41 protein-coding genes and 1 tRNA gene (1 of these 42 running past the window's edge) are annotated in these 57671 nt (G+C 45.1%); 20 read left to right on the forward strand and 22 right to left on the reverse strand.

The window, feature by feature from the left end; all coding sequences use genetic code 11:
* The 3 genes from QUA57_RS04920 to QUA57_RS04930 all read left to right on the forward strand — a co-directional run.
* The coding region (locus QUA57_RS04920) for an AAA family ATPase (RefSeq protein WP_333059821.1) at positions 1–4669 on the forward strand (4669 nt) is incomplete at its 5' end.
* A gap of 58 nt (positions 4670–4727) precedes the next feature.
* Positions 4728–4877: an ATP-binding protein gene (locus QUA57_RS04925; protein WP_445304456.1), complete on the forward strand. Its 150-nt coding sequence runs from the start codon at positions 4728–4730 to the stop codon at positions 4875–4877.
* Between the two features lie 78 nt (positions 4878–4955).
* Positions 4956–10802: an AAA family ATPase gene (locus tag QUA57_RS04930; protein WP_333059822.1), complete on the forward strand. Its 5847-nt coding sequence runs from the start codon at positions 4956–4958 to the stop codon at positions 10800–10802.
* Positions 10803–10931: 129 nt separating this feature from the next.
* Here QUA57_RS04930 and QUA57_RS04935 read toward each other — a convergent pair whose 3' ends face one another.
* The 3 genes from QUA57_RS04935 to QUA57_RS04945 form a co-directional block, all read right to left on the reverse strand.
* Entirely contained in the window at positions 10932–13154 is a 2223-nt protein-coding gene (locus QUA57_RS04935; RefSeq protein ID WP_333059823.1) for a PAS domain S-box protein, read from the reverse strand.
* A 412-nt stretch (positions 13155–13566) separates the two neighbouring features.
* The gene (locus QUA57_RS04940) at positions 13567–15045 is read right to left on the reverse strand and encodes a leucyl aminopeptidase (RefSeq protein ID WP_333059824.1); all 1479 of its coding nucleotides are present in this window, start codon (positions 15043–15045) and stop codon (positions 13567–13569) included.
* Between the two features lie 86 nt (positions 15046–15131).
* Entirely contained in the window at positions 15132–16310 is a 1179-nt protein-coding gene (locus QUA57_RS04945) for a transposase (RefSeq protein ID WP_333059825.1), read from the reverse strand.
* Between the two features lie 450 nt (positions 16311–16760).
* Here QUA57_RS04945 and QUA57_RS04950 point away from each other — a divergent pair, with 450 nt between their 5' ends.
* Positions 16761–18959, forward strand: coding sequence for a transglycosylase SLT domain-containing protein (locus tag QUA57_RS04950; protein ID WP_333059826.1), 2199 nt, complete (start codon positions 16761–16763; stop codon positions 18957–18959).
* A 189-nt stretch (positions 18960–19148) separates the two neighbouring features.
* On the opposite strand, the gene QUA57_RS04955 is transcribed toward QUA57_RS04950, so the two are convergent.
* Positions 19149–19646, reverse strand: coding sequence for a pentapeptide repeat-containing protein (locus QUA57_RS04955; protein ID WP_333059827.1), 498 nt, complete (start codon positions 19644–19646; stop codon positions 19149–19151).
* A 109-nt stretch (positions 19647–19755) separates the two neighbouring features.
* On the opposite strand from QUA57_RS04955, the gene QUA57_RS04960 reads away from it, so the two are divergent.
* Entirely contained in the window at positions 19756–20124 is a 369-nt protein-coding gene (locus QUA57_RS04960; RefSeq protein WP_333036939.1) for a phage holin family protein, read from the forward strand.
* 4 nt (positions 20125–20128) lie between these two features.
* On the opposite strand, the gene QUA57_RS04965 is transcribed toward QUA57_RS04960, so the two are convergent.
* A complete protein-coding gene (locus tag QUA57_RS04965) occupies positions 20129–20920 on the reverse strand; it encodes a cobalamin biosynthesis protein (RefSeq protein ID WP_333059828.1) in 792 nt (263 codons plus the stop codon).
* Between the two features lie 121 nt (positions 20921–21041).
* Here QUA57_RS04965 and QUA57_RS04970 point away from each other — a divergent pair, with 121 nt between their 5' ends.
* Together QUA57_RS04970 and QUA57_RS04975 are read left to right on the forward strand one after the other, a co-directional pair.
* Complete coding sequence (locus QUA57_RS04970; RefSeq protein ID WP_333059829.1) at positions 21042–21404, forward strand: hypothetical protein; 363 nt, start codon at positions 21042–21044, stop codon at positions 21402–21404.
* A 370-nt stretch (positions 21405–21774) separates the two neighbouring features.
* Complete coding sequence (locus QUA57_RS04975) at positions 21775–22137, forward strand: hypothetical protein (RefSeq protein ID WP_333036936.1); 363 nt, start codon at positions 21775–21777, stop codon at positions 22135–22137.
* An 8-nt stretch (positions 22138–22145) separates the two neighbouring features.
* On the opposite strand, the gene QUA57_RS04980 is transcribed toward QUA57_RS04975, so the two are convergent.
* Both QUA57_RS04980 and QUA57_RS04985 read right to left on the reverse strand, forming a co-directional pair.
* Positions 22146–22667, reverse strand: a complete 522-nt coding sequence (locus QUA57_RS04980) for a GNAT family N-acetyltransferase (RefSeq protein ID WP_333059830.1) — start codon at positions 22665–22667, stop codon at positions 22146–22148.
* A 24-nt stretch (positions 22668–22691) separates the two neighbouring features.
* Entirely contained in the window at positions 22692–23309 is a 618-nt protein-coding gene (locus QUA57_RS04985) for a helix-turn-helix domain-containing protein (RefSeq protein WP_333059831.1), read from the reverse strand.
* A 282-nt stretch (positions 23310–23591) separates the two neighbouring features.
* Between QUA57_RS04985 and QUA57_RS04990 the strand changes: the two genes are divergently transcribed.
* Positions 23592–25187, forward strand: a complete 1596-nt coding sequence (locus QUA57_RS04990) for a pitrilysin family protein (RefSeq protein ID WP_333059832.1) — start codon at positions 23592–23594, stop codon at positions 25185–25187.
* Between the two features lie 189 nt (positions 25188–25376).
* Positions 25377–26858: a pitrilysin family protein gene (locus QUA57_RS04995; protein WP_333059833.1), complete on the forward strand. Its 1482-nt coding sequence runs from the start codon at positions 25377–25379 to the stop codon at positions 26856–26858.
* A gap of 80 nt (positions 26859–26938) precedes the next feature.
* Here QUA57_RS04995 and asnS read toward each other — a convergent pair whose 3' ends face one another.
* Positions 26939–28330, reverse strand: a complete 1392-nt coding sequence (asnS, locus tag QUA57_RS05000; protein ID WP_333059834.1) for an asparagine--tRNA ligase — start codon at positions 28328–28330, stop codon at positions 26939–26941.
* Between the two features lie 113 nt (positions 28331–28443).
* A complete protein-coding gene (locus tag QUA57_RS05005) occupies positions 28444–28809 on the reverse strand; it encodes a DUF2203 domain-containing protein (protein ID WP_333059835.1) in 366 nt (121 codons plus the stop codon).
* Positions 28810–28927: 118 nt separating this feature from the next.
* Here QUA57_RS05005 and QUA57_RS05010 point away from each other — a divergent pair, with 118 nt between their 5' ends.
* Complete coding sequence (locus tag QUA57_RS05010) at positions 28928–29203, forward strand: DUF6439 family protein (protein WP_006631172.1); 276 nt, start codon at positions 28928–28930, stop codon at positions 29201–29203.
* A 272-nt stretch (positions 29204–29475) separates the two neighbouring features.
* Here QUA57_RS05010 and QUA57_RS05015 read toward each other — a convergent pair whose 3' ends face one another.
* Together QUA57_RS05015 and QUA57_RS05020 are read right to left on the reverse strand one after the other, a co-directional pair.
* Positions 29476–29964 (reverse strand): anti-sigma regulatory factor, encoded by a 489-nt coding sequence (locus QUA57_RS05015; RefSeq protein ID WP_333036929.1) that lies wholly within the window; start codon positions 29962–29964, stop codon positions 29476–29478.
* 101 nt (positions 29965–30065) lie between these two features.
* Positions 30066–30329 (reverse strand): hypothetical protein, encoded by a 264-nt coding sequence (locus QUA57_RS05020; RefSeq protein WP_333059836.1) that lies wholly within the window; start codon positions 30327–30329, stop codon positions 30066–30068.
* A 332-nt stretch (positions 30330–30661) separates the two neighbouring features.
* Here QUA57_RS05020 and QUA57_RS05025 point away from each other — a divergent pair, with 332 nt between their 5' ends.
* Together QUA57_RS05025 and QUA57_RS05030 are read left to right on the forward strand one after the other, a co-directional pair.
* Complete coding sequence (locus QUA57_RS05025) at positions 30662–31555, forward strand: alpha/beta fold hydrolase (protein WP_333059837.1); 894 nt, start codon at positions 30662–30664, stop codon at positions 31553–31555.
* Between the two features lie 144 nt (positions 31556–31699).
* Positions 31700–32686, forward strand: coding sequence for an aldo/keto reductase (locus QUA57_RS05030; protein ID WP_333059838.1), 987 nt, complete (start codon positions 31700–31702; stop codon positions 32684–32686).
* 421 nt (positions 32687–33107) lie between these two features.
* Here the strand turns inward: QUA57_RS05030 and QUA57_RS05035 are convergent, their stop codons facing one another.
* Together QUA57_RS05035 and QUA57_RS05040 are read right to left on the reverse strand one after the other, a co-directional pair.
* On the reverse strand, positions 33108–33248 hold the full coding sequence (locus QUA57_RS05035; RefSeq protein ID WP_190660773.1) for a hypothetical protein: 141 nt from the start codon (positions 33246–33248) through the stop codon (positions 33108–33110).
* A gap of 108 nt (positions 33249–33356) precedes the next feature.
* Entirely contained in the window at positions 33357–35048 is a 1692-nt protein-coding gene (locus QUA57_RS05040) for a transglutaminase domain-containing protein (RefSeq protein ID WP_333059916.1), read from the reverse strand.
* A 422-nt stretch (positions 35049–35470) separates the two neighbouring features.
* Here QUA57_RS05040 and QUA57_RS05045 point away from each other — a divergent pair, with 422 nt between their 5' ends.
* From QUA57_RS05045 to QUA57_RS05055, 3 genes are all read left to right on the forward strand, one after another.
* Positions 35471–36337 carry a DUF928 domain-containing protein gene (locus QUA57_RS05045; RefSeq protein WP_333059839.1) on the forward strand — a complete coding sequence of 289 codons (867 nt, stop codon included), beginning with the start codon at positions 35471–35473 and terminating at the stop codon, positions 36335–36337.
* A gap of 148 nt (positions 36338–36485) precedes the next feature.
* On the forward strand, positions 36486–36629 hold the full coding sequence (locus QUA57_RS05050) for a hypothetical protein (protein WP_333059840.1): 144 nt from the start codon (positions 36486–36488) through the stop codon (positions 36627–36629).
* A 140-nt stretch (positions 36630–36769) separates the two neighbouring features.
* Positions 36770–38890 carry a ShlB/FhaC/HecB family hemolysin secretion/activation protein gene (locus QUA57_RS05055; protein ID WP_333059842.1) on the forward strand — a complete coding sequence of 707 codons (2121 nt, stop codon included), beginning with the start codon at positions 36770–36772 and terminating at the stop codon, positions 38888–38890.
* Positions 38891–39059: 169 nt separating this feature from the next.
* Here the strand turns inward: QUA57_RS05055 and QUA57_RS05060 are convergent, their stop codons facing one another.
* Together QUA57_RS05060 and QUA57_RS05065 are read right to left on the reverse strand one after the other, a co-directional pair.
* Complete coding sequence (locus QUA57_RS05060) at positions 39060–39458, reverse strand: alr0857 family protein (RefSeq protein ID WP_333059843.1); 399 nt, start codon at positions 39456–39458, stop codon at positions 39060–39062.
* Positions 39459–39727: 269 nt separating this feature from the next.
* On the reverse strand, positions 39728–40243 hold the full coding sequence (locus QUA57_RS05065; RefSeq protein ID WP_333059844.1) for an HNH endonuclease: 516 nt from the start codon (positions 40241–40243) through the stop codon (positions 39728–39730).
* A 567-nt stretch (positions 40244–40810) separates the two neighbouring features.
* On the opposite strand from QUA57_RS05065, the gene QUA57_RS05070 reads away from it, so the two are divergent.
* Positions 40811–41146 (forward strand): hypothetical protein, encoded by a 336-nt coding sequence (locus tag QUA57_RS05070; RefSeq protein ID WP_333059845.1) that lies wholly within the window; start codon positions 40811–40813, stop codon positions 41144–41146.
* Positions 41147–41567: 421 nt separating this feature from the next.
* Complete coding sequence (locus QUA57_RS05075) at positions 41568–42953, forward strand: D-alanyl-D-alanine carboxypeptidase (RefSeq protein ID WP_333059846.1); 1386 nt, start codon at positions 41568–41570, stop codon at positions 42951–42953.
* A gap of 142 nt (positions 42954–43095) precedes the next feature.
* On the opposite strand, the gene QUA57_RS05080 is transcribed toward QUA57_RS05075, so the two are convergent.
* Positions 43096–44202 (reverse strand): N-acetylmuramoyl-L-alanine amidase-like domain-containing protein, encoded by a 1107-nt coding sequence (locus QUA57_RS05080; protein ID WP_333037291.1) that lies wholly within the window; start codon positions 44200–44202, stop codon positions 43096–43098.
* A 519-nt stretch (positions 44203–44721) separates the two neighbouring features.
* On the opposite strand from QUA57_RS05080, the gene QUA57_RS05085 reads away from it, so the two are divergent.
* Positions 44722–45897 carry a serine hydrolase gene (locus QUA57_RS05085; protein WP_333250973.1) on the forward strand — a complete coding sequence of 392 codons (1176 nt, stop codon included), beginning with the start codon at positions 44722–44724 and terminating at the stop codon, positions 45895–45897.
* Positions 45898–46424: 527 nt separating this feature from the next.
* On the opposite strand, the gene QUA57_RS05090 is transcribed toward QUA57_RS05085, so the two are convergent.
* Both QUA57_RS05090 and QUA57_RS05095 read right to left on the reverse strand, forming a co-directional pair.
* Positions 46425–46496, reverse strand: a tRNA-Gln gene (locus QUA57_RS05090).
* Positions 46497–46597: 101 nt separating this feature from the next.
* A complete protein-coding gene (locus tag QUA57_RS05095; RefSeq protein WP_333059849.1) occupies positions 46598–49405 on the reverse strand; it encodes a GAF domain-containing protein in 2808 nt (935 codons plus the stop codon).
* A gap of 741 nt (positions 49406–50146) precedes the next feature.
* On the opposite strand from QUA57_RS05095, the gene QUA57_RS05100 reads away from it, so the two are divergent.
* The gene (locus tag QUA57_RS05100) at positions 50147–50533 is read left to right on the forward strand and encodes a response regulator (protein ID WP_015175702.1); all 387 of its coding nucleotides are present in this window, start codon (positions 50147–50149) and stop codon (positions 50531–50533) included.
* Positions 50534–50682: 149 nt separating this feature from the next.
* Here QUA57_RS05100 and cheB read toward each other — a convergent pair whose 3' ends face one another.
* The 3 genes from cheB to QUA57_RS05115 form a co-directional block, all read right to left on the reverse strand.
* The gene (gene cheB, locus QUA57_RS05105) at positions 50683–51768 is read right to left on the reverse strand and encodes a chemotaxis-specific protein-glutamate methyltransferase CheB (protein WP_333059850.1); all 1086 of its coding nucleotides are present in this window, start codon (positions 51766–51768) and stop codon (positions 50683–50685) included.
* Positions 51769–52047: 279 nt separating this feature from the next.
* Positions 52048–54546: a hybrid sensor histidine kinase/response regulator gene (locus QUA57_RS05110; protein ID WP_333059917.1), complete on the reverse strand. Its 2499-nt coding sequence runs from the start codon at positions 54544–54546 to the stop codon at positions 52048–52050.
* Between the two features lie 126 nt (positions 54547–54672).
* Entirely contained in the window at positions 54673–56382 is a 1710-nt protein-coding gene (locus QUA57_RS05115; protein ID WP_333059851.1) for a methyl-accepting chemotaxis protein, read from the reverse strand.
* Positions 56383–56623: 241 nt separating this feature from the next.
* Here QUA57_RS05115 and QUA57_RS05120 point away from each other — a divergent pair, with 241 nt between their 5' ends.
* On the forward strand, positions 56624–56776 hold the full coding sequence (locus tag QUA57_RS05120) for a hypothetical protein (RefSeq protein ID WP_333059853.1): 153 nt from the start codon (positions 56624–56626) through the stop codon (positions 56774–56776).
* 181 nt (positions 56777–56957) lie between these two features.
* On the opposite strand, the gene QUA57_RS05125 is transcribed toward QUA57_RS05120, so the two are convergent.
* A protein-coding gene (locus QUA57_RS05125) for a methyl-accepting chemotaxis protein (RefSeq protein ID WP_333059855.1) crosses the window boundary here: on the reverse strand, positions 56958–57671 show its end. Its footprint extends 747 nt past the window's final position; only the last 714 of its 1461 coding nucleotides appear in the window; the start codon falls outside the window, past its right edge — the gene reads right to left on this strand; its stop codon occupies positions 56958–56960.

Genomic DNA, 57671 nt, shown 5'->3' on the forward strand with positions numbered 1-57671 from the left:
GATGGCGAAGAATGCCGAAAAGCGCTATCAAAGTGCCAAGGGATTGAAACATGACTTAGAAAAGTGTTGGCAGCAGTGCCAAGAAACTGGAAAAATTGAAAGCTTTGAATTAGGAACGCGGGATATATGCGATCGCTTTCTCATCCCCGACAAACTCTATGGAAGAGAAACCGAAGTGAAAACGCTCCTACAAGCCTTTGAAAGAGTCAGCGAAGGTGCAACAGAAATCATGCTAGTTGCGGGTTTTTCAGGAATTGGAAAAACCGCAGTTATAAACGAAGTTCATAAACCCATAGTGCGGCAACGTGGTTATTTTATTAAAGGAAAATATGACCAATTTCATCGCAACATTCCCTTCAGCGCCTTTGTGCAAGCATTCCGCGATTTAATGGGGCAATTGCTATCAGAATCACATTGGCAATTAGAAACATGGAAAAGCCAGGTATTAACTGCATTAGGAGAGAACGGACAAGTCTTAATTGACGTAATTCCTGAATTGGAAAATATTATCGGTAAACAGCCAGCCGCCCTTGAATTATCGGGAACAGCCGCCCAAAATCGCTTTAATCTCCTGTTTCAAAAATTTGTGCAAGTCTTTACCAGTCAAGAACATCCGTTAGTCATGTTTTTAGATGACTTGCAATGGGCCGATTCCGCATCACTTAACTTGCTGAAATTATTGATGCAAGATGCTGGGCATCTATTAATATTAGGCGCGTATCGAGATAATGAAGTCTCTCCCGTACATCCATTCATTTTAACAGTGGATGAAATTGTCAAAACTGGGGCAACGGTGCATACAATTACTTTACCACCCTTAAGGCAACCTGATATGAATCAGTTGGTGGCAGATACACTGAATTGTGAATCATCTCTAGCCCAGCCTTTAACAAAATTGGTCGATCAAAAAACTCAAGGTAATCCTTTTTTTGCAACCCAGTTTCTCAAAGCATTACATGATGACAAGTTAATTAGCTTTGATTTCGATATTCAATATTGGCAATGCGATATTGCCCAAGTGAAGGCCTTAGCAATTACTGATGATGTCGTTGAGTTCATGGCATTGCAATTACAGAAATTGCCCAGAGAAACTCAGGATAGTCTCAAACTAGCGGCTTGTATAGGGGCGCAGTTTGATTTGAATACCTTAGCAATTGTCAGTGAGAAATCACCAGACAGTAGCGCCACAGCTTTATGGAAAGCCTTGCAGGAAGGTTTGGTAATTCCTACTACCGAAATCTATAAGTTCTTTACCCAATCTGATAGCGAGGAACTTTTCAATGATTCCGCTAATCCGACTTATCGATTTTTACACGATCGCGTCCAACAAGCGGCTTATTCATTGATTCCTGACGAGCAAAAACAGCAGACCCATTACCATATTGGGCAACTACTCCAACAAAACTTATCAGAGATAGAAAAAGAGGAAAAGCTGTTTGATATTGTCGGGCATTTAAATTTAGGAATTGAGTTCATGACTCAAGCAGAGGAACGGGAAGCCTTAGCCAGATTGAACTTAGCAGCCGGACAGAAAGCCAGAAATTCTACAGCCTATGCAGGCGCCAGAAGTTTTGTGAAAACAGGGCTGGAGTTACTCACTGAAAACTGTTGGCAAACTCAGTATGAATTAACCCTGAATCTTTATGTGGCTGCGGCTGAAACGGCTTACTTAAATGCCGATTTTAATGGCATGGAAGAAATGGCAGCCCAGGTTTTGCGATCGGCGAAAACAATACTAGATAAAGTCAAGATATTTGAGATTCAAATCAACGCACTGACAACTCAGAGTCAGATGTTAGAAGCGATCGCGATCGGCACCAATGCCCTAGCACAATTGGGGATTGAACTCCCCTATGAAACTGACGAAGCATTGACACGCATTGCATTACAAAACCTTGCCAACCAACTGGAGGGCAAACAGATCGAGGAACTGGTTAACCTTCCCGTAATGAGCGATCCTCGGACAATCGCGGCGATGCAATTGTTAGGCATCTTGTTTCCGGCTATTTTTATGGGAAATCCTGCCTTGCAGCCTCTGCTTTGTGCCACAATGGTCAGTATATCACTTCAATTTGGCAATGCACCAGCATCAACAATCGGGTATGTGGGTTATGGCATTGTGCTGTCTGGTTTTTTCTCAGAAGTAGAAAAAGGTTATCGCTTTGGGCGAGTAGCACTTAGCTTACTCAATCAGTTGAATTGGCCAGAATTTAAATGTATCACTTTACTTTGGTTTGGCTGTTTTATTCAGCATCGTCAAGAACCACTGAGGGCAACAATCCCAACTGCGAAAGAAGGGTATTTAGTCGGAATGGAAACAGGTGATTTTCTCAATGCTGGCTACTGCGTCAGTAGTTATTTATATAATAATTTTTTTTCGGGGGTAGAGATTGATGATTGGCACGCAGAAATAGAAAATTATTGTGTTGTCTTAACGACTGTGAAGCAATATTCTCCTATGGTTTACGTGAATATGGCACAACAGGCGGTGCATAACTTGAGGGAAATTGTCAATCAACCGGATTTATTAATCGGTCAGGCTTATGATGAAACAGTGATGTTTCCTCAGCATAATCAGAATAGAGAGCTTACTGCACTCGCTCTTGCCTATAACTACAAACTAATGCTTGCCTATCTCTTTGGCAACTACACCAACGCCCTAGACTACATTGCTCAAGCAAGCCTCTATTTGAGGGTGGCGGCAGCAATGATTCATACTCCGGTTTTCCATTTCTATGCCGGGTTAACCTACTTGGCAGTCTGCTCTACGCAGTCAGAAATTGAGCAAGCGAACAGTCTCGCTTTGGCAGAAACCCATCAAACCACTTTGGCTCAATGGGCACACCAGGCGCCGATGAATCACAAACATAAAATTGACTTGGTAGAAGCAGAAAAATGCCGGGTTTTAGGCAAGAATTATGAAGCTGGAGATTGGTACGATCGCGCAATTGCCGGAGCCAAGAAAAACGAATATATCCAAGAAGAAGCTTTAGGCAACGAACTAGCTGCAAAATTCTACTTAGATTGGGGGAAAGAAAAAGTTGCACAATCTTACATGATTGAGGCGTATTACTGTTATTCCCGTTGGGGTGCAAAGGCTAAAGTCGCTTATTTAGAACAACACTATCCACAACTACTAAAAGCTATTCTCCAACCTACTAACTTTGTAATAACATCTGGGACAACAATCAACCCTACCTGGATGGGAAGCCTAGCTAGCGTCAGTAGTAGCGAGAATTTATGGTTAGATTTTCCAGCAGTAATGATGGCGGCACAAGCTATTTCACAAGAAATTGAATTAGAGAAACTGTTAGCCACTTTGATGCAGATTACGCTGGCGAATGGGGGAGCACAAATCGGTTGTTTAGTGCTTCGCCAAGACCGACAATGGTTAGTCGTCGCTCAAGCCGCACAAAAGCAGACAAAAATATTAGAAATTCCTCTGGAACAATATCAGGAAATTCCTCAGAGTTTGATTTATGCCGTGGCACGAACTCAAGCGACTGCTGTTTTTGACAACTTAAGTACAGCCGACCAATTTGCAGGCGATCGCTATATTATCGCTCATCAACCTAAATCAGTTTTATGTACTCCAATTATTCGGCAAGGAAAACTCGTCGGTATTGTGTACTTAGAAAATAACTTAACACTGGGAGCATTTACTAATGAGCGAGTAGAAATTATCCAGATACTCGCAGCTCAAGCGGCGATCTCTATTGAGAATTCTCGTTTATATAAACAAATAGAGAAATATTCCCAAAGCTTAGAAGCAGAAGTAGCGCAAAAAACGGAAGATTTAAGCCAAAAAGCTTTTGATTTAGAGCAAGCATTTAAAAACTTACAACAAACCCAATCCCAATTAATTCAGAGCGAAAAAATGTCATCTCTCGGTCAACTGGTAGCTGGCATTGCTCACGAAATCAACAATCCAGTAACATTTATTCGCAGTAATGTTGCACATATAGAGGATTATGTCAAAGATTTGCTTATTTTACTTGATATTTATCAACAAGAGTATCCTGAACCCAGTAAAGTAATTCAAGCGAAAATAGAAGAAATGGATTTAGAATTTATCTGGGAAGATTTAATTAAAATTCTGGCATCTATGAAAGCAGGGAGCGATCGCATTAGCCAAATTATCCTGAGTTTGCGTAACTTTTCCCGCTTAGATGAAGCCGACATGAAAGCAGTAGATTTACATACCGGAATTGAAAGCACTTTGCTAATTTTACAAACTCGCTTAAGACTGAGCGATGGCAAATCAGAAATACAAGTTATTAAAGAGTATGGAAATCTGCCCAATGTCATTTGTTATGCTAGTGAGATCAATCAAGTATTTCTGAGTATTATCAGTAACGCTATTGATGCTCTTCAATCAATTAATAAAACAGAAAAAAATCCTCTAATCATGATTCAGACTGAAGTCATAGAAAAAGACAGGGTTAGAATTAAAATCTCTGATAATGGTCCCGGTATCCCGGCGAATATTCAATCCCGAATATTCGATCCATTTTTTACAACTAAACCAGTGGGTAGCGGTACAGGTTTGGGTTTATCTGTTAGCTATGGTATTGTCAAAAAACATGGCGGTAAATTAACCTGTAATTCTAGAGTTGGAAATGGTACAGAGTTAGCGATCGAGATTCCTATCAGCTATATTAGAGCCTAAAGAAGCTTCTTACTGCTACGCCCGTTGGGATGTAAAACAAAAAATATTTGATCATTTATTGACGACGAAAGCAGTGGGCAAAGGAACGGGTTTAGGATTGGCGATCGCACGTCAAATCGTTGTCGAAAAACATAGCGGTTCTATTCACATCAACTCTCCACTGGGAGCCGGAACAGAATTTATCATCACCTTACCCACTAATGCCTAACAAAAAAGTTAATTTTTTTATCTTCTTCAGACCCATTTAACCGCTCCTTAACCCACCAATTATTAAATAACAACAACCATGAATAACTCTCACCAAAACCGCAACCCAAACACAAGCATTCAAATTCCTAACTATCAAATTCTCCAAACAGTTTATTCAGGAAGTCGCACCTTAGTTTATCGGGCCATCCGTACCAGTGACCTATTACCTGTCGTCATCAAACTGCTGAAAAACGAGTATCCCACCTTTAGCGAGCTGGTGCAATTTCGCAATCAATATACCATTGCTAAAAACCTTTGTCAACCGGGAATTATCCAAACGTATAGTCTCGAACCCTCTCGAAATGGCTATGCATTAGTCATGGAAGACTTTGGGGGAATTTCGCTTCAGGAATGGGCGATTAAAGGGAAAAACGCACTATCTTTGAGAGAGTTTTTGGAAATCGCGATCGCGCTATGCAATACCTTAGATATTCTCTACCGAGAGCGCATTATTCACAAAGACATAAAGCCCAGCAATATCTTAATTAATCCCGAAACCAAACAAGTCAAATTAATTGACTTTAGTATTGCGTCTTTACTTCCAAGAGAAACACAAACTTTGATAAACCCCAATGTATTAGAAGGGACACTTGCTTATATTTCCCCAGAACAAACTGGTCGAATGAATCGGGGGATTGACTATCGAAGTGACTTTTATTCTTTGGGTGGGACTTTCTACGAATTACTCACAGGGAAATTACCATTTGAATCAAATGACCCAATGGAGTTGGTACATTGTCATATTGCCAAAGCAGCACCATTAGTACATGAAAATAACCCACAACTCCCCTCGGTAGTCTCAGAGATTGTCACTAAATTGATGGCAAAAAACGCCGAAGATAGATATCAAAGTGCATTAGGACTGAAATATGATTTAAAAAAATGTTTACATCAACTACAAAAAACTGAGAAAATTCAGAGCTTTAAAATTGCACAACGGGATAGGAGCGATCGCTTCATCATCCCCGACAAACTCTACGGACGAGAAACTGAAGCAGAAACTTTACTGCAAGCATTTGAGCGAGTCAGTCTTGGTGCAACAGAAATGATGCTGGTAGCAGGTTTTTCGGGTATTGGTAAAACCGCCGTTGTCAATGAAGTTCATAAACCAATTGTTCGGCAACGCGGTTATTTTATCAAAGGAAAATTTGACCAATTTCAACGCAATATTCCCTTCTCAGCTTTTGTCCAAGCATTTCGGGATTTAATGGGGCAATTGTTAACCGAAAGTGATGTCCAACTAGAGCAATGGAAAAATCAAATATTAGAAACTGTCGGAAACAACGGTCAGGTAATTATTGAAGTCATTCCCGAATTAGAAAAAATCATTGGTGAACAACCACTAGCAGTAGAATTATCAGGAACAGCAGCCCAAAATCGCTTTAATTTATTGTTTCAAAAATTCACCCAAGTCTTTACTAGCGCCAAACATCCATTAGTGATGTTTTTAGATGATTTACAATGGGCTGATTCAGCATCATTAAAGTTGATGCAGCTATTAATGGCTGATACAGATCATCTTTTCATCATGGGTGCCTATCGGGATAACGAAGTCAATCCAGCCCATCCATTAATGCTGACTTTGAGCGAAATTCAAAAAAACCAAGCAGCCATTAATACTATTACTTTAACACCCCTGAGTCAATCCCTAATCAATCAATTAGTCGCTGATACCCTAAAAATAACCGAAAATTTGGCATTACCCCTTTCACAATTAGTTTATCAAAAAACTAAAGGCAACCCATTTTTTGCCACCCAATTTCTCAAAGCCCTACACGAAGAAAATCTCATTCAATTTAACTTGGAGTTAGGCTGTTGGGAATGCGATCTGTCCAAAATTAATCAACAAGCCTTGACCGATGATGTTGTAGAATTTATGGCGTTGCAGTTAGAGAAGTTACCCTTAGTAACCCAGAATATTCTGAAGTTAGCCGCTTGTATTGGCAATCAGTTCGATCTAGCAACATTAGCAATTGTTTCAGAACACTCAGATGTAGAAACCGCAGCCATTTTATGGAAATCATTACAAGAAGGTTTGATTTTACCGATCGGTGATGTTTATAAATTTTATGTAGGGGAAGAAAGTCAAGCTGTTACGTCAGAAAAGTCTCAAAATGTTACCTACAAATTTTTACACGATCGCGTTCAACAAGCAGCCTATTCCCTAATTCCACACGACCAAAAACAGGCGACTCATTACCAAATCGGACAACTGCTGCTGCAACAGATTTCGGCACAAGCAAGAGAAGACCGTATTTTTGAAATTGTCAATCAATTAAATCACGGAACTGCTTTAATTACCAAACCAACAGAACGAGAAGAATTAGCCCAACTCAATTTAATTGCCTGTCGCAAAGCCAAAACTTCAACCGCCTATCAAGCCGCCCATGAATATGCCACAGTGGGATTGTTTTTGTTGGCAGAAAATACTTGGCAGCAGCAGTATGAAATGACCCTAGCCTTGTATGAATTAGCAGCGGAAGTGGCAATGCTAAACGGTAATTTTGAGTCGATGGAACAGTTCATTGATATCGTCATTCAACAGGCACGCTCCTTACCTGAAAAAGTCAACGTTTACTGCTTTAGAATTCAATCTCATATTTCCCAAAGTAAATTAACCTCAGCGATCGCGATCGCCCAACCAGTCTTACAACAGCTTGGCGTCACCTTTCCTGAAACACCGACATCATCAGATCTTCAACAGGAAATCCAACAGATTGAGGCACTCATTGGAGATAGGGAAATCGCTGATTTGGTTCACTTGCCTGAAATGACAGATGCAGAAAAACTCGGTACTCTTAAAATTGTCAATTTCCTTATCCCGGCAGCTTATCTCTCTGGATCTGCGCTGTACCCATTGTTGAATAGTTTGTCCGTTAAACTATCAATTCAGTACGGTAACACATCGACTTCTGCTTTAGGCTATGCCACCTATGGCACTCTTCTTTGCCATTTCTTACAAGCCATAGATACAGGAGCGCAGTTTGGTTCCCTAGCACTCCAAATTATCTCAAAACTCGATGCTAAAGCAAGTAAAACAGATGTTTTGATGATCTTGGGGATATTTATTGTACACCGCAAATCTCACATTAAAGAAACACTACCCCTGTTGCAAGAGGGTTATACCAGTGCCTTAGAATTTGGAAACGTGGTACTTGCTGGATATAATGGGCACACTTTTTGCCTCAATTCTTTTTGGTGTCGTCAATCCCTGGCTAGCTTAGAGCAGGAAATTTGCGCTTACTGCCATAGTTTGATGCAATTAAATCAATTGACAACCGCAAATTATTGCCGGATCTATTGGCAGCCTGTTTTAAATTTGCTAGGTCTTGCAGAACATACCACCCTTTTGTCTGGGAAAGCCCTTGAAGAAACAGAATTTCTCCAGCAGCTACAATCTGCCAAGGATGGATATGGATTGTATATTTTCCATTTGTATAAACTGCTGCTTTGTTTCTTGTTTGGAGAAATTGAGCCAGCGAAAAATCATGCTATTGAAGTCAGGCGCTATTTTATGGCTGGTGCGGGATTAGTCAGCGAACCAGTATTTTATCTTTATGAGTCTCTGCTAACTCTGGCACAATTGAATCCACAGTTAGATGAAACATCAGAAGCATTGCAGGGTGTCCTAGAAAACCAAACCAAGTTACAGCAATGGGCGTCTCATGCACCCATGAATTATCAACATAAGGTTGATTTGGTAGCGGCAGAAAAATGTCGAGTGTTAGGACAAAAAGCCGAAGCAATTGAGTTTTACGACAAGGCGATTTCTCTTGCCAAAGCCAACGAATATACCCAAGAAGAAGCACTTGCTAACGAACTGGCTGCTAAATTCTACCTAGATTGGGGCAAAGAGCGCATAGCCGGGGAATACATGATTGCAGCCTACTATGCCTATGCTCGTTGGGGTGCAAAAGCCAAAGTTGCTGACCTAGAAGCTCGCTATCGGCAACTGCTTGCACCTATATTAGAGCAAATCCGTTCTCCTCTCTCCACTCACGAAACTATCTTCACTTTGGGGAGTATTACCTCCACCAGTTCTGCCACATCCAGTAGTAGTGTTTCTGTGGCTTTAGATTTAGCTGCTATTCTCAAAGCTTCCCAAGCAATATCCGGTGAAATCGAACTCGAAAAGCTACTTTCATCGTTGCTTTCAATCGTCATCGAAAATGCGGGGGCGGATAAATGCGTGTTCATGCTCTTGCGAGACGATCGCCTGTTAATTAAAGGGTCAATTACCGAGGGTTCAAAGCCAGTTGTCTTGCAGCGTCTTCCCATTGAAGAGAGTCAAGAAATTCCCCTGAAGCTGATTTACAAAGTCAAGCACAACAGGCAGACTGTTGTGCTGCTGGATGCGACGACCGAGCGGACTTTAATAAATGACCCATATATCATGCGTCAGCAGCCGAAGAGTATCTTGTGTAGCCCGATTTTGCATCAAGGGAAGCTGATGGGCATTTTATATCTAGAAAACAATTTAGTTACGGGAGCATTTACAAGCGATCGCGTTGAACTACTTAACTTACTTTGCGCTCAAGCGGCGATTTCCTTAGAAAATGCTCGACTTTACGAGCGATCTCAAAACTATGCTCAACAGCTAGAACAGTCTCTGGAAGAGTTAAAGAATAGTGAAGCCCGCTTTCAGAAACTTGCCAATAACGTACCTGGCTTGATTTATCAGATTCGGATTCAAGCCGATGGTTCTGCTTCAGTGCCCTACGTCAGTTCTGGATGTCAAACACTCTATGAAGTGGCGGCAGAGGATGTGATGCTAGGAAAATACAGCCTACGCGATTTTGAACATCCCGACGATCGAGCAGAGGGGTTTCGGGCAGTTATCGAGTCCGCTCAAACGCTCACCCCATTTCAACATGAGTGGCGGATTATTACTCCCAGTGGGAAAGTGAAATGGGTGAAAGCCGCTGCTCAGCCAGAACGTAGAGAAGACGGAGAAACCGTTTGGGATGGAATGCTGATTGATATTACCGCTCGCAAGCAAGCAGAAGCAGGTGTGATTCAAAAATCACAGGAACTCGAACAGACTCTGGCAGATTTGCAGAACACCCAACTGCAAATGGTGCAAAGCGAAAAAATGGCATCACTCGGAAATCTGGTAGCGGGTGTTGCTCATGAAATCAATAACCCCGTGGGCTTTATTTGGGGCAATTTGAATGAAACCCAGCAAACGGTGGAAGACTTAGTGGAGCATCTCAATCTCTATCGCGATCGCGCTCCAGAAACAGAGGTTGCAGACCATGCCGAAGATATCGATTTAGACTATATCATCGAAGACTTGCCTAAAATGATTGACTCCATGAAAGTGGGATGCGATCGCATTAAAAGTATCAGCACTTCGCTCCGCACCTTTTCTAGAGCTGACAAAGACTATAAAGCGCCCTTCAACATCCACGAGGGCATAGATAGTACGCTCTTAATTCTCAAATATCGATTGAAAGCGAACGATGAGCGACCCGCCATTGAAATAGTGAAAGACTACGGCAATATTCCGGCGATCGAATGCTTCCCGGGACAGCTTAACCAGGTGTTTATGAACATTCTAGCCAATGCGATTGATGCGTTAGATGAATCAAATACTGGTCGAAGTTTTGCGGAAATTCAGGCGAATCCCAACCGCATTACAATTACAACCTCACTAGAAGATAACCAGGCGAAAATTACCATTACTGATAATGGAAAGGGTATGAGTGAATCAGTCAAAGAGAAAATTTTCGATCATTTGTTTACGACGAAAGCGGTAGGGAAAGGAACGGGATTAGGATTGGCGATCGCACGGTTGATTGTAGTTGAGCAACACTTTGGTATGCTCGAAGTCAACTCAACTTTAGGTCGCGGTACAGAATTTATAATTTCACTGCCATGTTGAGCATTAGCTGGGTAATTTATAGCCAATTTTGGGATTTTTCTTGAAAATTGAAAGTTTTTTACACCCCACTTTACAATTTATAGTGAGCGATAAATTCTGCCAAATTCTTGATACTTGCGTCGCACTAATTTATAAAGGAATCTCGATCGCAAATTCCGTCCCTTCTCCTACGGTGGAACGGCAGCTCAAGGCTCCGGCGTGTTTTTCCGCGACAATTCGGTAACTGATGGCTAACCCTAAACCAGTGCCTTTTCCCATCGGTTTTGTCGTGAAAAACGGGTCAAATAATCGGCTACGCACGTCTTCTGTCATGCCGATCGCATTATCGGCAATGCGGATGCAAATACTATTTTCGTTTAGGGCTTCTGTGCGAATGCTAATAGTTGGTTTCCAATCGTCGCCGACCGCCGCAGATCGCCTTTTTTGGTTGCAAGCATCTTCCAATGCGTCAATACTGTTGCTAAGCAGATTCATAAATACCTGATTGAGCTGACCTGCATAACATTCTATTAAAGGGAGTTGACCGTAATCTTTGATTATTTTTATTTCTGGATAGTCGCCTCTAGCTCGGAGTTTGTTGTGCAATATTAAGAGGGTATTATCTATGCCTTCGTGAAGGTTAGTAGGTTTTTTTACCGAGTCGTCTAAACGCGAGAAATTTCGCAAGCTCAGAACTATTTCGCGAATGCGATCGGCTCCCATTTTCATCGAAGATAATATTTTTAGTAAATCTTCTCTCAGAAATTCTAAATCGATCTTGTCAATACATTCTCGAACTTCTACCACGGGCTGAGGATAGTGTTTTTGATAAAGTTCCACAAGCTGCAACAAGTCTCGGATATATTGGCTGGCGTAGGAAATATTGCCGTAGATAAAACTGACAGGGTTATTAATTTCGTGAGCTACTCCAGCTACCATTTGACCGAGGCTTGACATTTTTTCGGTATGAATTAGGTGAGCTTGAGTTTCTCGAAGTTCTTTGAGAGCGATTTCTAGCTGCTGAGCTCTGTTGTTGGCGATCGCCTCGGAGAGCCGCAAAGCATCCTCCGCTGCTTTGCGTTCTGTTATGTCAAAAATGGCGCCGTTGAGGGATAAAACTTCACCGTCTGCGTTGAAAAGGGCTTGACCTTTCTCTGCAACCCACCGCACATTTCCGTCGCAGTGCATCAGGCGATATTCGATGATGTAAGGTTGTTTTGTCTTAATAGCCCGGTCGATAATTGTCTCGATCTGCTCAGCGTCATCGGGATGAACTATACTCGGAAAAGCCTGCACCGGTTTTTGCATAAAGTTAGCGACAGGATAGCCGGAAATAGCTTCTATGCCACTGCTGATAAAAGTTACGCTCGATCGCCCAGCAGCACTGCAGCGGTAAACCGCACCGGGAATGCTAGAAACTAATGACCTAAATTCTTCTTCTCTTTCTCGCAAAGCTGCCTCAATCCGCTTGCGTTCGCTAATGTCGCGAGCAAACGCGCACTGATATTCTTTGCCGTTAAATTCCAAATGGTCGATCGTAATTTCTACCGGAAAAATGCGACCGTACTTAGTGATGTGGTGAACTTCAATATTAACCGAACCGCAGCGTTTTAAGACTTTCCAGTGCAAACTCCAAGCAGTTTGGGGAAAATCTGGGTTGATGTCGTGCACGGTCATCGAGAGCAATTCAGTGGTAGAATATCCCAATGAAGTGCAAGCAGCGTCGTTGACGTACAAAAATTTACCGTCGGGCCCGATCCAGAATATCGCATCTGCCGATCGGTCGATCGCAAATTGAGTCAGTTGCAACTTTTCCTCAACTCGGTGGCGATCGGCAATTTCTTTTTCTAACTGTTCATTAAGCGAATTGAGAGCTAAAGCGCGATCGATAATAGTATCTGAAGGGTAAAAATTTAGCGCTTGTTTTGCCAATTCTCCTTTCTGGATATCATGGTGGTGCTGATGTTCCTCTACCTGTTTTAACGACTGTTTTTGAAGTTTTTCTTTTTGATTAAAACCAGACTCGGCAAGTGCTTTGGGCATGAGGGCAAGGGCGACTGCGACTAAAAACCACGCAATCAAAGCACTTGCAGCTTTGAGAGTTACTGACAGCCAATATATCGAGTGCCACAGCGTCCAAACTTCCGTCAATTTAGCAGCGCCCCAGGCAAAAAAAACAACGGCAAATACCCGGAAAATCTTGCGGTGAGAACCTTGGCGGGTAAAATAAACTAAAGATAGGGCGATCGAGCAATAAGCCAGTGCCGTCAGCGAGTCAAAAACAGCGTACAATCGCAACTCCGGCACCACGTTGCAGGCGAGTGTAGAAGATACAGCAAGTGTGGAAAAAAAAATTGTTAATTGTTCTTGCATAAAGTTCAAGAAAAAAATTATCTGTACCAATGCAAATCAGATCAAATCTAATTATTTGATTTCGGCTAGTGAAATATTTACATAATTATATACTTTTTTCATTTTTTATGAAACAGCTATTTTTTCAGGAAATCTCAAAACTATCGAGGTGGGGCCCTAGGAACGAAGCTTTTCCCAAGTATGAGCAATGGTGAGCGTCACGGCTAGCAACGCTTACGTTGCTCCCTGTGACGGAATACATAGGTTCGCCTACCTATTGATTCAGAAACATTTAAATTGTTAATGATTACTATTAAATTTTCTTTTAGATTACTTAAGCAGTGAGCCAGGAGTTTTTAACCCCTGGCTCACAGATGGACTAGCAGACTTTTAAGGCAGAGAAAATCTCAATTTTTGCGCTGGAAATCCACACTTAAGCGCCGCCCAGCGCCCAATGCACCAAAGTCCGAACTCCAAAACCGGTAGCCCCAGGGCCATTGTAGCCATTTTCTTTGTCACTCCAAACCGGGCCGGCAATATCTAAATGCGCCCATGCAGTATCCTTTACAAACTGCTTCAAAAATAGCGCCGCCGTAATCGAACCGCCGGGACGTGGGCCGGTGTTTTTCATGTCGGCGTGCAATGCTTTCAAGCCCTCAAAATACTTCTCTTCCATCGGCATCCGCCAAAATTTTTCGCCTGCCAATTCTGAGGCGGCGACTATTTCGGCGGCGACGCTATCTTGAGGACTCCACAAACCCGCGATCTCGTCGCCTAAAGCAATTACGCAGGCCCCGGTTAGAGTTGCTAAATCGACAATTGCGTCAACTCCCAATTTATCAGCAAATACCAACGCATCAGCCAGGGTTAAACGGCCTTCTGCATCGGTATTGTTGACTTCAATTGTTTTGCCGTTGGAAGCTGTAAGGATGTCTCCAGGGCGCATGGCGCGGCCGCTGATCATGTTTTCAGTGACGGCGCTGATAAAGTGAACTTCCACATCGGGTTTGATGTGTCCGATCGCCTTTGCCGCTCCCAAAGTAGCCGCAGCGCCGCCCATATCTATTTTCATCATTTCAATGCCGCTGCCCGCACCTTTGATGTTCAAACCGCCAGAATCAAAGGTCAATCCTTTGCCCACAATTGCTATTTTGCGGCGCGGTGTACCTTCTGGTTTGTAAGTTAAATGGATAAATTTAGGGGGTAAATCCGATGCTAGGGCAACGCCGAGAAAGGCTCCCATTCCTAGTTTTTCACAGTCTTCCCGCTCCAATATTTCTAATTCTAAACCGCATTCGGCAGCTAGACTTTGAGCAGTTTCTGCCATGGTAATCGGGGTGACAAAATTTGCCGGCGCTGCGACTAATTCCCGTGCTAAAATGACTCCGGCAGTGATTTGGCGGGCGCGGGCGATCGCACTTTCGGTACCGGCAAAACCGAGCAAATGAATTTGTTCGAGTTGCGGGCTTTTATCTTCAGGTTCCGATTTGAAACGGTTGTCTTGATTCAAGGAGAGTTCTACACCTTCGGCGATCGCGCTTGCTGTAACATCCGGCGCGTTTTTCCACACCGGAAAGCTAATTCCCAGGGTTTTACATTTCTCTTTTTTGGCTAACTTGGCGCAAACGCCCGCAGCTTGCCGCACGGTGTCTAATTTTAAGTCCTCTGTTTTGCCCAAACCCACGATCGCAATTTTGCGAATGGGATTATTGCCGCCGACGCGGGTGATGGCGCTCGTACCCACTTTGCCCTTAAAATCTACTTCCAGTAGCAGCTCTTTCAAAGTGCCTGCCAGCTTTTCATCTAATTGTGCCAGATCGCCCGTGAGTTCCAGGGCGTCCTCAAATAGACCAATTGCCAAGGCGTCTCCAATCCAAACAGAGCGGGGCGTATCGGTGACTAGAAATTCCATGTTTTGATTTAGAGTTGAGATTTTAGACTTTAGATTGTACTTTTTGACACTCCCCCGGCCCAAGCGCGAGGGATTCTAGCGGTTGTCTAAGACGAGGCTGAAGCCGTCGTCAAAGACGCATCACCAGTTAAGGGACTGTCATTGACCCCATCCTCTGAATCAACGATTTCCATTGCAGACACCGCTTTCTGAAGATTCAAAGGACACGCAAATCCTACCCACTGCCCAATATTTTGCGAAGCGTTCCAGTCCGCGTTACAGCGATACCCATCAAATCCTTTGAATTGGTGCTTGACTCGCTTGCCGATAACACCATTTCGATGATCCGATTTACTGGTATAGGGTGCCGGCACCGACTCAACGGGAACACCTGCACGAATCGCTTTATAGCGGGTGAAGATTTCAAGCTGATAGAACGCCCAAGCATCTCGGTTCTGAGCTGCATCCGATTTGGTTTTCTTGCGTTGCTTTGAGGTACTTCTGATTTCAGAAAGATCCTCAAACCGCAATCCCATTCCGAAGTATGAAGCAAACTGAACCAACTGCCTAGAAATCTCGTGATTGATCTGCGTCATGATGCGACGCTCACGCGATTGTAGCTGCTTAACCTTTTTCAGCTTTTTCGCTTCTTGGAGAACCTTACGGGTTTTCTGAAACCGTCGTCGGGCGGCTTTAACTTTGCGACCATTCCAGAACTTGCCGAAGGAGTTGGGCAGTGCTGCGACTGCAATATTGTTTTGTCCTCGATCGACTCCAATCCAACCTTTAACATCACCTGCATCGGGAACTTCCATCGATACAGAAATGAGTGCATACCAAACACCTTTTTTGGACTTGCATAGCTTCAGACTGCCTAATTTGACAGAACCTTCGATCGCTTTATCCAAAACTTCGGTATGCGAGGCGGCATGAACATCAAGAGGAATTCTTCCTTTCCGCCCTCGATAGAGACTGAAAGAGACAGTGAATAAATTGCCCGACTTGAGAACCTCATAACCTTGGTTGTTCACTTCAAGCCACATTTGCTTAAAGTGCTTCACCTTAGTTTTTGCATGGGTGTTCCGAATGGTTTGATTGATCCACATCGATCCAATCTCAATATGTCTAAACGCGGCACTCGTCAGCTTTTTACGATCCTTGTTGTCAACTGCCAGCAAATCATTTGCAACAGCCGTATTGAGGGCGGTAAGCCGCTCAAATTCAAGTGCTTTGCAGGCATTCAACCTGTGAAACGGAAGCTTTAACGTTAGTGTTAGCTGAGCCATATTAAGAACGACCTTAACTTGACCTGTTAATTGTATCCTGCAAATAGTCGTAGGATATGAAGAATGGTTAAATATCCGACCCATACTGCGGGAAGACAGCCTGTTGTTAGCTTTCCTCCCCCGGCGCCAGCACGGAGGCTCTAAGCATAAGTTTTGGTAGTTAGTGGTTTGTCGTTTTTCCTTTGTGCGGGCAAATAGATCGATCGCACAAATTTTCCGCTCCACATCAAAATAAATTCTGCTACTATATCAGCCAAGTCCGCCTGCGATCGGATCTTCCACCAATCTCAATCATCTGTTTGGGGGTTGGCTGTCCGTTTTTGCCCCACTCTTAACATTTATTTCTCGTTAAACAGGTATCCTGCCTGTGATGGCGTGGAACACCCATCCTGCCTCTGATGGCTTTTGACAAACGATCGGTTATCTATTGTTATTCTCTTAAATTTTCCCATGCTAAAACGACGCCGGGCCCGATTTTCTGTTTTAATCAGCGTTTCAGTTTGCGTTATTGCGATCGGCTCTTTGGTTGCTGCGATGAAATGGATGGGTTTTGGCTCGGTCCAGAAGGCCGAGCAGCCCGTGAATGCAGCGAATTCCGAATCGGAAGTCAAGATGCTGGTATCGCTGTCACCGAGCGAGCGATCGGCGAAATTAGTTGAACTCGCAGCCAGTGAGTCTGTAAATACGAACCCGCAGCAGCCAATCTCCCCTCAAAGCCGCGCCCGCTACCTGCTTGCCAGCGATTTAATCCAGCAAGGAAATGCCGCCAAAGCATTAAAATTATTGGACAAATTAGAGCAAGAATATCCGGTTTTAGCTGCTCACATTGCCCTAAAAAGGGCGCAAGCTTACCAATTGAGCGGCGACAAAGGCAAAACTCAAAAAGCTTGGGAGGAACTGCTCAAAAACTATCCGAGCGACCCGGTAGCAGCGGAAGCTTTATATGTTTTAGGCAAGTCAAAACCGGAATATTGGCAACAGGCAATTACTGAATTTCCTGGTCATCCCCGCAGCGTAGAAATTGCCCTCCGCAAGTTAAAAGAAAATCCGAATCAGCCGCAGTTGATGCTGCTCGTAGCAAAACACGGTCATTATGTCAAAGATTACGGGACAATTTTGGAACAACTGGTGCAGCGAAACGGCGCCGGTTTGAAACCGGAAGATTGGGAAGAAATTGCCTTTGGCTATTGGGAAAAACAAAATTACGGCAAAGGAGCTATTGCTTACGGGAAAGCTCCCCGCAATGCCAAAAATCTTTACCGCAAAGCTCGCGGTTTGTGGCTCGACGGAAAAATCCCGGAATCGAGAATTGCCTATCAAGAATTAGTGCGCGAGTTCCCCGATGCCGAAGATAGTGGTTTGGGTTTAATTCGGCTGTCGCGGCTGAGCGAACCGAAAGAAGCGATCGTTTTGCTCGATCGAGTTATTAGCAAATTTCCCAATTATGCCCCCGAAGCTTTGTTAGATAAATCGCAAATTCTCGACAAAGCACGCAGCGGTCAATCCGCCTCAGATACCCGGAAGTTGCTATTGACAAAATACAATAATTCTGATAAAGCAGGCGAATTGCGGTGGACGATCGCCCAGCAGTTTGCCAAAGGCGGAGATTTAAAATCAGCTTGGCAGTGGGCGAGAGAATTAACCACCCACAATCCCGACAGCGAACAAGCTCCAGAAGCCGCATTTTGGGTCGGGAAATGGGCACAGCAACTCGGCCGCCAACAAGACGCCAAGACTGCATTTGACTATACGATCTTACGCTATCCAGAATCATATTTTGCGTGGCGATCGGCTGTACTTCTCGGCTGGCCAGTCGGCGACTTTACCACAGTCCGAGATTTGTCTCCCAATGTAGTGCGGCCGCCTCAGCGCCCCGAACCAACTGCGGGTTCTCCTGCGTTGAAAGAACTCTATCAATTAGGTCAAGATAGGGATGCTTGGGCGCTGTGGCAAGTAGAGTTTATCGACCGCGTAGAACCAAGTATTGCGGAACAGTTTACCGACGGTTTAATGCGAGTTGCAGTCGGAGACAATTTAGATGGTTTGTGGATGGTTGGTAGTTTGCGGCAGCGCGATAAACCAGATGATAGAACCCAATACCTGGATCTCAGACAGCAACCGATTTATTGGCAAGCACTTTATCCTTTTCCTTACTTAGAAACCATTGTCAAATGGTCGCAAGAGCGCAAAATAAATCCAGTATTAGTAACAGCATTAATCCGGCAAGAATCGCGGTTTATGCCCGCTATCAAATCATCAGTTGGCGCCACCGGTTTAATGCAAGTAATGCCCGAAACAGCCGCTTGGGTTGCTGGACAAATCAGCCTCAAAAAGTATTCATTGGAGAATGTGGACGACAACGTTAAACTTGGTACGTGGTATTTGGATCACACTCACGACGAGTACAAGAATAACTCGATGTTAGCTGTCGCGAGTTACAATGCCGGGCCAAATGCAGTATCAGATTGGTTGAAGAGGTTTAATTTTAGTGACCCAGATGCTTTTGCGGAAAAGATTCCGTTTCCTGAAACGAAAGGATACGTGAAATCGGTGTTTGAGAATTACTGGAATTATCTGCGGATTTACAATCCAGAAGTTAATCAGTTAATGAGTGAGCATTATGCGGCTGCTCAGAAAAAAGTAAAGTGAATTATTCGTGGTGTGGGGGCGGTTTTATCTAAATTGTTGGTAATCGTTATATCTTTTTGGTGGAACCCGCCCCTACAAAATATGGTTTCGTAGGGGCAGGTTCCACCAACCATAATCGCCCCAAACAAACAATCTGAAAAACCCGCCCCCACCAAACAAACAATCATTAGTAATTGACGGAAGATGATATCAGCGGCATCCCAAGGAATCGCGAGTATAAATCCCAGTTTGAGAATTAATCCCACTTGCCTTTGTGCACAATTCTTTAACTTGTGATCCGTCCATAATTGCGTCCGTAAAGTCAGCGCCGGTGATATCAACTCCGTCAAAAGTAGAACGCAGCAAAATTGTTTCTGCTAAAATTGCATCACTTAAATCGGCATTAGTAAATTTAACTTGATCTATCATTGCATTAGTTAAATTCGCTCCGTGCAAATTCGCCTGAGTCATCACCGAAGCGCTCATAATTGCTCCCTGCAAATCGGCATTAGAAAAATTAGTCAAGTCCATATTAGCGTTAGAAAACTCAGCCGCCCGCAGCATTTGACCAGAAAAATCGCGTCTTGTCAGTTCGGCGTTGCTAAAGGACAACGGCGGAGCGTAATATTTAGATTGAGCCTGGGCTGGCTGCTGCAGGATGAAGATAGTTAGTACCAAGAGGAATGCTGCTAGTTGCCGGAGTTTCATAAGTCTGATATTCTCGCAAGGTGGGTATTTCGTAGTGTATCCCGAACTTTGGTCGATCGACTAAACAGGTACAATCTTAATTAATAGTGATGGAGATGGAAAAAAAGATATGCTAAGTTTTTTCTTAACTTGGATAGTAGCAGCGGTTTCGCTGATTATTACCGCTAACATTGTACCAGGTATTTCGGTGGTTAGCTTTCCGGCGGCGATGCTGGCTGCTGTTGTTATCGGATTGGTGAACGCGGTTGTCCGACCGATTCTTACATTGCTGACGCTGCCTTTGACCATTATTACTTTAGGTTTGTTTTTATTCGTTGTGAATGCAATTTCGCTTTCCCTGGCTTCGTGGTTGGCGGGTGCGTTCAATATCGGCTTTGTGGTTGGCGGTTTTTGGCCGGCTTTGGTGGGTTCCATTGTGTTGTCATTTGTTTCTGGGTTGATTGGTCGATTTGTGAATGCCAATACTTTGTCTCAGTAATATATTATCCCAGATACTCGATCGGGCAAACTGCAACCGCTACTGTTACCGCAGAACCCGCCCTAACCCCTCCTTGTGAAAGGGGGGGATTTTTGCTGCGAAATATTTGTTTAGGGACTAAGAGGGGATTTGAACCGCAGATAAACGCAGATGGACGCTGATGATTGATGGATATCTGCGTATATTCGCGTTCATCTGCGGTTAAATTTTCTTTTCTAACTGCACACAGTGCCGCCGCTTCTGCTACACTAGGCGTCCCGACTTCTTTGACTACAATATTTGAAGGGTTGGGGACTTCTACGGAACTTAAAATGTCAGCAGCAAAGGTTTTTAACGGCCAATTTCGCTCTTGACAAAGTTCCAGCAAGCCGACTTCACCTGCTTTAGTATCTATGGTAGCAATACCTGCGATCGCACTTTCGGCTAAATGATAAGCACGGCATACTTGTTTAATCGCAGTTTCGATTAATTCTCGCCCTGTTCCGCGTTCGCAACCTATCCCTATCCACAACACTCTTGGATGCCACTGAACCTTTGGCAAAACAGATTCCGGCGAAAATCTTCTCTGCGTAAAACTAATCCAAATTCGGGCTTTGATAGTTGAGAAATTTTCCCCCTCCCAATACAAAGAATGTTTTTCTGGCAGACGGTTTTGCCACAAAGTAGAACCAACTTCTTGAATTACTTCGACAGTTTCCCCTCCAGCAAGAGCTGCCGCTACTCCAGTCCAGTCCCCTTCGCCTCGACTCCAACCGCTGGGAATGTCTAGCATATCTAAAGTGAATTCATCGCTCATTATTCAGTTATCTATTCTGTAGTTTCACTGCGACCGCAATCTTAAAAAAAAAATTAACACTCTGTTTAGTGAAAATTTTGGTATAATTGTAGCACAAACTACAAAAAATCAAACATTTAAGATGGTAGAACTAAATCAGTTAGTGTTAGAGCTTGAAAGCAACCTCAAATCGGAAGGAGTCAAAAAAGAATGGAAAGAGCGCCGGCCAAGTTGGGTGAGCGATGTGGCAGCATCAGTTAACCTGACATATCTAGCAGAATTGCTAGTTGAATGGCAATCTAACTTGCAGGGTAAATCGGTGGATATTCAGTGGGAAGAACGTCGGAACCGTTGGGTAGAAGAATGTCTGGCAGCATCGATTGTTCAAGAAGTATCAAGTTTATTGCTGGAACTAGAAACCAATATAAATTCGGAAGCTATGGCTGATGAATGGCAGCAGAATCGCGATAGTTGGGTACAGCAAATGCACAAGTTTAACGAGTAGTGTCGAGGAGCCAGAGCCTTTAGATATTGCGTTTTCAGGATCTAAAATTTCCTCATGACTAATAACTAATGATTCATCTTTCTGCCAAACCCCATTCAGAAAAATATCAGCGAGTCCTTCAGCCATTTCCTGCATTTGCTGCCGAGAAGCATTCGGCTTCATAATCGTATTTTGACTGAAGGGCGCGACTGCAAACATTCCCACAAATACCTGAGCGACAATTTTCGGATTCGTCTTTGGATAAACTTGTTTTTCCAAAGACGAATCCAAATAAAGCCTCAGCCACATATCTCATTATAAAAAACCCACAGTCTAAATTACTAAAATTTGTACAAAAATAGCACAAACTGCAAACAAGACAAAATTTAATATGGTAGAACTAAACCAATTACTGTTAGAGTTTCAAGCCCACCTAAACGGGGACGCAGTGACGGAAGAATGGAAAGAACGTCGCAACTGTTGGATGAGCGAGGTGTCAGCAGCAATTGACGAAAAACATTTAGCAAAATTGCTAGTTGAATTAGAATCAAATTTTCAGCGAGAAGCGGTACAAAGTCTCTGGAAAATGATCCGTGAAAGTTGGGTAGAAGAATGTCATATAGCATCGACGCTAGAAGAAGTATCAAGTCTATTGCTGGAACTTGAAAGCAATACAACTTGGGAGGTAGTGACGGATGAATGGCAGGATAATCGCGAGAAGTGGGTACAAAAGATGTACGATTTTATAGAGTAATAATTCATTTAATTAAAATCCAATTTCATGGTGAATGATGTCCCTCCTGTGCGGTTCATTGTCTCGCTTCCCTCAATTACTTTAAATCCCGATCGCTCGTACAAACTCAGGGCTCGATTCGAGCTTCTGACACTCAGGGATACCGATCGATAAGAGACTTTTGCTGCTGACAACAAACGATCCAGCAACTGCGTTCCTACACCCTGATTTGTATATTCTGGAAGAACGGCGATCGCCAATTCCGGGATAGTATCATCAACCCAGCCAAACCCCTTGTCATCCTCTGTAAACAAACGCAGCCAGGCTGCTCCTACTGGCTGGCTCCCGTTCAATTCGATTGCTGCGAAGCCCAAATCGTTTGCACGTCCCCAATTCTTGACATATTTCGCAATTAAAGGATGATTCACAACCCCTTGCACCCTTGATTCGCCTTCTTCTGCCATGTGCGCCGCTTCATACAGCATTTTCCAGAGAAAAGGCTCGTCTTTCTGGGTTAGCGATCGAATAGAATAGTGCAAAATTTTGCCCATAACAACTTTTCCCTGTTGCCCTAATTATTCATCTTTCAGCAAAACCCCATTCAGAAAAATATCGGCTAATCCTTCAGCCATTTCCTGCATTTGCTGCGGCGAAGCATTCGGCTCCATAATCGTATTTTGACTGAAACCCGCGACTGCAAACATTCCCAAAAATACCTGAGCGACAATCTTCGGATTCATCTTCCGATAAACTCCTTTTTCCATCGCTGTTTCAAAAAAAGCCTCAGCAACATCGCTCATTTTTCCGATGACTTCCAACTGAATTCTGTCGCGTAAATCCGGGTGAAATTGCGCCTCCAAAAAACACACCCGCATCATGTCGCTATTCTCGCGGATATTCAGCATCCGTCGCCGCATCACCTGAGCCACTGCTTTGTAACTGCCCATCTCGCTTAATTCAGTCAGCAAATCCGTCAGCAACTCCACCCATCCTTCCGTCGCCACCTCAATCAAAATCGCTTTTTTATTATCAAAATGCCGAAATAGCGTACCCTCGGCCACCCCCGCCGCCACTGCTAAATCGCGAGTTGTCGTGCCGTCGTATCCGCTGCGGGCAAACAACCGCTGAGCGGCTTGTAAAATCCGCTTCTTGGTTTCTGTTTCAGAAGGAGGAGACTGATTAAAAATTCGCATGGCTTTGCAATCGGTAATTTGCGACTTGGAACTACGGGTTCGGGACTGAAGCGCTAAATAATGTTAAGTTTTAAGTTGTGCGCGGCTTTTATCCCAAACTTAAAACTCCTCGCCGGGCCCCAGACCCTTTTTGAGATTTGCTGTATCAGCCTAACATCTGCGGCGCAACAGATCGCTTATGCCTCCAAAAATCTTTATCCTGAGAAAAGAATCTCTGGCCACCGAGCACAAACATTTTTTTGTTTGACACTCCAAAATCTAAAATCTAAAATCTAAAATCGAATGACCCCGCAGTTCCAAAAACCCCGTGAAGCGAAGCTATCCCGTAGGGAATCGCCCGATCGCCAAACTCGATTCATCGCCTCCCTGCTGGCCGCTGTACTGCTGTGGTGGGGCATTTCTCCCGAAATTGCCCTCGCCCGCCCCAACCCCCCTAGTGGCTCCCAAGCAGTCTCTGTTCAACCGTCGCTCGATCGAGTAATCAGCCAAGTCAGCGAATTTAAGCTCGACAACGGCATGAAATTCATCGTACTCGAAAGGCCCAGAGCCCCCGTAGCATCGTTTCTGATTCACGCCGATGTGGGCGGCGCAAACGAACCCGACGGTCAAACAGGTGTCGCTCACTATCTCGAACATTTAGCCTTCAAAGGCACGCCAAAAATCGGCACTACCGACTACCAAGCCGAAAAGCCGCTGCTAGAAAAACAAGACCAACTCTTCGAGCAAATGCAAGCAGCCAAAGCCAGCGGCAAAACTGAAGAAGTCGCCCAATTAAAAGCAGAATTTGACAAAGTTGAAGCCGAAGCTTCGCAATTTGTCAAGCGCAACGAACTCGGCAAAATAGTGGAACAAGCAGGCGGAGTCGGACTAAATGCCGCTACTTCCACCGACGCCACAATGTATTTTTACAGCCTTCCAGCTAACAAGTTAGAAATGTGGATGTCGCTGGAATCCGAGCGATTTCTAGAACCAGTATTTCGGGAATTTTACAAAGAAAAACAGGTAATTTTAGAAGAGCGCAGGCTGCGAACCGAGAATTCTCCGATCGGACAAATGGTTGAAGTTTTTGCCAACAAAGCTTTCTCTGCTCATCCCTACCGCCGCCCCGTAATTGGCTACACTGAAGACATTAAAAACCTCAGCCGCAGCGACGTGCAGAAGTTTTTCGAGACTCACTACGTCCCCAGCAAGCTGACTGTGGCGGTGGTAGGAGACGTGAAAGCTTCGGAGGTGAAGCGACTCGCTCAAATTTATTTCGGCCGTTACAAGGCGAAAACAGCGCCTCCAGAATTGCAGATTGTCGAACCTCCCCAAACTCAAACTCAGGAAGTCACGCTGAAATTAAAAACTCAACCTTGGTATTTGGAAGGATACCACAAACCGGCGATGAATCATCCCGACAATGCGATTTATGAAATGATTGGTTCTTTGCTCAGCGATGGCCGCACTTCTCGGCTTTACAAATCTTTGGTAGAACAACAGCAATTGGCGCTCGCGGCTCAAGGTTTCAGCGGTTATCCGGGGGAAAAGTATCCGAATTTGATGTTATTTTACGCTCAAACTGCTCCGGGTCGTACGGTTGATGAAGTAGCTGCAGCTTTGAGCAAGGAAATCGAGCGCCTGAAAACTGAGCCGGTTTCTGCTTTGGAATTGGATCGCGTGAAAACTCAGGCGAGAGGCGATTTGTTGCGATCGCTCGATTCTAATATGGGCATGGCATTTTCGCTGGTGGACTATCAAGTAAACACCGGTTCGTGGCGAAATTTGTTCAAGGAATTGGATGCGATCGCGGCTGTTACTCCCGCTGACATTCAACGTGTGGCTCAGGCAACTTTCCGCCCGGAAAATCGCACGATTGGTAAGCTTTTGCCACTGTAAGAAGAAGGTTCGGCAACGGATTCGCTCGACGGATGTAACGGATGTAACGGATGTCAGTCCGATGTCCGTCGGAAGAAGCAAGAAGGAAGAAGGAAGAGGGAAGAAACACTCGTTTCCAGGCTCTGCCTGGGAACGCATATGGGCGAGGCTCTGCCTCGAATTGTCAACTTATGAAACATTGGAGAAAGAATGAAAAGGACTAAATTGAGACTGAAAAAAGTAAAGTTATTTCTGCTGTCGCTTTGCTTTTTTACTGTTTCACTGGGCACGTTTAATTTGTTACCTTCCTTTGCGGCGGCACCCAAACACTACGACGAATTAACATTCCCGGCGGTGCCAGAAATTAAATTACCTAAATATACTCGATTCGAGCTAAAAAATGGCATCCGGGTGTATCTGATGGAAGACCGGGAACTCCCGTTAGTCGGGGGAACTGCGCTATTTCGCACTGGCGAGCGCTTTGAACCTGCCGAGAAAATTGGATTGGGAGGATTGACGGGAGAAGTGATGCGAACTGGGGGCACGAGCCGACATACGGCTGATGAACTAAATCAATTGCTAGAACAGCGAGCAGCTTCCGTAGAAACGGGGATTGATGTTAGTTCGGGCAGCGCTAATTTTAGTGCTTTAGCTGAAGATGTGGAACCCGTGTTTGACTTATTTGCGGAAGTGATTCGGGAGCCAATATTTGCTCAGGAAAAGTTAGATTTAGCGAAGAATCAAACTCAAGGTGCGATCGCCCGCCGCAATGACGATCCTGACGATATTACCGGCCGCGAGTTTGAAAAGTTAATTTATGGATCTCGCAGTCCTTACGCGCGTACGGTAGAATACAAAACCCTCGCCAATATTTCCCGCGACGATGTGGTGAGTTTCTACCAGAAATATTTCCATCCCAAGAATATGATTTTGGGTATTTCTGGGGATTTTGATACAGCTAAAATGCGATCGCTCGTCGAGCAAAAATTCGGTAACTGGCAACCGAGTCAAAGTGCAGAAGTGCCTGCACTACCAACCGTATCGCCCGCAAATGGGGGCGGCATATTTTTGGTAAATCAGCCGCAATTAAGTCAAAGTTACGTGCAAATGGGACATTTGGGCGGAATGCTCAGCAGTCCAGATTACGGTGCTTTGGACGTAATGAATGGGGTTCTCAATGGTTTCGGTGGCCGTTTGTTTAATAACGTGCGATCGCGCCAAGGCTTAGCTTATTCAGTATACGCGGCTTGGAGTCCGAGATATGACTATCCGGGGGTGTTTGTCGCTGGAGGCCAAACGCGATCGGACGCCACAGTACCGTTTATCCAGGCAATTCGCGCCGAGATCGATCGTATCCGTACCGAACCAATTACCCCGGCAGAATTAGCTTTTGCTAAAGATTCCACCCTGAATTCTTTCATTTTCAAATTTGAAAATCCCAGTCAAACTTTGTCGCGATTAATGCGCTACGAATACTACGGTTATCCCGAAGATTTCATTTTTCGCTACCGCCGTAGCATCGAAGCAGCAACAATTGCCGACGTGCAGCGCGTAGCTAAGACTTACTTGAAACCGGAGAATTTGGTAACATTAGTAGTGGGAAATAGTGCGGCAATTGAACCGCCGTTATCGAGTTTGGGAACTTCGGTAAAAGTGCAATCTGTTGATATCACAATTCCCCCAGCCACTTAATTTATTTGTGATTAGGAGTCGCAGATTCGAGTAAGGACACGGCAATGCCGTGTCCCTCCTCTTTGCCTCACAATTTTCAACTAAAAATCAATACTCAAAGGCGCTCTCGGAAACGGAATCACATCCCGAATATTCCCCATTCCAGTCATAAACTGCACTAAGCGCTCAAATCCCAAACCAAAGCCAGCGTGAGGCACAGTACCGTAGCGGCGCAAATCCAAATACCACCACAATTCCTCCTTATTCATACCCTGGGCTTCCATGCGCCTCTCCAACACATCCAGCCTTTCTTCCCGCTGCGAACCGCCGATAATTTCCCCAATATTAGGAGCCAAAACATCCATGGCTCGGACGGTTTTCTCGTCCTCATTTAAACGCATATAAAATGCTTTAATGCCGACGGGATAATCGCTGACAATCGTCGGCTTTTTAAACAAGTCCTCAGCCAAATAACGCTCGTGTTCCGACTGCAAATCTAAACCCCACCTGACCGGAAAATCAAACTTTTTGTCTGCTTTTTCCAAAAGTGCGATCGCCTCGGTATAAGTAATCCGCTCGAACTGATTATTAATGATATTTTCAGCAGTAGCCAAAACCGTTTTGTCAATGCGTTCGTTGAAAAACTCCATATCTTCGGGGCAATGCTCCAAAACGTATTTAAAAATGTACTTTAAAAACGCCTCAGCCAAATCCATATCTCCCTGCAAATCGCAGAAAGCCATTTCCGGTTCAATCATCCAAAACTCAGCTAAATGTCGCGAAGTATTAGAATTTTCCGCTCGGAAAGTCGGGCCAAAAGTGTAAACATTTCCGAAAGCCATCGCCATAACTTCCGCTTCCAACTGGCCGCTAACTGTTAAATAGGCGCGCTTTCCAAAAAAGTCTTTAGCATAATCAACCTCTTGCGAATCAGTGCGCGGCACATTCTTTAAATCAAAGTTGGTAACGGCGAACATTTCCCCCGCACCTTCGCAGTCGCTAGCAGCAATAATCGGAGTGTGAACCCACAAAAAACCGCGTTCTTGAAAAAATTGGTGTACCGCCGCCGAACAAGCATTGCGGACTCGAAAGACAGCACCGTGGGTGTTTGTGCGCGGCCGCAAATGCGCGATTGTCCGCAAAAATTCAAAGGAATGCCGCTTTTTTTGCAGCGGATAAGTTTGCGGGTCTGCATCCCCGTAAACTTGTACTTGTGAGGCTTTCAACTCTATTCGCTGTCCTTTTGCTGGAGATGCTACCAGCACTCCCGACACTTCTAGAGATGCACCTGTATTCAGTTGTTTCAGTACATTTTCAAAGTCTGGCAAATCGGAATTTATGACTACTTGCAAGTTAGCCATGGCCGAACCATCGTTGACTTCGACAAAGGCAAATTCTTTCAATTCGCGTTTGGTACGAACCCAACCTTGAACAGTTACAGTTTCGTCGGGTTCACCTGCGCGCAAAATTGCTGCAATTCGTTGATTTGTCATATCCACTCCTGTTTATTTAATATTTATTTTGCACCATCTTTCTCTCTTTTCTCTTCCTCTGCGTCCTCTGCGCCCTCTGCGGTAAATAAAAAAATCAAAAATCCCCACATTGTTCAACCTGCATAGGATTTCAAAATCCAACCGATCAAAATACCGAGTCCCCCAAAGCGAACTGCTTGCCAAAAAGGTTGTTTTATGCTTCCCCAAGAAAACAGGCTGCTTTCTAAATTCAACTCGATAGTTTCCAATTCTTGCTCAATTTCCCGCAATTCTTTTTTGAGTTGCGGCAATGGATTTCGGCGCCCCGACTGGAGGATTTCTTCGCGCCGATGGCCGAGTTCGACTTGGCGCTGTCGATCGACCTGAATTTGAGTGTACCGTTCTTTGACTGCTGCGAGCGATCGCTCCACTGCTGCGATCGCTTGAACAAACTCACTTTCTTGCTCTTCCGGATTTAACTCTGACGGCTGTTGAGGCATTTCGATCTGCAAACCTGACAATAATAATAAAAAAAACCGATTTCCAATTAAGTTGTTATTATATGCAGTATATTTTTTAAATTCAGAAACGGCAGCCAAATCCGTATAATTGCCAATTATGCTTGAAACTACACAAACAACCCAAACTGTCAACCTCAACGAGCTGAGCACGGTAGAACTAGCCCAAGCTCTCGCCGCGCGCCTCGCCATCCACGAAAAAGATTGGCACCGCCTCAAAGCCAACCGTTCGGCGCGGGCCTGCGAGCAAGCTGCGGCCGCTTTGGTGTTTTTGCTTAAAAAACAGCCAGAAGAAGCTCTCCCGCGCTTAAACCAAGCAGCAGGATGGCTGGATCGATCGATATCTGCTCCTCCCTGTCCCACCCACGGCAAATAATTAGATTGCTTCGTTGTTCGTAACGCTGGGCGGTTTAGAGTTTGAAGTTTTGACTTGATTAGTCGCTCAAAACTTAGACAATCGCGCCGCTCGATCGAGCAGCGCGATTGTGAGTTCAAAAGATTTATACTTTTTTAACTCAAAACTCACATTTTGCATTATGATCAGCTATCAATAGCTAGAGCGTTCCAATTCTCACTGCAAACTTCAGTCCGGAAACGAAAAAATTTCCAGGTCTAGCTGAGGTGAAAACTGCTGCTTTCATAGCGGTGCTAGCGCAAGCGAGGCAGTCGGTAGCGACTGGGAAGTTCTTTGCACAGCCGTAACTCTGTACCTTGAGAATTCCACTCTACCCGATCGAATATTTGGTAAAGAATAAACAACCCCCTACCACATTCCTGTTCCACATGGGGTAGTCCAGAGTCATCTGCAACATCCTCTGCTAGGAGACTGTCGCAATCATCGGTATAAAGGTTACAACTGCAAGGGGCTTTAAAGCCAGAACCTTCATCCGATATCACCCACCAATATTGGTTTTGGACGATCGAAAAACGGACTCCAACAGTTTTACCGGGGTCTAATTTGTTTCCATGCTTAGCAGCATTTACCAAAGCTTCTTGAAGCCCCAACCGCAATTCCGCTTGCCAGTGATCCGGAAGCTCTGCTAGGAGCAGATCCAAAATAGGACAAAGGTATAGGGTAGAAGCGAAGCTAATCGTAATCCAATTGCGTCCGACGGGACGAGGTGAAATAGCAATCACTCAGAAAACTCCCTAACTTTCAGGTGGATAAAGTTCACACCCTGCATAGTTGGCTCCCTAGTATTCAAAATGCTAATTAATTGAGCGGCGCAGCTCTACTTCTATCTTAGAGTATCAAAGCAATTAAGAACAGCAAACAACGTCACAAAATATTCAGCGATTCTGAGAAACTTCTGCAGAGAACCATCAGTAATTTTACTTATAAGTTCTCCTAGCAGCGAAATTTTTGAGGTTGACTTTTGCCAACTAGCAACGCTGAGGCTAGCTGCATCCGCCAAGCCGTCAACACCTTTTGAATAAACGATCCCCACCTTGAAAAGCTCGGAAATAACTATAAAAAAGTCGATCCCTTGACCCTCGCCCATCAGATTCTACCCTCGCAGCCCCTGGGCAAGCGCCATTGCCCAGAACTTGCTCAGGCCGCCAAACAGCAAAATCATCATACCTAGGTATGTTGCAGCCAAAACCCGATTTATTTTCCTAAATCCGATCGGGCAAAACATCTCCGCTTGCTACGACCCTCACAAAATCAATATTCGTTACAAAACTTATTAATCCTGAGTGCGGAAGATCGCCAGATCCCAACTCGCTCACATTGACGAATCCTTTGCTAGCGGAAGCCCGGCGCGGATGCCAAACTTTATAAATCTGAGCGTCGCGATACAATAGTTAAAGTAAATAATTATTTCTTTACATCATGCAAACAACCCCAGCCATCACCACAGCCCCCATAGCCGGCACTTACTGGCAGTGGCGGGGGCATTCAGTATACTACGTTCGATCCAGCGATCGGCATCCAGAACGCCCTCCCCTGCTGTTAATTCACGGTTTTGGAGCCTCCACAGACCACTGGCGCAAAAATATCAGCGGGCTGAGCAAAGACTTTGAAGTGTGGGCGATCGACCTGATCGGATTTGGGCGATCGGCAAAACCCGAATTACAGTACAGCGGCGACCTCTGGCGCGACCAACTCCACGACTTTATCACTAACATCATCGGCCGACCCGCCGTACTAGCGGGCAACTCCCTCGGAGGTTACGCCGCCTTGTGTGTAGCAGCCCAGCGCCCCGAATCAGCAGCCGGACTCATATTAATCAACAGCGCCGGCCCCTTCAGCGAACCGCAGCCCGCACCCGAAGCCCCGCCCTTGCAAAAAGCCATATCTGCGGTAGCTAAAACGTTATTTCAGCAAGATTGGGCAAGTTTTCTGCTGTTCCAGTACGTGCGCCAGCGATCGACAATTCGGAAAACCCTAGAAAAAGTATATCTCGACCAAAGCGCCGTTACAGACCAATTAGTAGAAGAAATATACCTTCCCTCCTGCGATCCCGGTGCCCCCAAAGTATTCGCTTCCGTATTCCGAACACCCCAAGGCGAAAAAATTGACGTATTACTTAGTCAATTAACCTGCCCGTTGCTAATGCTGTGGGGAGAAGGCGATCCGTGGATGAATTCCACAGAAAGAAGCGCTAAATTTCGCAAACACTATCCGCAGTTAACAGAACACTTTATCAAAGCTGGTCACTGTCCCCACGACGAAGTACCAGAACAGATAAACGAACTGATTGGCGCATGGATAATTGACCAATAGTCGATCGGCACATTGATAATTTTCCCCCGGCCATCTCCTCCCTCGGAGAGGGGGAAAATTATCCGATTTGCAGTAAAAGTTTATGTATTGTGCCAACACAAACGCGGTTAAATTCTACTCAAATATTCTGAGGAGACGGAAACAATGACCCGCAAAAAGACTCGCCGCAATTTTATATTGAGCAGTATAGCTGTTGCCAGCGGCATTGCAGGTGCTAAGGCGATCGAACAGCAGGATCGGGAAATCGCAGCCGCACCCAATAACAAGGCGGCCGCCACAGTAAAAATGCCAGAACGAGTGTTAGGCAAAACCGGGGTCAAAGTGCCGATTTTCGGTTTGGGTGGGGCCGGACAAACACCGCTGTCGCAGCCGGGAAGAGAAGCAGAAGCAGCGGCGCAAATTGAACGCGCGATCGAACTAGGCATTCGCTATTTTGACACCGCGGCCGAGTACGGGCCCAGCGAAGAAAACTTAGGCAAAGTTTTGCCACCATATCGATCGCGTCTCTTCCTAGCCACAAAAACCTCCGCCAGAGACAGAGATGGCGCGTGGAGAGACTTAGAGCGATCGCTCAAAAGATTGAAAACCGATCGGCTAGACTTGTGGCAACTCCACCACGTCTCATTCCAAGCCGAATTAGACCAAATTTTCAGTGCCAAAGGAGCAATAAAGGCGATCGAAGAAGCCAAACAGCAAAAAATAATTCGTTTTTCCGGCATCACCGGACACCACGAACCAGCCATTATTGCCGCAGGCTTGGAGCGCTATCCTTTCGACACAACATTAATCTCCCTAAACGCCGCCGAAAAACATCACCCGCGCTCCTTTGTTACCAGCGCTTTACCAGTAGCCAAAGCAAAAAACATCGGCGTCATAGCCATGAAAATACCAGCTTACGGCAAATTATTTCAGAACGGTGTTTTAGATGGAATGCACCAAGCAATGGGCTACACGCTTTCACTTCCCGGCGTGCACTGCTGCGTCATCGCCGCCGACTCAGTAAAGCAATTAGAAGAAAACTTTAAAGTTGCCCAAGCATTCAAACCCCTGAACCAAACAGAAATGGCAGCACTTGAAAAACGCACCGCCGCCGCTTGGCAAGAAAATACATTTTTCAGACAGTGGACTTAAAATACCAACTCCAAAATCCCTTTTTTCCTGGGTGTTTGTTGTGGTGTATTTATTGTGGCGCGGCCGTCCTGGCGGTGAATCATCTTATGTGCGATCCTCTTCGAGGGCTTCGCTAACGAACGAATGCAATCAAATTGTTTTGTAGTCAGGACTTGATCCCTCATAAAACTACTATAATTCAAATCCTGACTACAAACCTACAACGTTTAGGTTAGCGAACTTTCTTTTATCTGCGGTGAAAATATAGCAACCGCCAAGCCGGTTAGGAGATTTTAAATTGCTGAAACGATTGCGATTGTTGCTTCTTCCTTCTTCCTTCTTCCTTTTTCCTTCTGCTATACCTCAAGTCAAAAAACAAGGCGACCCAATCAGGTCGCCTTGTCTTATATCATAAAAAATGCAATTTGTCCACAGCCAAAAGCTACTTTTTTTTCCGTTTAGCCTTATCTAACCGCCTGCGATCGCGCCACTCAACAGAAGTCAAATAAGCGACCCCGCCAGTCACCGTCACCAGCAGTACAAAGGCCACTAAAACAAGAATATTAGCAATCGAAAATTCCACAACCCCTCTTCCTCTGATGTTACATTGTCTACTTTCGATTTTAGATGAAAAATGTTAACAATTAACAGTTGAATATAGACGGCTAACTGTTAACTGTTAACACTCGATTCAAACTGCTGGCAAATCTTCCAAAATTGTAAACCTCACATGATTAATTGCCAGACTCCCCACGGAAACATCCTCCTTGTTCAAAGGGAGACCGCCGCTCGTGAGACTTTGAAACCGAATTCCCTTGCCAATTTCTACGTGATACCAAGCCAAACCCATAAAAAATCGCAAAGGATAAGGGCCTCTGTCTTGAATATCATCAGGATTAGATTCCATCGGCACCCAGCCAAAACCCGGAATGTAAAATTCCAGCCAAACGTGATTGAAATCCGGCTCCAGCGACACACCTTTTCTGTCAGCAAAAGCCGGACACTTGTAGCGCCCGATCGTGCGGCAAGCAATCCCGTTTAACCTAGCCAAAGCCAACAACAAGCCCACGTACTCGCCACAAGAACCGATGCCGCGGCGTAATACAATATCGGGAGTGTCAATGTGAGGCCTAATCCCGTAAGAAAGTTGGTCGTAAACAAAATTGCGAATGCTCAGTAACTGCCTGAGAATATTAGTTTCTGAGCCAATGGCAGCCACAGCAGCCGATCGCACAATCTCCGTATCCATCGCCAAATTGTCATTATCCACCAAATACTTAGCTGCAAACTCCGGCGACAGCTTAGGAATCTTTTCGACATCCCTAGGTGACAACTGATACTTAATCGATCGAACTTCTAACAATGCCTTCCAGCCAAAAATTCGGCGTTCCCCAGGGTGTAGGCGGTCGAACTTAAACACCGCCACCCGTTCCCCTTCCTGAATTTCCTCAGTAAAAGGCATTCCGATAGGCGTAACACTCCTTACCTTTTGCCGGTGAGTTTCCGAAGGCAAAGCAATCCGCCACTCCAAATTTTCGATTTCTACCTCATCGAGAGGAGACAGTTCCTCCACATAAGACATTTCCATCAAAAAACCGTTTGACAAAGCGTAGCGCTCGGCTTCATTGTAATGAAAATACAAAGGCTGAATAAAAGTGCGATCGCGCTTCGTCAACTGAAAAGGATCTTCCGAATTCGGGTCATCCCGGATGTAAAGTTCATCCCCGGCATAAGCCACGTACAGAACCTCCTCCCCGGTTTCGGAATCCTTGTGAAAAGCCAAACCAGAAGGCGACTCAAAGGGAGTCAAAACGCTAAATTTAATCTCCCCAGTTGCCCGTTCCAAACAGTAAACAGTTTGCTCAGTCTTGTCGCAAACCCAAATTTCCTCATCCCGGACTGTGATATTTTCCACCCCTATACCTGGAGCGTAAAACCGAGTAATTTCCCGACCAGTTTTCAGGTCAAAAACCAGAATCGAGTTTAATCTCTGGCAAGTCGCATAAAGCGTAGATTTCCACACAGCAATCCCGTCAGCAGGATAAGAAAGTGAAACAAAATGTTCTGGTTTAAGTTCAGCGATCGCCCCGTCCCGAACTGCGCCCCGACAGCAACAAATATCCTCATCCCGCGCAAACCAGAGAGTATCTTCCGAAATAGCCAGCCCGGTTGCGCCCGCAAACTTAGCCGTTTGATAAGGATTCAAAACAGTAGTGTTGTCAGTTTCTCGATCGATCTCCAATAGCAGCCCTTCGGCGCGATCGACAGCGAACAACCTATTTCCTAAAAAAGCAATGCCGTGCAGTGCCAAGACTCCGATGGGTCTTACCATCCGCAGCCCCGAAGGCTGTTTGTCCGAGAGAACAGGTGAATCGAGATTCATGCTAAATTTCTTGCCGGTATTGTACAGAAAACCTAATTTGTAACTTGTAGCCGATCGCTTGAGGTTCACCAGAAAAATTGCCGAGTTTCCTGATATCCAGGATTGACGCATCAACCGGGTGTTTTTACGAAAAGGCGCGTTGTATCCTCTTGTTAGAGTTAAAAGAACCCGAATATGAGTCTTTGTCAAAGTTGGGTTTAACAAGCTCAACCCAACCTGCTGCCGTGAATGGAAGTAAGTATAACTACTAAGCTACCACTGACAAAGGCGACACAGAATTCTATGTTCAGCACAGCGACCAAAATAATCGTATCTGCCTAAAGATATAAATTAAGTACAACAGATTACTATATCCATCAAAACCTTGGATAGAATAAAACCGTGCGATAAAGTTCCTAGGTTCATCAAAAGGCAGGTTCGTCATGGCTTTGAAGTCTGCTCTAAATATCGGTGCTCTTTCATTAATTCTGTCTTTAGAGGCTGTTGCCGCCGGTAGTTTCTTAATACCAGCAGAGGCTCTCAACAGCCCCGCAAACATTGTCAAGGGCCCCTCACGACGGCAGCTACCCCTCAACTGGCAAACAGTTCAACCCCCTGAAACCAGCGGAAGCAGACCGAACATTCAGCCAACGGGTTCCACGTGGAATAGCTTTCAACCGCCGGAGGACGGAGTACCCGGAAGGCGGGAAGGGGGAGGAACCCGCGGCTTAGAATGCCCCACGGCCACAACTACCTTAACTGCCTTGATTCCCCAATCAACTATGGGGCAAACCATATCAGCAAAGCCAACTTTTTTCTACTACCTTCCTGTAGCCCTCGACAAAACAGTTCAGTTTGAGTTAGCAGACGAAAGGGACAAAACACTATACAAAAAAAGTTTTCGCATGGTAACTAGCCGTGCAGGTGTAGTTAGCGTCAGCCTCGCCTCCGACGACAACTCGCCAGCGCTGGAAGTTGGCAAAAACTATCAATGGTACTTTACTATCAAATGCAACCCAAAAAATACAAGAGATGATGTTCTCGTTTCCGGGTGGATCAACCGCACCGCACTCGCCCCAACCGTGCAAACAGAGTTGGATCGATCGCCTGATCGCACCAAGCTCAGTATCTTCGCCCAACAACGTCTTTGGTACGAGTACCTGGCAACTCTAGCTCAATTGCGTATCGACTCTCCCAGCGATGCCAGTTTAGCGATCAAGTGGTCAGCACTCTTGAACTCAGTCGAACTCGGCAAAATAGCCCAAGAACCCTTAGTCGCAAGTGAGTTAATGCCTATCACAAGAAAATAATTAAACACCAGTTTCAAAAAAGAATGCAACGGTAGGCAAGCCCCAAACGGTGATAGCCATCAGTCAGTCGATTTTAGATTTTAGATTTTAGATTTTAGATTTACTTGCTGCATTGAATCTGGGATGAGGAACAGGAGTCTAAAATTTTATGATCTACACTGATGAGCGTTCGGGGCACGGTATCCGTTTTTGGGCGAGTCATTGCCAAATCTCGAATCTCAAATGGTATGACTGGTGCAGCAAGTACGAAAAACTCGGTTTCGAGCGCGGTATTTTGCAGCGCCACAGATGATTTTTGGCTGTTGCGGGTTGTTTGGTCGATCGTCCTAAATCAATTAAAATTTGTGTACTGATCAGCAAGCAGTTCGGACTGCTGGCATCTTGAAAGCCGGACTGTGGAAATTTTGATGGTCAAATTTCGTCTAATACTAAATGATAAACTGGCATAGTCAAGCAGCCGACAAACTTATTTTAGAGAAATTATTAATTATGCGCCCGAATGCAAATATTGCACTATTTCGGTTGGGGATTTCACTTCTAACTTCGCTCCCGATGGTTTGCTTTTACGCCAATAAAGCTATATCCCAAACAAACGATATTTCTCTGTTGCCCGTCGCCGCTGACAACTCAGCAGATACGGGCAATCAAGTATTAGCACTGCAAAAACTGGAAATCAAGCAGGATGAAACAGCAACAAACTTAAATCAGCTTCCCGATGCGAGCGAGAGCAACCCTGAACCAGAAACACAATCGAACCCCGCCGAGAACAGCCAAGATGCCTGTTCCACAATCGATGAAACTGATTGTGGTGCGGGCATCTTGCCCGAACAAACAAATCTGGTTGACAACGATCCCCAATGTCAGAACCAGCTACATTGCAATCATGTTTTAGCCCAGAACCAACCCTCGCCGCCTCCAAATCTGCCACAGCCACCAACTCAGCCAGATCCAAATCGCGATCGATTTCTGCAACCTGCCCCGCAGCCTTCCCCAGAACCTCCCCAAGTACCACCCACAGTAACGCCGCCGTCCCCGTCGCCAGTTCCCTCAACGTTGCCGAATACACCAATTGAGGTGCAGAAAATTCAAGTAGTTGGCAGCACAATTTTAAGCCAAGATGAAATTAATGCCTTAGTCAACCCCTTAGAAGGCCGTTCTACCACCCTAGAACAGCTCAAACAAATCGCCGACAAAATTACCGAAATTTACCTCAATCGTGGCTACATCACTTCGAGAGCAGTCTTGCCGCCCCAAACTATCACCGCAGGGGTAGTCCAAATTCAAGTGATTGAAGGCAAGCTAGCCCGAATAGAGGTAGAAGGAACTAAAAGATTGAATCCGAGTTACATCCGCAGCCGGATTCGTCTGGGTGCCGGAATGCCTTTAAGCACAGCTTCATTAGAAGACCAACTCCGGCTGCTGCGAGTCGATCCTTTATTTGACAATGTAGAAGCCAGTCTGCGGGCTGGGGATAATGAAGGCGAGAGCATTCTGATCGTCCGAATCTCGGAAGCTAATCCGTTTCAACCTACTTTCAGCATTGACAATTACTCGCCTCCCAGTGTCGGTTCCGAAAGATTGGGAGTTAGTTTGCGGCACCGCAATATAACAGGAAATGGCGACGAACTGGCAGGGGCTTATTATCGATCGCTCGGCGATTCAGACGTGTTTGATTTCAGCTATCGCGTGCCGCTAAATGCGATGAACGGCACTTTGCAATTGAGGGCGGCGCCGAATCGCAACAGTATCGTACAACCACCTTTTAACCGTGCTGACATTTCGGGAAAATCGCATTTATTTGAAATTAGTTACCGCCAGCCGTTGCGGAGAACGCCGATCGAAGAATTTGCCTTGTCTGCAGGTTTTACTTATCAGACAGGTAGAACTTTTCTCGCCGGCGAACCGGTTCCTTTTGGCATCGGCCCGGACTCCAATGGTGTCACCACTACGAGTGCAATTAAGCTGGGACAGGACTACATTCGGCGCGACCCGCAGGGCGCTTGGGCCTTGCGATCGCAATTTACGATCGGCACTAGCTTGTTTGATGCTACTCAAAACGAAGGTTCTGATCCCGACGGACGATTTTTGAGTTGGCTGGGTCAAGTGCAGCGAGTACAGCGATTGAATGACAAACATTTATTAATTTTGCAGGCAGACTTGCAGTTGTCAGCTAATAGTTTGTTGCCTTCCCAGCAATTTGTAATTGGCGGCGGGCAATCTTTGCGCGGCTACCGCCAAAATGTCCGTTCTGGCGATAACGGCTTCCGAGTTTCTATCGAGGATCGGATTACTTTGCAGCGCGATGCTTCGGGAAATCCCAAACTTCAATTGGCTCCTTTTTTGGATGCGGGTACGGTGTGGAACGTTGCGAACAATCCTAATACATTAACCAATCAGACATTTTTAGCAGGTGTGGGTTTGGGGGTAATCTGGGAACCGATACAGCGGGTGAACCTGCGGGTAGATTACGCTTTCCCTTTGGTGAGAATTAGCGATAAAGGCGACAATCTGCAAGATAACGGCATTTACTTCAACATAATTTATACGCCATAAAATGAGGGTTCAGCACCTCTGGTAAGCATATAAATTGTCTGTTATGGCAGAGGGGAGATGGGAAGAGTGGGTGAGTGAGAAAGAGGGAGAAAGTGGTGGAGTGGCAGATGAAGAAAATATTTCCTTCTTGCTTGTTCCCTCTTCCCTCTTCCTTGTTCAACATCAAATATTAATCGCCGACTTCCCCGACAACCTCCGCAGCAGCCTGAGTTTCGAGCCAGAGTTTGAGCAGCAAGAGCTCCGCCCGATCGCCCAAAACAGTCGCAAACACGCCGTCAGCCTCCTCAGACGCCCCAGAAATCCACGTACCGCGCAGAGTCACTTCTACAAAGTCAGCATCAGCAACACAAAGGGCGATCGCATCGTTGTCGTTTCGGCGGGCCTCAGATTCCAACAGAGGCAGCGCCGGCAAATTCGCGGGCAGCAAAAATGCCGCAGTGCTCGGTTCGACGCTGATGCTTTGACCAACTCGCATAGCCAGCACAACTCGCAGCGCCACTAACTGTTCGGGAGATTGAGCCAAACACTCCAGGTTAAAGCCCGTTTCAGTGTAAGTCAACTTCAGCATATTGACAGCCCTAAATTTGGAATTGAAAGTTTAAAATTGAAAATCGGGAATTGGGAATTGGGCATCGGGCATCGGGAATTGGGAATTGGGAATTGGGAATAGGGCATCGGGCATCGGGCATTGGATAGGTCGGAATGAAAAGTTTGCTATTGCGACCTAAAATCCTTTTCAATTACAGGACTTAATTAGCTATTAACTATTAGCAATTACCAATTACCAATTACCTGTTTGGCCCATGCCCCAATGCCCCATGCCCTATTCCCCATGCCCTATTCCCCAATTTGGTATTCGTGCCAAAACAGTTCGGCAAAAGCAACAGTGGGGTGTATGGGGGCTTTCGGCTTAGTTCGCAGAGACATTCCGGCTTCTATGGGAGTTTGATCGCCCTTACGAGAGTTGCACCGTTCGCAAGCAGTCACCACGTTGTCCCAAGTATGCGGGCCGCCCTTCGATCGAGGCATCACGTGATCCAGCGTCAAATGCCGATTGCTACCGCAGTATTGGCAAGAATGAGCATCGCGGCGCAGAACTTCCCGGCGATTGACCGGGGGCACTTTCCAAAGGCGTTCCCTGTTACCAAAAGTCAAGCGGATTTGTTCGGGTACGTGGATGCTGGTGCTGGGCGATCGTACCAGCCAGCCGTTGCCGATGCTAAAATCGAGAGGTTCAGCCTTGCCTGTTACCAACAGTACGATCGCCCGTTTGATGTTGACACGGCTCATTGGTAGGTAATTCTGAGAAAACACCACCACAGATTGCCTCAATACATCAGTTACTACGGTCACGGCTTGCTCCTCCTCATCAATTTTGGATTTTAGATTTTAGATTTTGAATTTTGAATTTTGCTTGCTTCCTCAGCATTGGCTACATCTGGTTTTTTCCCAGTTCCCCAAGCGGATCGAATTTCTCAAATATCCAATCAAATGCCCCCGCTTCTCTTACTTAGAAGCGGGGGCTAGAAAAACTGCTAAAGGCAAATTTTCATCCTGTCTTGGTACAGTCGTTTAGCTGTACCTCCCGCTTCGCGTATCTCGATATGGGTGTGCCACTTGCAGACCGTCCCGGTCTACCTCGTTGTAATTAATTTCTGCAATTTGTCCTAATCCACTATAACCGGGTTTAATTAGGCCCAAGCCCGCCCACGAGGTCGCTGCGACAGTCGCAAAACCCGTCCTAAAGACGTGCTCTAACGACTCGGAGTGACCCGTGGGGTGATCGCAATTCAGTTGATAGGTGGAGTAGGTGGGGAGAAATTTCACTGTCGGCAGAAGGTGGTTAAGAGGCTTTCAATCTAGCTGTAAACATACTACACTGATATTACACATATGTCCACCCGTCACGGAGAAAAAATTATGCATACCCTACCTAGAACCTCAACCACCGAAATGGAAGTCACCAGCATTCGACTCGAAAGAGAACTCAAAGAGAGACTTAAAGATCTCGCAGGCAATCAAGGCTATCAAGCTTTGATTCGAGATTTGCTCTGGAATTACGTGCAGCAGAAGTCTGGAGAGTATCGGCAGATGTTTTCTCGATCGGATATTCGAGCCAGCATTAATGCCACAGCACAGCAGGAAGAACGCTGCGCGCTTACAGGAGAGTTGATTCGACCGGGCGGGCCGATGTTATTAGGCCTGACGATGCACGGCGAAATGGTGCCGCTGAGTATAGGGAGTATGGCCGGATAAACCAGTTTATCGAAAATTTGTGAGAGCGATCGGCCTGGGGTGAAGGCCCCAGGCGCTGAAGATCAGACTATTTTAGATTTTAGATTTTAGATTTTAGATTTCAATACTTCGGACAGTTTTTGATTACCAACCGTAGAATAAGGGTTTCCCGGCTCCAAGGCAATCGAGATACCAACGGAAAATCCATGGTTTCAGACTACGAACTAAAAACAGTCCGGACTATTGGTATAAAATTCCGCAGTCTTTAAACAATCTCTATTTAACGAACCGCGAAGACGCAAAGAACGCGAAGGAAGATGGATAAGAAGATAGCTAATGTTAGCAGTTCGCAATTCTGGTAACGCAGCTCCAGAGGCTCCAAAACGCGCGGGCTAGTGCTAAAATTTCCATCGGGCGTGCCGAACAGACGATCGTACATTTGATGAAAAAAATTAAGGTAATGCTGAAAAACCCCTACTTAACTGCTGCGAGTTCGATCGCCCTTCTCACAATTATTGGCGGATGTGCAGCTACTGAATCACCTCAACTTGCATCTCCCTCTCCTGTAACTGAATCACCTCAACTTGCATCTCCCTCTCTTGTAGCTGAATCTTCCCCGCCGCCAGTTAAACCAAGTCAGCCTCAGCCCTTAATAGTCTCTGCTACCAATCCCGAAACCCCCACAAATACCAAAATCCAGCAATATCTCAACGGGTTGGCAGCCCAAGGTTTTGCCAAAGAAAACCAAGGCGTCTGGATACAATCTGGCAATACTTTGCTAGCCAATCACCAAGGTACAGTTCCTCTGTCAGCCGCTTCTATTACCAAAGTAGCAACATCTCTGGTAGCACTGCAAGAATTCGGGCCCGAACATGAATTTATCACCTTAATTGGTACAACTGGAAAAATTGAAAACGGCGTATTAAAAGGCAATTTAATTGTACAGGGAAACGCCGACCCGTTGTTTGTATGGGAAGAGGCGATCGCCCTCGGTAACGCCTTAAATCAAAAAGGGATCAAGCGAGTCAGTGGCAATTTGATAATTGTCGATAAGTTTTACATGAACTTTGAACTCGATCCCCTCAAATCTGGAGAATTGCTCAAACAAGGATTGAACAGTCAAATCTGGGCCAGCGAAGCCGCCGCCCAGTATCAAACCCTGCCTCCCAATACGCCGAAACCCCAAATAGCCATTGAGGGTACTGTACAAGTTTTGCCAGCATCTCCCAACGATGTGCAGCCTTTAGTCAAACATTATTCTTTGCCCCTTACCGAACTGATCAAAAAAATGAATCAGTACAGCAACAATCTCATGGCAGATATGCTAGCTGATACTGTCGGCGGCGCCAAAACAGTCGCGCAAAAAGCAGCAGCAGCAACCGGAGTTCCTCCCGCAGAAATTCAACTCGTCAACGGTTCGGGATTGAGCGAAGAAAATCTCATTTCTCCCCGGGCTGCTTGCGCGTTATTTATAGCTTTAGAACGCTATCTTGAACCTTACAGCATGACAGTTGCGGATGTCTTAACTGTAGTTGGGAAAGATCAAGGAATACTGGCAGAACGGGCGCTTCCCAAATTAGCAGTAGTCAAATCTGGCACGTTGGATAATGTTAGCGCTTTGGGCGGAGCCCTGCCAACTCAAAAACAAGAAACTGTGTGGTTTGTGATTATGAATGGAGGGGCAAATGTCGAGACATTTCGCACTCAGCAAGAGGTTTTGCTGAAAAGCTTTTTGAATGAGTGGGGAAGTGTCCAAGTTTCGCCGCCGGAATTAACGCCAAATCCTGCTAGAAGTAGTAAGGTATCTCGCAGCGAAATTGTTCAATAAGCTGTTGTGCATTGAAATTGTATATTCCGGGCGAGCTCGCGTGCCCACCCCACAAGAGAGTTTATAGGGTGCGTCAGCACAGAAATTTTAAATTTTCAGCTAAAATAATGCAAGCTGATGCACCCTAGGAGTACAAACTAATTTAATCAGGTGTTTTGGCCCTAGCGACTACAATGCCGATCGCACTTTCGACTCTCCTAATATATCTCTGCAAGTCGTAAGCAACTGTCACCTCCCCAGCCGGCGAAGCGTGAATTAAGCCCATATTGCCGTCAGCATTGCGGTAAACTAAACCCGTGTGCGTGACATCCAATCCTTTAACATCCGTAGCTACTGCTACAATATCCCCTGGTTTTAACTGAGAATAAACACTTTTTATCCGATTTGTCGGAATGTAATTAACAGTAGTTTTTGCTAATTCTGCTTCTTGGCTGACTATGCACTGATAAGTTGCTTCGTCTTTGACCATTTGCGGGTAACTGCTGCGGTGCTGGCTCATGAAATTTAGTGTTTTATTCATGGACACTCCGCCTAATTCAGCCGTGATATTTTCTACTGTTTGCCGTTTTTGATTGTCGTTAATCCAGTCGGAAAAATAGTGCAATCTGCTGCAATAACCGTTGATTTTACCGTTTAAATACCGCTGTTCTTCTATGCGATTTACAAAATTTTGATAGTCGTAATCTTGTACTGCTACGCCCCTCGCGATCGCCAAAACGGTTTCAACAAACAAAACGCAATCAAATTTATTCAAAGTTATGAGCAACTTTTCTTCGCCGGATTTGTCCAGTAAACCTGCGGCGTAGGGCTTTCCTAGGAAATTATCGGCGATCGCCTGGACGATTTCTCCCATCGAGCGATCGTGCAAATTTTGTTGTTTTGCATACTGTACAACCTTTTCAAAACGTGCTATGTCTTCAGGTTGTGCAACGGTTTCTCTCTCCGTATTATTTGAGTCCGAGCGTCTCGCCAGCACCTTCAGCAATTCGGAATAGGAAATTTCCGCTAAATTGTTGAAGTCCCAAAACATACTCGGAAAACTGGAAACAGTTTGGTTGTTTGTTATTTCCAGATTTTCGCTTTTTCCCGTCAAGGAAAACGCTAAATCCGCGCCCTGTCCTGCTGTTTGTCGCTCGACAACATATCCCGTAGCAGATTGAGACTGAAATGCCCAAACATCAGGTATCAAAGAGTTATTCACGCCGACGATCGCAAATCCCAAAACAGCCAGACTCCAAAAATTTCTCATGTTTTTCAAAGGATTTTGCTTCAACTCAGTGCTATCCTGAAAATTTTACAATTACATTTTACAATTACTAGAAGTCTCAATCAGCCTAGTAGACCGATAAAATTGGCAACAGCGGACTAGATCGATACACTTGTCATTTAGATGCCGCCCTATTATAAACTGATCGTGCGAGTTTGATAGCACAAAACTGTAATGCAAGTAGAACGCCGACCCCGCCCCATCGGGCCCCAACGCCCAATCGACTCCCGACGCCAAAGCACCGAGCGTCCAGTCCAGTCGCGACGCCAAAGCACCGAGCGCCCAGTCCCATCTCGTCGCCCAATCCAGACCCGACGCCCCATAGACCTCTTGCAAAAGTCGCTCTCAATTCTTGAAATTATCTGGGTTAATCTGCGTTCATCTCCCTTGTATCTGCGGTTGACCGATCGAGCAAAGATTCATGCAACAGGTCTAATCCAATCCCGACCCCATAGCAGCCAGAGCCCAGTCGGACGCCGACGCCAAAGCAGCGAACGCCCAGTGCCATCTCGTCGCCGAGTGAGGACGAAATTTTCTCGGCTAAAATACCGTAACATTTTGTGTTTAATCGCCGGGGCGATCGCGATCGGTTGGATTGTCACAATACCGTTCAGAATTCGCCGTCCCCCAGAACCGCCAGTCATCTTGGCTCAACAGGCCGTCTCGCCTCAAGAAGCACTCTCGCCTCCAACAATTGAACCATCGGAAAATTTAGCCGATCGTCAAAGCGAGCCTACCTTTAGCTACAACATCAAAACACCTCCCAATCCAGTTTACTCTCAAGAATTGCAAGGGATTGTTGATGAAGCTGTGAAGATTGCAACCAGCAAAGGACTGCCTGCTGACCGGCTATCAATTAGCTTATTGGATGTCAGCAATTCCAAAACTCACACCTTTGCCGGATATCAAAATCAAACTCTCCGATTTCCCGCTAGCGTTGCCAAGTTATTTTGGATGGCAGCCTTTTACTCAGCCATAGAAAAAGGCATCATTACGCAAAGAGAATCTGCCTTTAAAAACGACCTCGAACAAATGATTCGCGTCTCCAACAACGATGCTGCCAGCCGACTTTTAGACAAAATCACCGATACAAAATCCGGCGGCAGGCTCGCAGGAGAAGAGTTGCAAACCTGGCTGAAAAAGCGCACTCAAATTAACACATTTTTCCAGTCTGCCGGCTACAATGATCTTCGTATAAGCACCAAAAATTATCCCATATACTATTTAAGACAAGAAGGACCAATCGGTCGCGATTTGCAATTGCGGGGCGATGCTTCTCAGCCGATTCGCAATCAAGTAACTACCGACCAAGCCGCCAGATTAATATATGAAATCTATACTAGACAAGCCGTTTCCAGCGTCGCCAGCCGCAAAATGGCTTACTTGCTAACGAGAGACTTAGACCCCAAGGCGTGGAAAAATGACCCTAGCAATTCGATACAAGGATTTCTGGGCGAATCTTTACCAACTAATATTTATTTTGGTTCCAAAGTAGGCTATACTTCCAAATCCCGCAGCGAAGCGGCCTTTGTCAGAACTTTAGACGATCGCGCGATTTATATCTTAGTTGTTTTTGCAGACGATCCGGCTTATGCCAAGGACGAAACAGCATTTCCGGCCATTTCCCGATACGTTTTCGATCGGCTAAACGCTCGTGGTCCCAGCACTTTGCAGTGATATGGAGTAGGGCCTGTTGAATGTTGACTATTAGTTGAAAAACTGAAGAATGGTTGATATCAAATCCGGTTGCATCGGAATTATTCATCTCTCTGTTCTCTTCCTCTGTATTCTCTGCATCAAGATTGTTTTAATCATTCCAATGCAACCGGATTTGATATGAGTGTTGAATGTTAACTCGATTTTATAGCAACCGCGCCCGACGTTTAGGACGTTGTTAATGGCTGAAACGATTGATTTTATTGCTTCTTCCTTCTTCCTTCTGCTATACAATTTCGGCGCAGTCAGAAGTGAGATTACGCACAAACAACGGTTTCTGCGAAAAATGGGCACTGGCGACCAAAAAAACCAATTTCTTGACCACAAATCTAGGATTTTAGGTAAAACCCGCAGCAAGAAACCCAGTTTCTTATATCCTGTGAGTAAGTCCTAATTAGATTTGTAGTTAGGAAGTTGTTTGTCTCCCGTCGGTCGATCGCTAACTCTAAACTATGAGTTAAACAATTGATTGACCTGACACAATTTAACTGGGGCGAAAGGATTCGAACCTCTGAATGGCGGGACCAAAACCCGCTGCCTTACCACTTGGCGACGCCCCAACGTCTTAACCTTCACTATCTTAACATTCAAACACAGCAATCTGTCAAGCATTTTGACAAGAAAATTTTAAAAATGTTTTTGGAAGCGATCGCCCGCAGGTTTATGCTCTGATCGCACGGGGGCGAGCTACCGGAATTTCAATCCTGAAATCCGCTCCCTGTCCTGGTTTCGAGATACAGTTCAAGCTTCCTCCGTGTTTTTCCACCACAATCTGGTAGCTAATAGACAAGCCGAGTCCCGTACCCTTGCCCACAGGTTTAGTGGTAAAGAAAGGGTCAAACAAGTGGCATTTAGCTTTTTCGGCCAATCCGGGCCCGCTGTCTTGAATCCGAATCACCACAACTTGACCGCTTGACTTTCCTGACTCATCAGCCTCCGAGTTTGGGTTCACCACCGCCGTCGAGATTTTGATCGTCTTGGGTGGAGGCTGATTTTCCAAAGAGTCGATCGCATTCGCCAAAATATTCATAAATACTTGGTTGAGCTGTCCGGGATAGCACTCTACCTTCGGCAAGTTACCGTAGTCTTTAATTACCTCAATTCCCGGTATTAGTCCATTTGACTTGAAGCGGCTCTGCAAAATCAGCAGCGTGCTGTCAATCCCTTCGTGAATGTCCACCAGCTTCATCTCTGCTTCGTCGTGCCGCGCGAAGTTCCGCAGAGACAGGACAATTTGGCGGATGCGTTCAGTTCCCATCTCTATTGAAGACAGAATTTTCAGCAAATCCGGCACTATGAAATCAACATCGATTTCTTCGCTTTTGTCGAGAATTTCGGGGCAAGGCTCCGGGTAATGCTTTTGATACAAGTGCAGTAAATCCAGCAGATTTTTCATGTACTGCTTGCAATAAGTCAAGTTGCCGTAAATAAAATTAACCGGATTGTTAATTTCATGGGCGACGCCGGCGACCATTTGACCGAGAGAGGACATTTTTTCGTTTTGGATGAGCTGAGCTTCTTTCTGCTGCAACTGCTGCAAAGTTTCCGTCAGTTGGCGGGCTTGAGTTTGGGCGGCTAAGGCTGCCGCGCGGGTTTGGGCGTAGAGTTCGGCTTGGTCGATCGCGATCGCCAGTTGATCCACCACCGCTTGCAGCAATTCCACTTCGCTCGTCGCCCAGGAACGGTGGCTGCTGTAATGGTTGCAAACTACAGCCCCCATTTGACCGGAGCGAGTCTTGAGCGGCAGCAGCAGGTTAGAAACAATCCCGATACTGGTCAAAAAATCTCGCGTCGGCTGTTCGATGCAGAGTGCTGTTGCCGCGTCGCCAATCCGGAGCGTTTGGCGGTGGCAAATTTTCTCGGCCAGCAGGGTTACTTGTTCGATCGGGTATTCTGTAAGCCGGTCTTTCACTTCGGGATTTGCCGCCTCGTGGGTGATTGCAAAGCTTGGCTGCCCGTCTCGCGAGATGGAGTACCATAAAAAGTAGCACTGGTCAACCTGTAACAAGCTGCGAATTTCGTTGACAGCCGTATCTAAAATTTTGTCGAGGTCGAGGGAATTTCGCATCTGGCTGGCGAGGCCGAACAGCAAGCCTTCCCGGCGGCTCAACAATTCTTCTCGGGCTGTGACGCGATCAATCGCCACGGCGATGGCGTTAGTCATGCAGCCGAGAACTTCTAGCGCTCCCTCGCTTGCCAAAGCGCTACTGCACAGAGCCATCACTCCCACCAGTCGCTCTTCCACAATCAGCGGATAGGCAATGGTGCACAGAGACGGGTTCGACAGTAGGCACACAGGAGCCGTTTGGAGGTTTCCCGCTTCTGTTCGCAGCCAATCTTCTATTTCCGGTGCCCACTCTTGGCTGCTAAGTCCTGAATTGGCCTGCAATTCTAACCGCTCTGTCTGCAAGTTAAAAGTCCAGATGCTCACCCCTGTGGCGTCGAGGTACTCTACCATTGCCTCGGTGCAGCGGTTGAGGATGACCGATATTTTCCCGCCTTGTCCGAGGGCTGCACCGACTTTAGCTTGCAGGGTTCCCAAGCGCGATCGCTCTTGTAGGGACGCTGCCGTTAGTTGGCGATCGGAGGTGTCGCGGGGGCCGGCAACGATTTCTCGGATTTGTTGGGTATCGTCCGCGTGCCCGATGCCCGCTGAAGCTTCCCACACATATTGAGATTTGCCTGTTTCCCCCAGCGTTGGGATCTCTTTTGTGCCGTATATTCTCCTGCTACTCTGTGGCGTATGTACCGCACACAAGCTGTCGCGGTTCGAGTCACGAACTAACTCCGAGACTTGCTGGCTGTCCGAGCTAATATCTTCTACCTCTGGCAACTGTTTTTGAGCTTTGACTAATTGCCAGCGCAACTCCACCAAACTCGCAACTTGCCGGCTCAAAGCTTGCAGACCTTCTATCGTTTCTTTTGTCAAGTCTCGCGGCACCGAGTCCATGACGGATAGCACTCCCAGCACCTGCCCCTCAGAGCTAACAACTGGGATTCCGGCGTAAAATTTCACGAAGGGGTAGAAAACGATCAGCGGATGATCGCCAAATCTCATATCTGTGGAAGCGTCTCGAACAATGGCGGCAGGCAGTTCTTTAAAGGAATTTATAGGAAGTTCGATCGCAAATTCGGGAGCAACGGGCGGTTGTTGCAGGGAAATTGCCCGGTCAAATTCCGAGTTTGAGTTTGAACTCTGGGCGAAATCTTCGGGAGTTGGGTCTAGGGCGCGATCGCAAAAATTCAGGTAACGCTGGGTCAAATTTTGATCGATACCTAACTGCGACTTCAACCAGTGGCGGTTACCGTCAATCAAGCTCAAGAAAGCAATAGGACTTCGGCTGATATGAGCTGCCAAACCAACCAAACTGTCCAAGCAAGCCTCTGGATCAGAGCCAAGAAGCTGATACAAATCAATGTTATGAAGCTTGAACACTTTTTTACCAAGAGGCAAGGGTGCTTTCATCATGTGTAACTGCCCGTTTAGTTGCTGGCAACCGCCCTTCTCAATACTTCCCTTGAAAAACAAGCTATGAATTCTGTGCTGGGAGACTCGGGGCGCAAGTTCGGCGCAGGTTGCTTGCGCCAAATTCAGACTAACCTCTTGACTGATCGGGAAACTTTTGAGTTATCGGAGTTAGAGCACCCCAGATCTAAGACTATATAAATTATACTTCCAGTTGACTATGCTTTTGAATACCTCCGGCTCTCTAAATCTAAGAGCCTCTGTTGGGAGGAAGCAGCTTTCCAAAATATATGACTATTGCTTACCTAGAATTTTTTTATCAGTTTAATTGTATTTTAACAGACTTGTCTAATCGTGGGTAGCTGGCTTGCTGGTAGATTTAAATCAGGGGTTTGTGCCACAATACCAGTGTCCTTTACCGAGCTGTGCCTTAGCCGGTAGTTCAACTACAGTTAGGAGATGAATTACAAAAGATTGGTAAGATGTTAAACTTTGTAACAATAGTTGTTCAAACTCGACCTTTTAGGGTTTCTGGGCCCTGATGCACATTTTGCAACTGTTGTAATTGCCGATCGACCACTCTCCCAATCCCTTTTTTCGAGTTTGAGGTAAAAAAACAGGGGTAAAGTTTCAACTAACTCTCCAACGGAGTTGACAATTATTGGGTAGAGGCAACTCTCAAAAAATAACTGAACGAAGTATGTTTTGTATTTTCAAGAACTATAAATAAACAGGGAGAAGAATATGTCTGCAAGTAGCAGTCAAGTACCAACTATTTTGGCAGTTGATGATAGCGTCGTGATGCAAGGACTTGTTAAACAGGCCTTAAGCAAAGAGTTTCGAGTTCTCGTAACCGACAATGCAGTGGATGCTTTGTCAACGATTTATCACGAACAAATTTCTGTTTTGTTGCTGGATGTTTCGATGCCTGGAATTGACGGATTGGAACTCTGCCGCACGGTGCGGAGCTTGCCTCAGTTTCAGAATTTGCCGATCGTAATGCTGACAGCGCGAGATGGAGCCTTTGATAAGGTACAGGGGCGTTTGGCGGGAGCAACAGAGTATTTAACTAAGCCGTTTGATGCTGATAAGTTGCGCGAGGTAATTGGTAAGTTTATCAAAATCAAATAATCGGACTTAGGAAAAGAAATCAATTTTGAGTAATTAATGAAGTAATTTGAGTAATTAATGAACTAAAAAGTTGCGATCGCGCTCTGTGATCCTCGACTTCTTTAACAAGTCGAGGGGCGGGCCCTTCTGCACTATTTGCGAGGTAAGTCCTAAATTTTTAATTTAGCCAAGAGTAGGGGGGCGATCGCACTGACAGGTAGAACATATTGGGCGGCACCGAGGGCGATCGCCTCCTTGGGCATTCCGAAGACAATGCAGCTAGCTTCGTCTTGGGCGATTGTCAACCCCCCTTCTCTGGCGATCGCCAACATTCCGTCAGCACCATCTCTACCCATTCCTGTCAGCAAAACCCCCGCTGCTGCCCGACTATAAAAATTAGCTACCGACTTAAATGTCACCGTTACAGAAGGGCAGTGTCCCGCAGCATGAGCAGCTTCTGAATAAACAAATCGCCCTTGAGCGTCCAATTCTAAATGACGCTTTTCTGGCGGGAAATAAACAGTTCCTGCTTGTGGCAATTCTCCAAAAGCAGCTATCTTAACAGGCAGTTTCGATTCATAACCCAGCCAATCAACTAATCCTTGCAAAAAACCTTCACTGATGTGCTGGACACAAATTATAGGCACTGGAAAACTAGCGGGAAGTTTAGAAATAATCGCGTACAGTGCTTGCGGCCCGCCTGTTGAAGCCCCTATAGCCAATACTTTAATAGTTGAAAATTTAACATTTTCGTTGGAGAATTTGTAATTAGGAACTGGTGCTTGGTTGATTTTTACTATTTGATTATTATCTTCTGTTGGCATCTTTTTTTGATGCCGTGTAAATACTTTAACTCCTGAGAGTATTTTCACCTTAGCTATTAATTGATTTGCTAGGCGAGCGTAATCAGAGACCAACCCGCCAATCGGTTTCGGAAAAACATCCAATGCACCCGCCTTTAACACTTGAAATACATTCTGAGTATCATTCGCTTGCACTGAAGCACTAATTACTAAAATTGGTAGCGGATATTTCTTCATTACTTCTTCCGTAAATTCTAACCCGTTCATTGGCGCCATGTCCAAATCCGTACAGATTACTTGGGGCTGAAGTTTGGGGATTAATTCTAGTCCTTCTAATCCGTTGCAAGCGGTTCCTACAACTTGGATGTCTGGCGAGGACTCAAAAATTCGTTTGAGGACGAGCGTAACTACTGGAGAATCTTCAACTAACAATAGTTTAATGGGCGATAACATCAGTTTGCTGGGAAATGGGGAATGGGGAATCGGAAATGGGAAATGGGGAATCGGGCACTTGTGCTAACCTTCGACTTACTTCCCTTCGGCGAAGCTTAGCAGGCAAGGCGCCCAGGGCGAGTGGCTAGCTCAGCACGAGTCGCTCAGTAACCGCGTAGTCAAAGTATTGGGCATTGGGCATCGATGCACGGGTAATGGTGAACTAGGCACTTGATATTGAGCTGTGCTAATTGGTAGTAAATAACAAATGCCTCATAACCAAGGAGTAATGACTTATGACTAAACTAACCTTTTTAGTGTCTCTACCAACACATCTTGATTGAAAGTACCTTTAGGAATATAAGCATTCGCCCCCGCATCAGCCCCTCTTTTTCTATCTTCATCCGATGCCAAGGATGTCACTAAAATTATCGGCAACTCACTGTATTCTTTTTGCTCCCGAATCTTAATAGTCAGAGCCAAACCATCTAAATTTGGCATTTGTATGTCAGAAATCACAGCATCAAAATCGCGAGTTTTTAATTTATGGAAAGCATCCAATCCGTCTACTGCAGTCACAACTTCGTAACCCGCACCTTCCAGGATGCGCTTTTCTTGAGTGCGCGTGGCGATCGAGTCTTCTGCTAATAGTATAACTTGCTTTCTACTGGCCGTCTCAAGTTGCGATCGCGCACCAGAAACCCCACGGGACGAAACTTGCTGGCGTACAGATTTTATCAAATCGTGGGGATTGAGTACCATGCAAACTTCCCCTGTACCGAGAATTGTGGCACCCGAAACATTTCGCACCCGTTTCAGCAATTGACTTTGAGGTTTCATCACAACATCCTGTTCGTCTATCAAAGCATCTACAAATAATCCCAATCTTTCCTCCCCAACTTTTAAAACAATACAAGGCATTTTTGAAGAAGTTGAATTTCGGAAGTAGTTGTGATTTTTTCTCAGAATTTCGCTTCCGGTTTCCTGTCTCAAGTACCTATTTTTGTCCCACCATTTTCTATTGTTTAATTCTAGTAAATCTGTCAGATGAGCCACTGACAGAGGCTGACCATTGGAAAGTATAGTTTCCTTACCTTCTATAGCAAATATCTCCGACTGAGCCACCTGTTGTGCCGTGTCTACAAACTCGACTGGCAGAGCATAAGGAATGTCTTCAACGAGGACAATTAATACATTTGCTGTAGCTAAAGACGTGCTGATTTGCAGCCTCAAAGTGCATCCTTTTCCCGGTAAAGACTCTACTTGAATACTACCTTTTAGGGCTTCAACATTAGTGCGAACTACATCTAAACCCACCCCGCGACCCGATACTTCGGTAACAAATTTCTTGGTTGAAAAACCTGGAGTAAAAATTAAAGCTTGTACTTGAGTTTCGGTCATCTCTGCCAGTTGTTCAAGCGTACAAATATTACGTTTTACAGCAGTTTGTTTAATGCTCTCTAGATTTAGTCCCCGGCCATCATCAGCAACTTCAATAATAATATTGCTAGCAATATTATAGCCTTTAATTCGGAGAGTTGCCACGGGAGGTTTACCTAGTTTTTTCCGCTCCTCAACAGTTTCAATGCCGTGGTCGATCGCATTTCTAATCATGTGCATTAAAGGGTCTTTCATTTCCTCTAAAATGCGTTTATCTGCTGTAGTTTCGCCTCCTTCAATCACTAATGTAACTTCTTTACCTTCCCGTTTTGCTAAGTCTCGAACAGTTCGAGGAAATAAATTAAAAATAGTAGACAAAGGCAGCAGTCTCAGAGTGCGAATTCCTGATTCTAGTGCCTCAGCGATTAATTCGAGTCTGGCAGTATCTTCATAAACTCGATTTCTCAAGCGGTTGACTAAAGTTCCGAGACGTTCTAAACGTTCTTCTGTACGTTGATAGTAATCCTGCAATTGGCTAAATTTACCGTTGGCTTTTATACCGTTTTCATCTATTTGCATCCGATCAACAGTCAAGCTCGTTACAAAATATTCTCGGCTCCACTCTTCCCACAAAGTTGTAATTTGTTCGATCTCTGCAACTCGGTGTCCTAGCCGAGTTTTTGTGACAGTAAGTTCCCCTGCTTGAGTCATTAAATCGTCTAAATTTTGAGTAGCAACGCGAATGGTTTCAATGCGGTAAGATGAGGTTGATGATGCAGTAACTGCCGACTGCAAAGCCGACTCAGTGGCGCGCCCAGAAGGTGCAGGCAAGTTTTGAGCTTGCAGTAGAAATTCGGGCTTGGATTGTAGGGGTGGTAAAAAAGAGGAATTTTTCTCTAAGTTAAGGAATTCAGAAGTTTCAACATTTGTTTCTAGTTCTTGGGTAGCAGGCTCAGTAAATTGCAGTTCTACCAACGGTTGTTCTGGTACTTGTGAAGATGAGGAATCTAATATTGAGGCTGCTGCCTGTGGCTGTGACTCACTAGAAGCACCCATCATGCTAGCGAGGATGTAAAAAGTATTAACGCCGGAATCTTCGCCGGTAACGGCTTCGTTAACGAGTTTTCGCATGGCGTCTAAACCTTGCGAAAGTCGATCGCTAATATCGGAATTCAGTTGAGTTTCTCCCCGCTTGACATCTCCCAAAATATGCTCCATTTGATGAGCTAAAGATGCTACATCTTTTACGCCTAGCATCCCAGCATCACCTTTAAGAGAATGGGTTTCTCGCAACAATTGTTCTACCTTAGCTAAGTCGCTCGGATGTTGTTCTAAGTACAGCAATCCGTCGTCTAGTTTCTGTAAGTGTTCTTGACTAGCGACTTTAAATACATCTCGAAGTTCTTGATCTTCAATCATCATATATGTTGTTGAGTAATAGGGAATTGAGCATGGCTCATGGGTAATTGGTAATGATAGTTATGTTGAATTATCCGTCGATTGCTAATAACTAATGCCTCATAATTTATGACTAATGACTCATGACTACACTACTTCTTTAAGATTAAATGCAGCTTCTGTGAGTTGTTGAGTACCGATTTTTACTTGAGTAATGCCGCTGACTGTTTGAGACGCTGATTCCTTCATAGAAATCATCGCATCACCTACTTGCTGAATCGCGATCGCCTGCTGTTTAACATTAAATGAAATTTGCTGGTTGCTAGCAAACACCAGATTGCAAGCTTCCCTTACACCCGTAAAAGCTTCTGCCGTATCTTGTGCTGTTTTTACCCCTTCTGCAACCGTTTTGCGACTATCTTCAGTTGCTTTCACCGTTGAGTCGATCGCGCCCTTAATTTCTGGAATAATACCATTAATCTTTTGTGCTGCTTGTTGGCTTTCATCTGCTAACTTACGAATTTCGCTTGCTACCACCGCAAAACCTTTACCGTACTCGCCGGCTCTGACTGCTTCGACAGCGGCGTTGAGAGCCAGCATATTAGTTTGACTGGCTAAATCGCTAACCAAACTTGCGAGAGTCGATATATTGCCAATCTGACTCGTGCTGTCGTCGAGTCGATGATTTTGCTGAGAAATTGCCACCACAGCTTCTCTAAGATTCAGCATTTGATTGAGAGTTAGATCTACCTTTTTAGTGCCTTCTTCGGCTAGATTTAAAGCTTGGCGAGCGGCAATGGCAACAGACTCAGCTTGCTCGGCTGTTTGCTGAGAAGATCTCCCCAAATTTTCTAGAGTTATAGTTGTTTGATTAACCGAAACAAATTGCCTATCTGCTATTTGCTCTTGCCGGCTCATATTAGATTCTATTTCCAGGGAAAATGACGAGATTTGGTAAATCAGCCCCCGAATGAGAGCAACAATCTTTTGCAGAAAAAACCATCCAAATCCCAGCACCACAGCCAGAGAAACCATAGCAATAATCGCTGCTATCTTTTGAAGATCGTCAATAGAATTGAATAGCAATTTTTTGGGTGAAGTATCCACAACTACTAAAAATTTCTTGGTATTTTTTTGGCTGGGAAAAACTGTATTATAGCTAATCACTAGATCCCTATTCTCAATATTTCCCTCGCCACCTGAGATTATTTTAGCAACAATGCCTGCTGAATAATCATTTTTGACATTTTCCTTGGTTTTTAGTTCTAATCCCCATGCTTTTTTAGGATTGGGATGAGCCAGATAATACCCATCTTGGTTTAAGATAAAAGATTGATCTGATAATTCATGATTAAAATTTTTAACCCTATCGATCAGAGTGCTACCCAGAGCATTGCTAATCAAAATACCTTGTCTTTCTCCTTTGGAATTAAAAATTGGAGTTGCGTAGCGAATTGTTGGCTTGTAAGGAATTTCTATTTTCCCCCTTTCCTGATTTAGCTCTAAAGAAGACACATAGACTTCTCCTGATTTTAGCTTCTTAGTTGCCATAAAGTAATCTCTGTCTGCTTTATTTTGTAGTTGAGAATCTGGAATAACTTTAATATTTGTGCCGTCAGAATCTACGCGCACGATCTCCTTACCGCTGTTATCTATGTAACGCAATTGCATATAATATGACTTGGCTTCCATCAGGGATAAAAATGTGAGTTGCATTCGATAAACCCAATCTTTATAAGTTGAATTAGTTTGTTTATCTACTCCATTTCCTTCTCTAGCTCTAATCATTCCCTGGACTGGGGGAGTTTTACGAAGAAACAAAATATCAGCTCTCAGATTTTCAAATTTGTTAATCATTTGATTTGCGGTGGAATCAACACTGTCACTAAGGGTTATTAATGCTAAATTTTGTAATGCTTCTGTTGAAGAAGAAATTCCATACCAACCAACAATAGATACTGGAATCAATGTACTTAAAATTAGGAGGAGGAGCAGTCGGTTTTGCATTTTTTGGAAAAATTTGTTCATCAGTGGTTACGGGGAATTGGTTACTGGTAACTTGTACGCTCGCATAGTCTAAGTATTGGGAATTGGGAAATTGTACGCTCGCTTAGCCCAAGTATTGGGAATTGGGAAATTGTACGCTCGCTTAGCCCAAGTATTGGGAATTGAGAAATTGTACGCTCGCTTAGCCCAAGTATGGGTAATTGGGAATTTTGGTAGTAAAGTAAAAATAACAACTCCCAAATAATAACTTACAACTAACTACACTGCTGATTTGAAATTAGGTTCTGATTGGCCAAGAAACAAGTTATTACTCCCGTTAATATCGCTGGAATTGTAGCGAGGCCGATCGCCACAGCCATTGATTTAATTTTTAAGGATATATTTTTTTCGCATTTTTTGGGAACTATTTATAATTCATCGATCTCCTACAAAACTGCTTTCAAATCTAAGGCTGCTTCATTCAATTTTTGAGTACCGACTTTAGTTTGACTGATACCGCAAGCGGTTTGGGCTGCGGCTTGATTGAGAGAGTTCATAGCTTGCACTACCTGTTCGATCGCGATCGATTGCTGTTTGGCATTCAGCGAAATTTGCTGAGAACTCAAAACCACATTGTTAATGGCATTGGCAACTCCTGCAAATGCCGCTGCGGTTTCTGAGGCAATATTCACGCCAGACTCCACTGTTTTAGTTCCTTCATCTGTTACCATTACTGTTGAGTTAATCGCCTTTTGAATATCAGCAACTAATAGATTAATTTGGGCTCCTGATTTTTTACTGCGATCGGCAAGTTTGCGAATTTCTGACGCCACCACGCCAAACCCCTTACCGTGTTCTCCCGCCCGCACTGCTTCAACAGCAGCATTGAGTGCTAACATATTAGTTTGATTGGCCAAATCGCTAACTACAGTTGAGATATTACCAATGTGATCTGTTTGTTCACTCAACTCTATAATTTGTCCTTGGATATCCTGAACTTTAGTTTTCAGAGTTGCCATTGCTTCTAAAGTTTGTTCTACAGCTTTTGTGCCACCTCCAGCTAAATTCAAAGCTTGCATTGCTTGAACCACGGCGGTTTCTATTTGCTGTGATGTCGCCCTAGAAGAGGCTCCCAATTCGTCCATTGTAGTAGTAGTTTG

This window comes from Microcoleus sp. Pol7_B2 (assembly GCF_036701035.1).
GTDB lineage: Bacteria > Cyanobacteriota > Cyanobacteriia > Cyanobacteriales > Microcoleaceae > Microcoleus.

Bases quoted from the DNA above. Each gene is read 5' to 3' on its own strand.
- QUA57_RS04930 (WP_333059822.1), top strand. From the start codon at position 4,956: ATGAATAACTCTCACCAAAACCGCAACCCAAACACAAGCATTCAAATT.
- QUA57_RS04935 (WP_333059823.1), bottom strand. From the start codon at position 13,154: ATGCAAGAACAATTAACAATTTTTTTTTCCACACTTGCTGTATCTTCT.
- QUA57_RS04940 (WP_333059824.1), bottom strand. From the start codon at position 15,045: ATGGAATTTCTAGTCACCGATACGCCCCGCTCTGTTTGGATTGGAGAC.
- QUA57_RS04945 (WP_333059825.1), bottom strand. From the start codon at position 16,310: ATGGCTCAGCTAACACTAACGTTAAAGCTTCCGTTTCACAGGTTGAAT.
- QUA57_RS04950 (WP_333059826.1), top strand. From the start codon at position 16,761: ATGCTAAAACGACGCCGGGCCCGATTTTCTGTTTTAATCAGCGTTTCA.
- QUA57_RS04955 (WP_333059827.1), bottom strand. From the start codon at position 19,646: ATGAAACTCCGGCAACTAGCAGCATTCCTCTTGGTACTAACTATCTTC.
- QUA57_RS04960 (WP_333036939.1), top strand. From the start codon at position 19,756: ATGCTAAGTTTTTTCTTAACTTGGATAGTAGCAGCGGTTTCGCTGATT.
- QUA57_RS04965 (WP_333059828.1), bottom strand. From the start codon at position 20,920: ATGAGCGATGAATTCACTTTAGATATGCTAGACATTCCCAGCGGTTGG.
- QUA57_RS04970 (WP_333059829.1), top strand. From the start codon at position 21,042: ATGGTAGAACTAAATCAGTTAGTGTTAGAGCTTGAAAGCAACCTCAAA.
- QUA57_RS04975 (WP_333036936.1), top strand. From the start codon at position 21,775: ATGGTAGAACTAAACCAATTACTGTTAGAGTTTCAAGCCCACCTAAAC.
- QUA57_RS04980 (WP_333059830.1), bottom strand. From the start codon at position 22,667: ATGGGCAAAATTTTGCACTATTCTATTCGATCGCTAACCCAGAAAGAC.
- QUA57_RS04985 (WP_333059831.1), bottom strand. From the start codon at position 23,309: ATGCGAATTTTTAATCAGTCTCCTCCTTCTGAAACAGAAACCAAGAAG.
- QUA57_RS04990 (WP_333059832.1), top strand. From the start codon at position 23,592: ATGACCCCGCAGTTCCAAAAACCCCGTGAAGCGAAGCTATCCCGTAGG.
- QUA57_RS04995 (WP_333059833.1), top strand. From the start codon at position 25,377: ATGAAAAGGACTAAATTGAGACTGAAAAAAGTAAAGTTATTTCTGCTG.
- asnS (WP_333059834.1), bottom strand. From the start codon at position 28,330: ATGACAAATCAACGAATTGCAGCAATTTTGCGCGCAGGTGAACCCGAC.
- QUA57_RS05005 (WP_333059835.1), bottom strand. From the start codon at position 28,809: ATGCCTCAACAGCCGTCAGAGTTAAATCCGGAAGAGCAAGAAAGTGAG.
- QUA57_RS05010 (WP_006631172.1), top strand. From the start codon at position 28,928: ATGCTTGAAACTACACAAACAACCCAAACTGTCAACCTCAACGAGCTG.
- QUA57_RS05020 (WP_333059836.1), bottom strand. From the start codon at position 30,329: ATGGGCGAGGGTCAAGGGATCGACTTTTTTATAGTTATTTCCGAGCTT.
- QUA57_RS05025 (WP_333059837.1), top strand. From the start codon at position 30,662: ATGCAAACAACCCCAGCCATCACCACAGCCCCCATAGCCGGCACTTAC.
- QUA57_RS05030 (WP_333059838.1), top strand. From the start codon at position 31,700: ATGACCCGCAAAAAGACTCGCCGCAATTTTATATTGAGCAGTATAGCT.
- QUA57_RS05040 (WP_333059916.1), bottom strand. From the start codon at position 35,048: ATGAATCTCGATTCACCTGTTCTCTCGGACAAACAGCCTTCGGGGCTG.
- QUA57_RS05045 (WP_333059839.1), top strand. From the start codon at position 35,471: ATGGCTTTGAAGTCTGCTCTAAATATCGGTGCTCTTTCATTAATTCTG.
- QUA57_RS05050 (WP_333059840.1), top strand. From the start codon at position 36,486: ATGATCTACACTGATGAGCGTTCGGGGCACGGTATCCGTTTTTGGGCG.
- QUA57_RS05055 (WP_333059842.1), top strand. From the start codon at position 36,770: ATGATAAACTGGCATAGTCAAGCAGCCGACAAACTTATTTTAGAGAAA.
- QUA57_RS05060 (WP_333059843.1), bottom strand. From the start codon at position 39,458: ATGCTGAAGTTGACTTACACTGAAACGGGCTTTAACCTGGAGTGTTTG.
- QUA57_RS05070 (WP_333059845.1), top strand. From the start codon at position 40,811: ATGCATACCCTACCTAGAACCTCAACCACCGAAATGGAAGTCACCAGC.
- QUA57_RS05075 (WP_333059846.1), top strand. From the start codon at position 41,568: ATGAAAAAAATTAAGGTAATGCTGAAAAACCCCTACTTAACTGCTGCG.
- QUA57_RS05080 (WP_333037291.1), bottom strand. From the start codon at position 44,202: ATGAGAAATTTTTGGAGTCTGGCTGTTTTGGGATTTGCGATCGTCGGC.
- QUA57_RS05095 (WP_333059849.1), bottom strand. From the start codon at position 49,405: ATGATGAAAGCACCCTTGCCTCTTGGTAAAAAAGTGTTCAAGCTTCAT.
- QUA57_RS05100 (WP_015175702.1), top strand. From the start codon at position 50,147: ATGTCTGCAAGTAGCAGTCAAGTACCAACTATTTTGGCAGTTGATGAT.
- cheB (WP_333059850.1), bottom strand. From the start codon at position 51,768: ATGTTATCGCCCATTAAACTATTGTTAGTTGAAGATTCTCCAGTAGTT.
- QUA57_RS05110 (WP_333059917.1), bottom strand. From the start codon at position 54,546: ATGATTGAAGATCAAGAACTTCGAGATGTATTTAAAGTCGCTAGTCAA.
- QUA57_RS05115 (WP_333059851.1), bottom strand. From the start codon at position 56,382: ATGATTAACAAATTTGAAAATCTGAGAGCTGATATTTTGTTTCTTCGT.